Raw genomic sequence first — 55,849 nt, forward strand, 5'->3', positions numbered from 1 at the left:
ATGAGGTTTTACGCTCACATATCCTCCTGATGAGCAGCAGTGGGATCGCTCCCGCTCTCTGCAAGTAGTATTTAAAAAGTAATAAATGAGAAACCGACTAAATCCGTATTAATACGAATCTGAATGTAATCAGATGACGACGCCGAGCCAGCCTTGCCTTATTAAATAAATTGCGAGCTATTCAGGTGCCGTTATTTGGCGAACGCTTACGTCCTGTAGAATGGTTAATAAGCCTATCGCAGCAGGCCAGAAAAACAAGAGGATTTGTAGGGGCTTTCATGATGCAGCGCAAAGCAACGCGGGATTGGATAATAGCGTCGCTAACGTTAACTACCTAATTATAGGTATATTTTATTTTTATTAAAAGAGATGAACAGATCGGCCGCCGGGTAGCTTGATAAAAATCAAAGAATATCTGAATAAAAACCAATATTGATTGCCGGGCGCCCTTTTCGAATAGATTTAATATAAATGCGAGCTGCTCTCAATTCTGATTTTAATAAACATAATAGTCACCAGACCCTGGCGCGATATTAATTACAATATATAGCGCAGCATATCAATGCTTTTGTCATTGCGAAGGGGATAAAGCCAGCCGCAATCCCTTAGCTGCGTGGCGTGATCGGTGACTGGCTGACGATATGCTGACGTGTTCGCTCATGGTTTCAGCAACGGTGACCTCTTTTGCTGCTGAGTCTTTAAAGCCGCATTTGGCACGTTGCTGTTGTGTTCAATAATAACCTTTATGCATGTTGTAACTACTATGATATCACCTCCCTTCCCTGCTGCTTTAAAGCACCCCGCACGCTTCAATGCGATTATCAGCCCTGAAACAGTCGCGCCACCCGTTCGCGGCAGTAGTCAGGCGTAGGCTCACGGTCTTCAAACAGAATATGGTAGATCACCGGGGCCACCACCGTATCTACCGCCTCCTCCACGGAGAAGCCCGCTTCCCCACGCGCGATGGCGCGCTTTTGCAGCGTCTCAAGATGCAGAGCGGTAAAGCCGCAGCACTTCACCGTCGCACTGCCTCCCCCGCTGCCGATGATATCAGCAAGCATCTGCCGTCCGGGTTTTGATGACATCTCTTCGGCATACTGCAGAATAAAGGTTTCCAGGTCGCGCTGCATATCGCCAGTATCTTCGGGTTCGCTTATCGGGCGCATACGCGCCACCGCAACGTCAGCAAGCAGCTGCGTCAGATCGCCCCAGCGGCGATAAAGCGTGGATGGCGTGACGCCCGCCGTTTCCGCTATCATCGGTACCGTAAGCTCGCTGCGGTCGCGGGTTTTCAGCAGCGTATTGACCGCCCTATGCACCTCTTCCTGAATGCGCGCGCTGCGTCCGCCCTGCCGAATCATCTCCCTCGCCATCTTTTCTCCTGTCAGTAAAGAATGAACATCGCTAAAATTGTTTAATGCAAAGATATTGCGTTAACGCATAAATGCAAGTATACCTGCCTTAAAGCTAATATTTTGCTTTAAGGTGATCGCCATGTCTTCTGCAACCACAACGCTCTCTGCCGCCGCCGCGGCGCGCATAACGCTTTATGCCTTTGTCTGCGCGACGCTGTTTTCCGCAACCAGCAGCGCGCCGACGCCGCTCTACCCGCTCTATCGCACGCTTTTCCATCTGTCGCCGGTGATGATAACGCTGATTTTCGCCAGCTATGCCTTTGCCCTGCTTGTTTCACTGCTGACGCTGGCTCGCCTTTCCGATTTTACCGGGCGGCGCGTGATGATGCTGGCGGCGCTGCTGTGCAACGCGCTGGCGCTGGGGATATTTATGCTGGCAGATTCGGCGCAGACGCTGGTCGCCGCGCGGATCATCCAGGGCGTTGCCACCGGCATCGCCCTGCCGACCTTTGGTGCGGCGATCCTCGATAGCGATAAGGTGCGCGGCCCGCTGCTCAATTCGGTGACGGCATTTGCTGGCCTGCTGGCCGGTTCGCTGACCGGCGCACTGATGATCACCTTCGCGCCTTTTCCTACCGTCTCGGTCTATGCGCTGCTGTTTGCACTGATGCTGGTAGCGCTGGCGCTGCTGCCTCTGATGCCTGAAACCGTGGCGCGGACGCCCGGCGCCTTGCGCGCCTTAACGCCGCAGATCGCTATACCCTCCCGCGCGCGCGGGCCGCTGCTGCGGCTTGCTCCCGTAAACGTCGCCACCTGGGCGCTGGGCGGCTTTTACCTGTCGCTGATGCCGTCGCTGGCGATCCTCTCAACGGGCCTCAGCTCGCCGTTTGTTGGCGGGAGCGTGGTGGCCACGCTGATGCTGAGCGCTACCGCGTCGGTCTTTATCTTCCGCCGCTGGCAGCCGCAGCGCGCGCTGTTTATTGGCACCCTTGCGCTGATGGCGGGCATTAGCCTGACCCTGATCGGCATCAATCATCATCTGACGGCGCTGCTCTATCTCGGCACGGCGGTCGCCGGTCAGGGTTTTGGCTCTATTTTTTCAACCCTGCTGAGTATTGTGATGCCGCTGGCGGAGAGCCACGAGCGCGCCGGGCTGTTTGCCGCTTTTCTGGTAAAAAGCTATCTCGCCTTTGCGCTGCCGGCGCTGCTTGCGGGCTGCGCGGTGCCGCTGCTGGGCCTGACCGCGACGGCTAACTACTACTGCTGGGGAATTTTTTCGATGGCGGCGGTGTCACTGCTGGCGGGAGGGCGCGCGGTGCGCCTGAAGGCGGAAAGAGGATAAAAAAATGGCCGGATTAACCGGCCATGTACTGTTAGTTTGTGGCTTTGTTTTTCAGGTCTTCAGCGCCCTGCTTGGTTTTATCCCAGGCTTTTTCGCTGCCCTGTTTGGTGCTGTGCCAGGCTTTCTGCGTACCTTCGCTGACTTTGCTGGTGGTCGCATGGCTTTTGCCTTCCGCGGCGTGTTCCGCTTTCAGCTTCTGCTCAGCGCCCGCGTCCTGGGCCTGATGCAGTTTCTCTTTAGCGGTATCAGCGCCTTTATGCGCTTCAGCCACGGTTTCATCAGTAGCGTGTGTGGTCGCAGCAAAAACCGGAGCAGCCAGCATCAGAGCGGAAAGTGCAATAATCGTCTTTTTCATGATTCCCTCACTAATTATTAAGTCCATACTCAGTATAGACAAATAACGCAATCGCACAGCAAAAGGCGCGTAATTTACGACGGATTCGGCATATTCCTGGATTTTTATCTGGTCTGCTTCTCTTTGCGTCCCGCACAGGCGGGCACGACCGCCATCCATCGCTACACTCTATCCAGTAACCCACTACAAGGAATAGCGATGTTTTCTTTCTCTCCTGCGGTCGAACTTACCGTAATCGCGCTGGCGCCGGGCTTCCGCGCTATCAGCATTCTGGTGGAAGCGAGCGAGGTGCAGCACCCGGAGGTGGCGCGCGAGGCGCTGGACGACGCCTGCCGCGCGGTCGCCGTCGAAGATGTGCCCTACGCCGAGGCGCATATCGCCGCCTGGCGCGAAGCCTTTAAGGCCTTTGGTGCGAAACCGGCGCGCACGCCGAGTTCGGTGGAAGCGCTGCGCAAGCGGGTTGTCCGCGACGGCGCGCTGCCCGCCATCGATCCGATTGTCGACCTCTACAACGCCATCAGCATTAAGTACGCCTTGCCGATCGGCGGCGAAAACGCCGCCGCCTATGTCGGCGACGCGCGCCTGGTACGCGCCGACGGCAGCGAACGCTTTGACACCCTGAAGGGGGGCGACCCCGTTGAAGAGTCCCCCGAGCCGGGCGAAGTGATCTGGCGCGACGATCTCGGCGTCACCTGTCGCCGCTGGAACTGGCGCCAGGGCGTGCGTACGCGCCTCGACGCCAGCGCACAGCAGATGTGGTTTATTCTCGAGAGCCTGCCGGAAATGCCGATAGATGCGCTGCATCAGGCCAGCGACGCACTGATCGCGGGCCTTGAGGCGATGATGCCAGGCTGCCGCATTGAAAAACAGCTGCTGGGTGCCGGCTTTAGCTGAATGTTTTTTGCCGCAGGCGCGGCTGAGCGAGCCGCGCCTTTGCCCGCCGTCGCCAGGCAGTTTACTGACTGGCCGGGTTCGTATGCCAGCCCAGCAGGGTATGCAGCGCCAGAGCGATAAGCATCAGACCGATCAAGATGATGAACGGATACCCCAGCGCGTGATAGAGCCAGATCCCCGCCACGCCGCCAGCCAGAAACGAGAACAGCGTTGAGGCGTGAAGTTTCAAACGCTCGATATAGAGCGGCGCCTCTTTCGGCGACTCCTTGCGCCTCAGCACGTCGAACAGCATCGCCAGTTCAATACCGATATCCGTTGAGGTGCCGGAAATATGGGTAGTTCTTACGCGGGCATTGGATATGCGCGTTACCACCGCATTTTGCAGCCCCATAAAAAAGCTCAGGCATAATATCAGCACCACGCCGGGCGAGCGCGGCGTCAGCCAGGTTTCAACCACCCCCAGTCCCACCAGGCCGATCCCCTCCACCAGGATGTTAAAGGCATAGACCTTACGCATATTGTTGCGCCGTCCGGCATTAACCAGCAGCGTTGAGAAAGCGGAGCCGGTAATAAAGATGGCGACAATCGACACAAAGAAGATAGCCGGTGCCAGACTGGCTTTTGCCAGATGATCCGAAAGGGAGGAGACATTGCCGGTCATATTGGCGGAGAAAAAGCCGACAACCTCAAACGCCGCGGTATTCAGCGCGCCGGCGACAGCCGCCAGCGTGCAGGCGAGCTGCCTGTCGGCCATATGACTGCGAAAGTTTTCAGTGCTTATAAGCATAGCGCCTGCGATATCGAACCTGACTGCGCAAATGATCCCTCTAATGTCGCCGATTAACAAGCCAAACGGCGCGGCTGATTTTCTCCCCTTAGCCCGACGCTCGCTTTCTGCGCAGCGCAAAGGCGGCGATTTATTGTGACCGGCCTTACAGTTATCGCGCGCCCCACTGGTCACTCAGCCGTTTCCGCCCGCACAATGGAATATATAATCTTTCTTGAATATATATTCACTGATGGATTGCCGCCGCAATCCGACCACGCTTCTGTCTGCATCCTGAACGGAGAATATCGGTAATGAGTGACTACAACTATCCCAGCTTTGGCGCTGGCCTGTGGCATTTCGCAAACTATATCGATCGCTATGCAGTTGACGGCTACGGCCCGGCGCTCAGCACGCTCGATCAAATCAAGCTGGCGGCGGAAGTTGAGGATCTCGCCTGGGTGGACATTCCCTATCCTTTTACCCCTGGCGTCTCGGTCAGTGACGTTAAGCAGGCGCTACAGGAAGCGGGTCTGAAAGCGATCGGCGTAACCCCCGAGATCTACCTGCGCAAATTCTCGCGCGGCGCCTTTACCCATCCCGACGCGGCGGTGCGCGCCGAGGCGCTGGCGCTGATGAATGAAGCGGCCGACGTGGTGCGCGAACTGGGCGCCAGCTACGTTAAGGTGTGGCCCGGTCAGGACGGCTGGGATTACCCCTTCCAGGTCGATCACAAAAATCTGTGGAAGCTGGCGGTTGACGGCATGCGCGAGCTGGCCGGGGCCAACCCGGACGTGAAATTCGCCATCGAATATAAGCCGCGCGAGCCGCGCGTCAAAATGACCTGGGATTCCGCGGCGAAATCGCTGCTGGGCATTGAAGAGATCGGGCTGGATAACGTCGGGATCCTGCTCGATTTCGGCCACGCGCTGTTTGCGGGCGAGTCGCCGGCCGGCGCTGCGCAGCTGATTATCGATCGCGGCCGCCTGTTTGGCATGGACGTGAACGACAATCTGCGCGGCTGGGATGATGACCTGGTGGTCGGCACGGTGCATATGACCGAGATTTTCGAGTTTTTCTACGTGCTGAAGCGCAACAACTGGAACGGCGTCTGGCAGCTCGACCAGTTCCCGTTCCGTGAAGACCATGTGGAAGCCGCCAACCTTTCCATCCGCTTTCTCAAGCACATCTATCGCGCGCTCGACAAGCTCGATATCGATGCGCTGCAGGCGGCGCAGCTGGAGCAAAATCCCCTGAAAGCGCAGCGCATTATTCAGAATGCGCTGCTGAGCAGCATCGAAGAGTAAGGCGTCGCCGTGGCGCGAGCGCGTCACGGCCATCCCTTTAGAGCCAGCCCGACTTGCGCAGCCGCAGCCACAGCATAAAGCAGCCGAAGATGGTACAACCCAGCGCCAGCGGATAGCCGAGCGGCGAATCAAGCTCCGGCATATCCTTAAAGTTCATGCCGTACATGCTGAAAATCACCGTCGGCACGACCAGAATCGCACCCCAGCCCGCCAGCTTTTTTGTCACCTCGTTCTGCTGCACCGCCACCATCGCCAGGTTGACGTGCATGGCGCTGGTCAGCATTTCCCGCATATCCTCCGCGTCGGTCACCACATGGCGCGCATGATCCTGCACGTCGCGCAGATAGGCGCGCAGCTCTTTCGGTACAATCTCCTCATGCAGCCGGACCAGCTGCTGGCAGATCTCTTCCAGCGGCTGCGCCGCGTTACGCAGGCTCAGCAGCTCGCGGCGCAGGCGATAGACCTTCTTCACGGCCACATTGTCAAATTCGGAACGAAACAGCGCCGCCTCCATTTCGTTGATTTTATCGCTGAGGGAGGCGGTATATTCGCCATAGCGGTCGACGATAAAATCGAGAATGCAGTAGAGCGGATAGCCCGGCCCGTGTTCGAGCAGCGCGCTGTTTTGCGCCACGCGATCGCGCACGGGGGCGTAGCTTTCGGAGGCGCCGTGACGCAGCGTGATCAGGAAGTTTTTACCGATAAAAAAGTGGGTTTCACCGAAATGAAGATGCTCATTTTCTGAACTGACGGTTTTAGCCACGATAAACAACGACTCGCCGTACTGTTCGATTTTAGGGCGCTGATGGGCGCATAACGCATCTTCTACCGCCAGCTCATGCAGGGCGAACTCGCGCTGGATTTTATACATGAACTCCGCTTCGGGCTGATAAAGCCCCATCCAGATAAATGCGTCTGGCTCATTAAGCACATCACTGATTTTTTCTACGTCTAATTCCTGCCCAGTCTGGCCGGGGCGATATACCATGCAATTTACAATCATGATCCCTTCGCTACACGGTTGTCTGAAGTAGTAAGAGCATAACCGTTTTTGTTGCGCGCTAATAAACAGGTTTGTAACAGAATGCCCGCCGGATAAGGATCGGCGGGCAGCGGAAAGGCCGGGCGGTTAGCTGCGGGGATGGGTGGCCGGCACGTTCTGCAGGCGGGCCGGTTTCAGCCCGAACAGCAGCGACATAAGCGGCAGCTGCTTAATCAGAAAATAGAGCGCGGCGCTGCAGATTAGCCCGAGCGAGGTGACGACCGTGACGTAGGTGATCGGCAGCGAATCCGGCAGATAGCCATCCAGCAGCCAGGCGAAGGTGATCACCAGCGGATAGTGCATGATGTAGATCACCAGCGCGGAATCCACCACGCCTTTCACCAGGCGGCTCTCTTTCATACGCAATTTCTCAAAGGTGAACACGACCCAGTAAGAGAAGATCACCGAGAAGACGCTGGCGCAGAGCACCGGCAAATATTTCAGGCTGCTGGTGATGTTGTAGTGGAAGATGGCATAGAACACCAGCCAGCAGGCCAGGCCCAGCGCCGCCACAACTCTGGTGTTAACCAGCATGCTGCGCGCCTGCTGCGGGATCTGATCGCTGTTCAGGTAGAGCGCATAGCCTGCCGCATAAAAGACCATAAAGCGCGCGGTAACCGGGATCAGGTTGGCCCATTCGCCAAAGTCTTTTACGAAAAATTTCACCACAAAGAACGCATTCGCCGCCACGATTAGCGCCGCCACCAGCAGCGGGAAAGGCAGCCGACGCATCGCCGCCGCCGCGCGCTGATAGAGATGGGTCGGGATCAAAAATGACATCGCGGTGAGCGAAACCAGGAACCAGAGATGGTGCAGTGAGGTATAGGCACCCAGCGCGCCCTGTGTCGTCAGCGCGTCGCCGTCGATTTGCGCGTTGATAAGATACATCAGCCCGGGAATAAACAGAAAGGCGGAGATAAGCGGCACCACAACGCGCTTTTTACGGTTACTGTAAAAAAAGTCGCTGCCTTTGCGCAGGATCACCATCGCCGAGAACATGCCCGACAGGAAGAAAAAGGCTTCCATCCGAAAGGTATGCATAAACTCAATCAGCGCGGTAAAGCCGTCCGACTCATTTTTCCCGGAAATATAGTACCAGTTATTTCCGCCGGGAAGGCTGCGGGCGGCGTGATATAACACCCCTTCCAGAATTAACAGCGCGCGCAGGAAATCCAGGCCAATATTTCGGCTTGAGAGAAACGCTTTATTTTCCACGTTGTACCCTTCTTAATTTTTCGTCAGAACGTCGCATCTCTCCTGCTGCACTTTTAACAGCGAGACGCGTAAAGGATATAATCCTGACCTGGTGAAGTCGGCCGCGCAGAAATCAGAATAACCCTGCCTGGCCTGAGTAGCTAAAGCGTATCACCACTTAACGATAAAAAGCATTCCGCTGGCGGGACATTAGGAATATGCCTGGAGATAAGCCGTTCAATTAGGAAAAAGGCCAGATAAAACGGGTGTCGCGGGATAAACGCACTGGCGTGGTATTTGAAAAATTATCATTAAATTACAGAGATTTATAAATAAATCCGTGCTAACTGCTGTTAATTTTATCTCTGCTACGCAACACATCTCATTAAACGAGACGGTTGATAAGGCCGGTTAATAGAAGAAACTTCGCTAAAGAGTGCGATTTTGCTTATTTTACCTGGCTGGCGGGCAAAACCTCTCTCTCCCGCTGCGATGTGCATTAAAAAACAGCGCGCGTAATAAAACTAAGCATTGATATAGTTTTGCTGGCAACTATCGGGGCTTTTCGGGTTGTTGGCGGCTAAATTAATTTGCTAACGTGATCGCAGGCGTGGTTTAACCGCGATACTCACTGCAGCCAACGGGCCGAGAGCGATATGTTTCGAATAAAATTTCAGTTTAAAATGGCGCTATCTTTCGCGCTTTCCGCTGCCGTCTGTTCGCCAGCCGTGGCGCAGTCAACCTCCCCCGCCACCTTTATTATTGAAGCCTGGGGAGGATCAAGCACGAAAGGCGTGCTGGCGGTGCGTGAAAATGGCCGGCTGCGCAATATCGTCAGCGAGCACAATGAAATTGCCGTGCTCAACCAGCTGCTGCAGGCAAAATATGGTAGCGGTGTGCAGGTAATTAATCGCGGCGCGCCGTCGGCGCAGGCGATAGAGCTGCTGAACGGCCGCTATAAATATGAGCATAATCCGCCGTGGCAGGAGGCGATTAAAGGCTCCAGCGCCCGCCTGATCCTGCTGAACTTCGCCACCAACGATGCGCGCCACTATCACTTTCACGATATCGAAAAACCGTACCAGGTCAGCCCGCAGCGCTACAGCGAAGTGATGACCGCGCTGATCGACAGCGCCCGAGCGAACGGCAAAGCGGTGATATTGCAGGAGCCTCATCCGCTGTGCGGCCGGGCGGAGAAATGGGATGTCGCACCCTATGCCGCGCGGCTCGACGCCGTCGCCCGCGCGGAAAAGGTGCCGCTGGTTAGTCAGTACCAGCGCATTCAGCAGATGCCAGACTGGCGCGCCATGATGTCGCCTGACTGCATTCATCCTTCAGAGCAGCTCTATCGCATTAAAGCGCTGGAGACCTTTAGGGTGATCGAGCAGCATTTCGGCGCGCAGCTGGCGGCGCTGAACGCCCGCTCCTAGCGCAGCGAGGCGCCGCCGCAAATAACCATCTCCTGACCGGTGATGGCCGCCGCCTGCGGCGAGAGCAGAAAAGCGGTGAGCGCGGCCACCTCCTGAGGCTGAATCAGCCGGCCTATCGGCGGCACGACCGGCCGTGACGCTTCGCGGCCCGGCTGCGAGAGCATGGGCGTTTCCGTGGCGCCCGGCGCCACCACGTTGACCGTAATGCCGCGCGACGCCAGCTCTATTGCCCAGCTGCGCGCCATTCCCACCATAGCGGCCTTGGTGGCGACATACTGGGAGCGGTTGGCCGCGCCGCGCGAGGTACGGCTGCCGATTAGCACGATACGGCCGCCCGCGCGCATCTCAGGCACAAAGCGGCTGGCGAGGATCTCCGCCGCGCGCACGTGCAGCGACCAGAGTCGCGAGCTGACGCCGAGGTTAATCTCGCCCACCGGCGCGGCGGCCATCATGCCAGCGGCATGCACCAGCGCGTCCGGTACGGAAAGATCGGCAGCGGTGCGGATAAGCGCAGGCTCGTCGGTCATATCGACCTGAACGCTGCGGAACAGCGCGCTGTCGCGCGTCACCTGGCTGCGGCTTAAGCCCGTCACCTGCCAGCCCTGTTCGAGCAGCGCGTCGACAATCGCGGCGCCAATGCCGGAGCTGGCCCCGGTTACGACTGCATGCGGCATCTAGGCCTCCAGAAGCGAACGTGGAATTTTAAACACCGCCTTGCGCACGTATCCCGGCTGCGGTGCCGCGCACAGCGCCTGATGCGGCTCGCCCGGTAAAAACAGCGCGAAATCCCCGGCGCTCAAGCGAATCGAGACCGGCAGCAGTGGCGCGGCGGCGATGAAAAGATCCGCTTTGCGCTCTTCATCGTCCGGCTGCGCCAGCGGCCGCTGACTGGCGTTAATGATCTCATTGCCCTCCAGCACCACCTGAATATCGGCCCACTGGCGGTGATACTCCGTATGGCGCTGCGCGGCTGGTTCGGTCTGCGCCGGTCCGATATGGCAAAACCACGCTGCGTCGGCGGGCTGAAAGCGGCCATCTTCGCGCTGCCGCAGCGCATCGAGCCGGCATTCTTCGCGCTCAAGAATCTCGCGCAGCGCGGCGGGCAGGCCCGCCATCGCCAGCGTCTGCAAGTTGCCGATAATCATAACTTCTCCTTTATCCACGCCGGCGAAAGGCGCACATATTTGATTGCCTGCCGGTAGAAGGTGTACGCGATATGCAGATCGCCGTCGGCGCTCTGCTTGATGGTGGGATAGGAGAATTCGCGGTTGAGTTTCTGCTGCGAATTATTGGTCATGCAGTAGCCGTCCCCTTCATCAAGATTGCGCTGCCACGGCCAGCTTTTGCCGCCGTCGGGCGACAGCGCCACCGTCATCGGCGCGCGCGGCGCACCCCAGAAGGCGCTGCGTCCTTCGCGCGCCTGCGGTTCCCTGCGGCTGTCGTCGCCGTCATCGATTTCGTCATAGAGCGAGGCGCGCCGCTCCGTCGCCCCCGCCGCACTCATATTGTTAAACACCAGCGCCAGGGTGCCGTCCTGCAGCGTCGTGACCTGAACAGAGGAGTTGTTGTTAGGCAGCGTGGTCGGCTCTGGAGAGCTCCAGCTTTCGCCGCCATCCTCCGACTGGCTGTAGTAAATAGAGTCCGCCCATCGGCTACGAAAGAGCGCCACCAGCGCGCCGCCTGGCAGCGCGGTGATGTTCATATGCACGCAGCCGAGGCTGTCAGGCACCGCGACGTCGCGCCAGCTTTTGCCGCCATCGCTGGAGATCTTCACCGCGCTAACGTCGTCATTGCCCACCCACTTCTCGCCCGGCTGGGTGCGGCAGTAGAAGACCGGCAGCAGCCAGCTGCCGTTCTCCAGCACGGTGATCGGCTGGCGAATAAAGGTGCCGGGCTGGTCGAGGAGCGTCTCAATCGGCCCCCAGCTTACGCCCAGGTCGTGCGACTGGCGCATCCGTACGATAGCGGTATCCTGGTTGCCGGCGAGCTGCGCCGTCCACAGCAGCCACAGCACGCCGTCCGGCGCCAGAAACAGCACCGGATTCTGTTCAGACCGCGTGGGATCGTCAGAGAGCTTTACCGCCTCGCTCCAGCGATCGGCGCCGGGCAGCAGACGCGAACTGTAGACGGAGATATCCGCCACGCCTTCCTGGGTACCGCCGAACCAGACGCACATCAGCGATCCGTCCGGCAGCGGCAACAGGTTGGCCGCGTGGTTTTGCGGGCACGGCGACGGCAGCATCGCCGTTATAAGGCGCGCATCCTGTTCTGTCGGGCGCAGCACGCCATCGCGGTTAACGGTTACGGACATATGGGACTCCCCTCTGTTCAACGCGCTGGCGCGTTATATCTGTTTGTCGGTTTGGGATCAGGTAATCGATCGCCATGATGATGGCCGGCGTGACCAGCGCGATATACATATTATTGATGCCGAAGGGATCGCCCAGCAGATACCAGACCGAGGTCGCCACGCAGGCGCCGATAAGACCGGCGTTTGCGCCGCGCGCGCTTTTGAAAAACGGTGCGTAGAAGGCGATTACCGCCACGACCGAGATTGACAGGCGAATAGCGCGGGTAAAGAACGAGAGTTTCAGTACTTCAGGCACCAGCAGCACAAAAATCAGCGGCAGGAAGCCGATAATCAGCGATAGCCAGCGCGTGGCTTTAAACTCCTGCTCCTGGGTCGGCTTGCGGTACGGCACGTAGAAATCTTTTACCACCAGCGAGGCGATAGCCAGCGCCACGGTGCTGACGCTCACAAAGATCGAGGCTACCAGTGACGTTGTCACCACGCCCGCCATCCAGGGATTCATATCCTGCAGAAAGATCGGCATGGCGTAGAGGCTGTTGATCTCAGGGTGCAGATATTTCGCCGCGACGCCGATTACCGCAATCGCCAGCCCAATCGGCAGGCAGAAAATGAATGCGACCCAGGTGGCGCGCTTAGCCGAGCGCACATCCTTCGTCGAAGAGATCGCCTGAATCACAAACTGGGTGCAGAAGATAGAGCCGATGGTGCCGATTAGCCAGGCGACAATGGTGCTGGCGCCGACGTGACCATCCCACGTCCAGTAGTAGCTGGGCATCTGCTCCATCATGGGCGTAAAGCCGCCGGTTTTATAAAGCGCGAAGCCCATAATGGCGAGAATGCCGAAGTATTTCAGCGCGCTGTGCAGCATAGTGACCCACGCCAGCCCTTTCATGCCGCCAAAGCAGAAGTAGAAGGTGCTGACGATGGCGGTAATAAAGGCCGCAACCGGCAGGTTAACCTTCAGAATGGTCGAAATCGCCGCCGCGCCGCTCACGTAGTTGCCCACGTTCACCAGCAGCAGCGCGTAAATCATAATCACGGAGATAATGTTCTTGGTCGTCGTGCCATATTTTTCCGCGATAGCACCGGAAATGGTGATTTTGCCGGTGCTGTAGATGCGTTTTACCAGCAGGAAACCAAACAGCGGAAAGCCGATCGCCGCACCGATTACTGACCAGGAGGCGGCGAAACCATCTTCAAAGGCGGCCTGCGCGGTGCCAATGGTCGATTTGGCACCGATATATTCCGACATCAGCAAAATACCGACCACCAGCGCGGGCATGGCGCGCGATCCTTCCATAAAGTCGCCGCTGCTTTTGCTGCGCAGCCGCCAGGTCAGCCAGGTGGTGAACAGAATATAAGCCACCACGATGCCGACGATAATCAGGGTATCTTCAGCGTTAAACGTATTCATCTGAGCCTCTCTTGAGGACGAGCGAAACCGTGAGGGTCATGACCCTCGTCTATTTTGCGATGAGTAAGGGCGCGTGCTGGCGAGCTAGCGCGTCGCCGTGAAAGCTGAAGCGCAGAGCCGCGGCGGCGCGGCGGCTGAGTCAGTGCAGCGCGTGCTGCTGTTAAGGTTTGCCACGTTGGTCTCCTGTAGGGATGGATATTGATTGAATTTAATCATCGCACTTTCTGTTGAAGGCGTTACAGGAGAGTTTATAGGTTAATCCGCACAATAATAAATTGATCGTGCTCACATATGGTCAAATATGATTGCATACAATCATTGGCAGCGGTAAAGCTTTCAGGCGCGCAGGCGCGGGTAGCGGGCAGGATGGAAAAGAAGAAAGAGAAGCTGGCCGATCGGCGGCTGACCGGCCAGAGAGCGGCGTTTAGCCTTCGGTCGCGGGCGGCGTCCATTCGGTAAAGGTCGGCTTGTCGCTTTTCACCTCATAGGCGACATGCTTCACCTCGCCTTTGGCGGTGTTCACTTCAACCGGATTGATAGTGACGCGTCCCAGACCAAACAGGGTAGCGACGTAGCCGCCGATTTTATGTTTGCCTGGCGTCAGGAAAAGATCTTTGCTCTGCCCGCCGTTCAGCTTGCCGGCATCTTTGCCATCGACGGTGACAAACACCGAGGAGCCGTCATCGGTACGCGTCATCACGTGGGAAACGCTGACCTGTGCGGGACCGGCGGCAAAGGTGGGATCGTCCTGGTAAGAGTGTTTTTTCGCGCATCCGGCGAGCGCGACGACGGCGAAAAGAGCTATCGGGGAAAAACGTGCAATCATTGTTTTTGTCAGACCTCAGCTGCGACTAAGGGGTTATTTTAGCGCTACGTCACACTTTCTCCCAGCGCACATTGCCTCGGCATGTTCCGAATTCAGCTGCTTTGCTGCTTTTTACGCCAGCCGCCGCACACTTTGTTCAGCCACGCGCGGCTGGCGATTTCAGCCTGAAATCGGCGGCAAACCCGCCAGTATCCTTTTCGCCTCATCCACGCGCAGCGGGTAATCGTAAAAGCGCTGATAGAAGGTGCGGGTGGCGGCGATCATATCGAGCTGAGGAAAGCGCTGCGGATGCAGCTGCTTCGCCGCCCAGAGGATCTGCAACGCCACTTCCGTGCCATAGCGGTCCCAGGGAAATACCCCCGACGGATTTTGCAGCACGCGATGCGCTTTTACCGCCTTCACGCCGCTGAACAGCGCGGCATAGGGCGAATCCTCCAGCCTGCCCGCGCCTGCGCCGATAATAATCACATCAGGATCCCAGGCGATGACCTGCTCTGGCGAAACCTCTTTCATATTGCCTGTCACCTGCGCCGCCGCGTTTTGGCCGCCGGCGAGCCGGATCCAGCTGTCAATCAGCGTCTGGCCGCCATCAATTTTCAGCGGATGCAGCGACTGGATATGCAGCACGCGCGGCCGCTGCGCGTCGCTCAGCGACGCGGTTTGCGCGCTGACGGCGGCGATCTGCGCATCCAGATAGTGGTTATAGGCCAGCGCCCGACGCTGCGCCTCCGGCGTGCCGACTACCTGTGCGGTGGTGAGCAGCGAACGTTTCATCGACGCCACAGCGTCAAAGCGCATGCTCAGCGTCGGGATTGCCGCCTGGCGGTAGCTTGCCGCATCGGGATCCTGCGCGGGCACAAAGATGGCGTCGACGCCGCGCGCCACCAGCGCCTCGCTGGAAAAGGTTTTGCCGCGCGCCTGTAGCGCCTGGTTTAGCGAGGGCTGCACCTTAAACATCCACGGCCGGTCTGCCGGATGATTCACGGTGGCGACAATCAGATCCCCCGCGCCCAGCGTCATTAGCAGCGAGTGGTGTGCATACCAGGCGTCGGCAATGCGATGCGCCGGGTGCGGCAGTTCGACCTGTTGCCCCAGGTCGTCGGTCAGCGTGGCGGCGCAGGTGACGCCTGCCGCCAGGCTCAGCGTCAGCGCCAGGCTGGCCCGCAGTAACATTTTCATTGTTCAGATTCCTTAAAAATCGAGCTGCATTGAAACCTGCACCTGACGCGGCTCGCCGAGCGACGCGCTGGCATAGCCCGCGCCGCTGTAGCCATTAAGGCCGCCCGGCACGATATTGGTCCAGTAGTGACGGTTGGTCAGGTTGGTGACGTCAAGGCGAAAGGTTGTGTCGGTATTCATCAGGCGGGTGTGATAGCCCGCGCCCGCGTCCAGCGTGGTGTAGCCGCTTACCCAGCCGCTGTTGGCGTTGTCGGTGGCGCGGCGTCCGACATAGCGAGCACCGCCGTGCAGATCCGCGCCGCTAAGGCCAGGCAGATCCCAGGCGGCGAACAGACTGGCGCTGTAGCGCGGCAGCCCCACCACCCGTTTGCCCTGCGTCGCGCTGCTGGCGGTATCGAACAGACGCGGATCGAGCCAGGTCATGCCGCCGTAGATATGCAGTCTCGGCGTCACCTCGCCGTCCGCCATCAGCTCAAGGCCGCGGTTGCGCTGCTCGCCGTCTACCGCATAGACGCCGCTGCCGCTGGTATAGGCAAAGGGACGTTTAATCTCAAACAGCGCCGCCGTCAGCAGCAGCCGATTCACCGCCAGCTTAGCGCCGATTTCCGCCTGCCTGCTGCGGTAAGGCGCAAGGATGGTGCCGGCGTTGGTGGCACCCGTCGGCGCGGCGTCCCCCTGCTGCAGGCTGTCCGCCCAGGTGAGGTAAAGCGTCAGCGGATCCACCGGCTTATAGACCAGACTGGCGGAGCCGGAGAAGCCTTTATCAGAGGATTTGCTGCTGCGCGCGCCGGTTTTAGCGTAGTTAGCTGAACTCAGCAGACTTTCGCTGCCCGCCAGCATCAGACTCCACTGGGGCGAAAACTGCAGATTATCGCTCAGCAGAAAGGCGTGCTGCGTGGCGGTGGTGGAGTGATAGCGGTCGGTAAAGTCGGGATAGTCAGGACGATTAAAGCGCGAGGGCTGTTCCAGCGAGGCGCTGCCAAGCGTCGAGGTCGCGCCGCGCCGCGGATTCATATTCTTCCAGACAAAACCGCGGATGCCGGCAGCAATCTGATGGTGGATCCAGCCCGTATCGACTTCGCCGTTCAGGTTCGCCAGATAGCTGTTGATGGTAAAGCGGCTGGCGGTGGAGGAAGAGGTCGTCGTGGTGTAGCGCCCCGCCCGATCGGTAAAGGTGTTGGTAACGCCGGTCGATTCGCGATCGGCGATCTGGCGCAGCACCCCGACTTCACCCTGCCAGTTGCCGTCAAAGTCATGCCTGAGGCGCAGCCCTGCCGTCAGGGTATGGTTATCGTCGCCCGCATAAGATTGCCCCAGCCCGGCCTTTTTCGGGTCGGGCGCCGCCGGGAAGGTCAGGCCGTTGCCCAGCGCGAATTTCCCCGGCAGGCCTTTATCGTAATAGTGGTAATAGCTGAAGTTACTCTCCAGCACGGTGCTGTCGCTGAGGTTAGCGTCCAGCGCGAGGCTCACCAGTTGACGGCGCACCTTACTGCCGCTGACATAGCCGCCGCCCTCGTCATCCAGCAGATTAAGGCGATAGCGCAGGCGATCATTTTGATCGAGCGGGCCGCTGAAATCCGCCGCAAGATTATGATTGCCGCCGCTGCCGCCGCCGATCCTCAGGTGATGCTGCGGCAGATCGGTGCCGCGCTTCGCCACGAAATTAAACAGCCCCGCCGGATTAGCCGGGCCGTAGAGCGAACCGGCCAGGCCGTTTAGCACTTCGATATGGTCAAACTGCTCTGCCGCGTAGTCGGTAGTCGAGACGACGTTCAGGCCGTCGATCATACTGTTCTGCACCACGCTGCCCTGCATGCCGCGCGTCTGCGGGCGGACGCCATCTCCCTGGACCGACGGCATATAGCGATAGAGCGCGCTGACGCTTTTTAGCTGCTGCTGCTTCATCATTTCACGCGAGAGCGACTGGACAGAGAAAGGCGCGTTGCGCACCGCCAGTCTGCCGGCATTGCCCAACATAGCGCTTTTTTGCGTGGCATCCTCCTGGCTGGAGAGCGATGGCGGCTCAGCGGAAACCGTTAGCGTCTCATCGCTGGCTGGCTGTGCGCCCTGGGTCTGTAGCGCGGTGAAAATAAGCAGGCTAAGCGCCTGAGGTTGAAAAAGCGCGCGGGTCATACATTTCATTTTTATTAAGTCAGTTCTGCAGGTGATATTAACGGCGGGAAAGCGTAACCTGAATTTACCACTTTCGTTGTATTTGAAATTATATAACGATAAGGCGATTTATTCACAGCGGCAATCTCTTATGACGCGATTAGCCCGGTCAATAGCGGCGAGGCGGCAGCAAAATAGCCGTGCATATTTAGCTGCTTTTATCAACGCGATCGGGTGATGCCCGGCAGATATAGCCGTTACCCCTGCCCTGAATGAAAAGGAAAACAGATGTCAGCTATCGAAAGAATTAATTATCCCGCGCTGGGCGAAGTTAAGGCACCCTATGTTCATGCGGTAAAGCACGGGAATACGCTTTATGTTTCCGGCCTGACCGCATACGGCAGCGCCGCGCAAACCGGCTCTGTCGCGGAGCAGACGAAGGTGATATTTGACCAGTTCCAGCTGATCGCTGAGGCGGAAAATAAAACGCTCAGCGCCTTACTGAAAGTCACGCTATTTATCACCTCTTTCGAGGATATCGACGCCCTGCGCCAGGTGCTGTTTCATTATTACGGCGACCATTTGCCAGCCAGTTCTTTAGTGCAGGTGAGCGCACTTTTCTCGCCCGATCTCAAAATCGAAATAGAGGCAGTGATGGCGCTTTAATTCAGCCTCGCCCTTCTGCCATTACGAAAAGTAATCCACTCATTAATCTGGCTCATGCGGCGAATTTACTCTGCCAAGTCAATACGCAGCGGGCGTAATTTGTTCAATTTATGAGACAACTCAAGGAACTGAAAAGTGACAAAAAATCCTGTTTATGCAACAAGCATGCAACATAAGCACATCTTTATTCAGTGCGGCGCGGCCAGCCACATTATTTATGCACTGCGCTGCACCAAAATGTAGCAAAACGCCTGTTTTCAGCCGCGGAAGAAAAATTATCTTTCTTCGGTAAGTGGTAAATTAACGGGGTGCGGTTTGATCCGCTCCCCATCCACGGCAACACATAATAAACGACTTTAAAAAAGAAAGGTCTTTATGGAAAAGTTATCCTACGCGTCTGAAAACAGTACATCTGCCTGGTCCACCTACCTTCAGCAAATCGACCGCGTCGCGCCCTATCTGGGCGAGCTGGGACGCTGGATCGATACGCTGCGCCATCCAAAACGCGCGCTGATTGTCGATATCCCGCTTCAGATGGACGACGGCTCTATCCGCCACTTCGAAGGCTATCGCGTGCAGCACAACCTGTCGCGCGGGCCGGGTAAAGGCGGCGTTCGCTACCATCCCAATGTCGATCTGAACGAAGTGATGGCGCTCTCCGCCTGGATGACCATCAAGTGCGCCGCGGTCAATCTGCCCTATGGCGGCGCCAAAGGCGGTATCCGCTGCGATCCCTTCGCGCTGTCGGAAGGCGAACTGGAGCGCCTGACGCGCCGCTACACCAGCGAAATCGGCATCATTATCGGCCCGCAGAAAGATATTCCCGCGCCGGATGTCGGCACCAACAGCAAGGTGATGGCGTGGATGATGGATACCTACTCCATGAACAGCGGCACCACCGTAACCGGCGTAGTCACCGGCAAGCCGGTCCACCTGGGCGGCTCGCTGGGACGCGAGAAGGCGACCGGACGCGGCGTCTTTATTACCGGCCGCGAAGTGGCGCGCCGCGCGGGCATTCCCGTTGAGGGCGCGCGCGTCGCGGTGCAGGGCTTCGGCAACGTCGGCAGCGAAGCGGCGCGTCTCTTCAATGAAGCAGGCGCCTTTATCGTGGCGATCCAGGATCACAGTGCGACTCTCGCCAACGCCAACGGCATCGATATGGCGGAGCTGTCGCGCTGGCAGCAGGAGCACAAGCAGATCCTCGGCTTCCCCGGTGCGGAAAAGATCGATGAAGAGGCGTTCTGGCGCACCGAAATGGATATCTTTATCCCTGCGGCGCTGGAAGGACAGATCACCCGCGAGCGCGCGGAAAGGCTGAGCTGCAAGCTGGTGCTGGAGGGCGCCAACGGCCCAACCTATCCCGAAGCGGACGATGTGCTGGCCGAACGCGGCATCATCGTAGTGCCGGACGTTATCTGTAACGCAGGCGGCGTAACGGTCAGTTACTTCGAATGGGTCCAGGATATGGCGAGCTTCTTCTGGAGCGAAGATGAGATCAACGCGCGCATGGATAAGATCATGACCGACGCGATGGTACACGTCTGGAACAAAGCCAAAGAGAAAGCGTGTTCGCTGCGTACCGCGGCCTATATCGTCGCCTGCGAACGCATTCTGATGGCGCGTAAAGAGCGCGGCATCTATCCGGGTTAATCGCTTAACGGGCAGCGCAGGCTGCCCCAGATTTCAGTAGCGCACCAGGCCGCCATCGACCGCGTACTGGCTGCCCGTCACAAAAGAGGCGTCGCTGGAGAGCAGAAACAGCGCGACCGCCGCCGCCTCTTCCGCCTTCCCGGCCCGCTTCAGCGGCACCTGGCTGACGATAAAATCCTCGAACTGCTGACGCGCCGTCTCCGGCATAAAATCGCGGAAATGGGTTTCGATCGGCCCCGGCACCACCACATTCACCCGTATGCCACGCGGCGCCAGCGCCGATGCCCAACTGCGCGCCATGGCAATAATCGCCCCTTTGGTGGCGGCATAGAGGCTGGTCGTTGCCGCGCCTTCATAGGTCGAGGATGAGGAGGTGACCACCACCGATGCGCCAGGGTTAAGCAAAGAAGAGAGCCTGGCGAGCTGAAGCATCGGGCCACGCACGTTGGCGTTCATCATGGCGTTAAACGACTCTGCGGTCACCGACTCCAGTTCGCTTAGCTCGGCATAACCAGCATTCAGCCAGAGCCCATCCAGCCGGCCCCACTTTTCCACCGCTTCACCCAGCGCCTCGATATCCGCCTCCAGCGAGGCGTCGTTGCGCAGCAGCAGCGCATTGTCGTGCAGCACGCTGTTGGCATACTGCAGTCGGCTGGCATTGCGCCCGGTTACCGCAACGCGGCCGCCCTCTGCCTGAATGCGCTGCGCCCCCGCCAGCCCCATGCCGCTGGTGCCGCCGGTAATCAGGATACGTTTGTCACTAAATCGGGCCATAACCCCTCCAGAAAAGACGCCGCGGATTTGAGCGGCGCGTGCAAAACAACACTATCTCTGAATGTTAGCTGGCGGCGGCAATAACGCGTGATTTAAGGGGTGACAGATTGATGACATTTTCGATCGGCTTATAAACTGGGTTTACAGGGTGTCGATTATTTTCAGGCCAGATTCATGAAAATACGCCCTCTGACTAGACCTCATAATAAACAGGGTTATTTGTGTTTTTAAACTTACCAGGCTCTTTTTTTACGGATTCTTTACAGGCTAACTTCCTGAGACAAAGCGATTTAAACCATGCTGACCCGTGATTACGGCATCAACTGCATGTTTGTTCGGCTATATCAGCCTAAAAATCTGCTAATTTGAAAGCGAGGCCGTTTTTATAGTAAGGTAAATTGTTGTAAACAAGCTGCCGTAATTTATTTTAACAGGCTGCTTATAGCTTTCTTTCCCATAGTTTGTTGGCAGTTCGGCGACGAAAGCTATAAGAGCCTCATTGGTTAATGAGGATATTATGAGCACCGGGAATCAACCCACAGATAAAAGCAAAAAGCATTTCTGGCAGAAAAAGCAGAAAGAGCTGACGGTCGACGATATCACCATCGTCGATAACGATATGCTGAAGCGCGCGGTCGGCGCAGCGGCGCTGGGCAACGCGATGGAGTGGTTCGACTTCGGCGTCTATAGCTATCTCGCCGTGACCATTGGTAAAGTCTTTTTCGCCAATGCCAGTAACACCGCGCAGCTGATCGCGGCGTTCGGCACCTTCGCCGCCGCCTTCCTGGTGCGCCCTATCGGCGGACTGGTATTCGGCCCGCTGGGGGATCGCATCGGCCGCCAGAAGGTGCTGGCGATGACCATGATCATGATGTCGATCGGCACCTTCTGTATTGGCCTGATCCCCTCCTACGCCAGCATCGGCATTCTTGCGCCGATACTGCTGCTGGTAGCACGGCTGGTGCAGGGTTTCTCTACCGGCGGTGAGTATGGCGGCGCGGCAACCTTTATCGCCGAGTATTCCACCGATAACCGTCGCGGCTTTATGGGCAGCTTTCTTGAGTTCGGCACCCTGGGCGGCTACCTGCTGGGCGCCGGCTTTGTGACGGCGCTTACCTCGGTGCTGCCGGAGCAGACCATGCTCGACTGGGGCTGGCGCGTTCCCTTCTTCGTCGCCGCGCCGCTCGGCCTGTTTGGCCTCTACGTTCGTCTGAAGCTGGAAGAGACGCCGGCGTTCCAGCAGCATATGGAGAAGCAGGAGGCGCTGGAGCATAGCAAACCGAAGATGACGGTGATGCAGATGCTGAAGAAGTACCACAAGCCGATGCTGAAATGTATTGGTCTGGTGCTGCTGTTTAACGTCTCCAACTACATGCTGACCTCTTATATGCCGAGCTACCTGACCGGCGTCCTCGGCATGGGCGAGCTGAGCAGCCTGCTGCTGATTATGGTGGTGATGTTCGTGATGATGCCGCTGACGCTGTTCTGGGGTCACTGGGCGGATCGCCTGGGCCGCCGTCCGGTCATCGGCAGCGGCGCTATCGGTCTGATCCTGCTGTCGATCCCCTGCATGATGCTGGTGGCCTCAGGCAATATGTGGCTGGTGTTTGCCGGACTGATCGTGCTGGGCGCGCTGCATACCTGCTTCAGCGGCTCGATGCCTGCCACATTGCCGGCGCTGTTCGTTACCGATATCCGCTACAGTGCGCTGGCCATCGGCTTTAACCTGTCCGTCTCGCTGTTCGGCGGCACCACACCGCTGATTACCGCCTGGCTGGTGGACAAAACCCATAACCTGATGATGCCCGCCTACTATCTGATGGGCGCAGGCGTGATTGGTCTGCTGACCGTGCTGACGCTGCATGAATCGGCGCGTAAGCCGCTGCGCGGCTCCTCGCCTGCGGTGGCCACCGAGGCCGAGGCGCACCGCCTGGTGAAAAAGCTGCGCTCGCGTAATAAAGAGCGTCCGGCGCAGTAATTTCTGCCGCACTTCCTCACCCTAAAACCCGCCAGCGGCGGGTTTTCTTTTATCCGCCGTATGAAAAGCGCGCATTCATAGCGAGATGATTGAAAAGGCATGTTTTTTTCCGCTCAGAATCGTTATGGTATCGGTTCCACGGAACGAGAAAGGAAGATCATTATGGTGTTGAAAGAGAACGCCGAACACTATATCTGGGGCGACCAGTGCGACGGCTGGATACTGATGCAGCGGCAGGATCTCAGCATTATCCACGAGCGGATGCCCGCTGGCACCGAGGAAATTCGTCACTATCACGCCCAGAGTCGTCAGTTCTTTTTTGTATTGCGCGGCACCCTCTGTATGGAGCTTGAGGGCGAGCGTCACCTGCTCAACTCACATCAGGGGCTGGAAGTTCCTCCAGAAGCAAAACATCAGGCGCGAAACGACAGCGACAGCGACGTTGAGTTTCTGGTGGTCTCTCACCCCACCACGCGTGGCGATCGCACTGACCTGCGCTAAGGTTTTTGATCGAGGCCGATGTAGCAGCTAATCGCTGTATGCAGGTTTTTTGATCCAGAACAATCCAGCCCGCGCCACCTTCTGTCAATTTGTGTAAACGGTTTCGATAACCGCACACTTAATGGAGGCAGGCTGATGACGGGTAAATTCGGATTAACGGCGGGTATGGTGGTGTGGCTGGTCTATGTGGCGTGGATGGTAAGCTACTACTCCGGCACCTTTTCTCTGTTCGCTCACTGACGCATAGAAAGTTACGCGCCTGACTACAGACGCTTCGCGCATACAAAAACGCGCCGCAGGTAAAAGCACTGCGGCGCGTTTTTAGTGTGATGCAGGAACTTAAGCCGCTTTAACGGCGCGCACCTTTTTGGTCTGCGCAACGTCGCCTTCGCCATTTTCATCAGCGTGCTCTGCCGCGCGAGCCTTTTTCGCTGCATCAGCGGAGTCAGACGCATCCGGGAGCTTGCTGGTGCGCAGAATATGCTGAATCGCCTCTTTCTGCTCTGCAAGCAGCAGGCCGAGGGTTTCCGCCTGAGACTCGTCCATATCGGGCTGATGCTGCGCTAACCAGTCGGTAAAGGCCTCCGCCATGTCGAGCATCTTATCGTAGGCATCCGCCTCTTTTTTGCTGGCAAACGTCATTTTCTCTTCACCCTTCTTGACGACTACGTATTTAATTTCGACAGCCATTTTTGCCCCTCCGATACTGTTAATATATACAGTATATCCCTCATGCGGCCGGATTGCATCCTTTTTTCAAGGCGATTGTCTTAACAGGTGAAGAGCGATAATTCATTATGAAATCAGCTCGTTAAGGAAGTCTGCCAGCGCCTTGCGCGGATCGTCCTCTTCCGAGACGATCATTTCAATGCCCCACTGCCCCAGCACCTCGCGCGCCACCGGATTGTTACGGTTGGTGAAGAGATAAGACTTTGGCCGCGCGGTCGCCAGACCGGTTCTGCCCCACATTTTGGTCAGCCGGTAAAACAAGAGGCGGATGTTAAAATCGCTGATGCTGTAGCCGACGAACAGCACCGAATTGCCCATCACGTCGTGGGTCAGTTTAATATCGAGCGGCGAATCGAAATAGAGACGTTCGAAGTAGCTGCTCTCATCCAGCACAATCGAGGTATCGTCGTCGAAATCACCGTGCAGCTTGATGATATGCCGCTTGTCTTCGGTCAGCGCCACCAGGTCCGCCGCGTTGGCGACTTTGCTGTAGGGAACGCCGTGCGCCTCGTGCGCTGCTTCCAGCCAGCGGTCGTAATTGGTGGTGTAGATGCGGCTAAAGTTGCCCTGGGTAATCATGGTATGAATTTCTGAGGAGCGGACATCAATGTCCGGCCGGTGCCACTCGCGATCCATCCAGCTGCGCAGCGGGCCAAGCGAACCTTTCTTCTGTTTGTAATACTCCGCCAGCGAAAGATGGGTGCCGTAGGTGTTGAATATTTTGGGATCGTAGCCCAGCTCATTCGCCAGATGGGCTATCAGCTCATGCCACTCCGGCAGCCCCAGATTGCGCGATATGCCCGCACCGGCGAACAGGATCAGTTTGCCGGAGTCGTAGGCGCGTTTTAGTTCAGGTTTCATGCCACTCCTCGGGCGGTTTTCAGGAATTCGGCGAAGCGGTCGAGCGCCAGCTTTCGCATAGAGATCTCATTTTTCAGCTCGCCCATCTCGGCGAAGGTCTGGCTATGGCCTTCCGGAATAAAGACGCAGTCCCACTGAAATTCGCGCGGTCCGACGGGCTGGGCGGTGATGGTGCCACGAACTTCGCCGTGAAACTGGTACATTTTGCGTCCGTCGCAGTAGCCCAGCACGGTTTTCGCCGTGACCGCCTGGCTGTCGAGTCCCTGCACCAGCTTGGCGAAACGCTCCGCCTCTAGCCGGTTCCAGAAGATGCGCGTCAGCCCGGCCGGCAGGCCATTCAGCCCATCAAGGTAGAGTCCGGTATGCTCGACAAAGAGCGGACGGCCGATAATGGAAAAGGCCTTAGTGAGTTTGTCGCGCACCAGCGCAATTTCGTTTTCCGTCTGGATTTCATCGATACGGCGGGCGATAGGCAGAACGTCGACGCCTACCGGTTCGAGGATTTTTCGTACCTCGGTCAGCTTATGCTCATTGGCTGACAGAAAGCGGATTTTCATTGCAAGCCTTTAAATTATTCTGTTTTAGCGGATAAAGAGGCGTTATCAGCGGGTTATCCTGTTTTTAAACTTCCGCCGTCATTATAAAAACGGCGTGGACGATTGAGTAGAGTCTAGCTGACACCACTTAAGGGCTAAAGGATATCTCACCTGCAGGCCCTGGACAGGCGACAGGAAAGCAGGTTTTTTGACGGGAAAGGCAGAGTCACTGCATCAGCGGCCTGTCACTTCGGTTGCAGTAGTGCAGCCTGGCCCGGCCGTTTATTCAGCTGCCGTCGCGCTCGTCCGGCCGCCGCCTGACCAGAGCAAGCTGATAGAGATTATTTCGGTCAATCCACCTGCCGCAGCTCAAGCAGACAGCGCCGTGAGGGGTATGTTTTTCATCATTTTGCAGGGTGTACTGGAAACGGCGCTCTCCACACTGTTGGCACCGGATCTTAACTCGGCCCATAGGGAGACTCCATCAAGGTTAATTAAGCTGTGGGCTAATCCTGGCACCTTTCGCCAGTTGAGCCAGCAGCCAGGCAAATTAACTTTTCGGCCTTCCGATCTTCCGCTGCATCAAGCGACGGCCGCTCTGCGCAGGCTGGCCGGAAAAAACTTCAACCTGACTTATTAAAAACCCACTCTAACCCCGCATCAGAGCGCATTCCACAAGGAATGCCGACCTCGATCGCCCTCGCCCCACGCTGAAACAGGCAGGTTATAATCCCGAATGAATTAATTAAATTAAAACAAAAACCTAAATGTAGATAATTTTATAACAGAAACAGATGTTCTGAGGTAAACCACACGCTGTTAACTCCCGAGACAGAGGATTACACTGATGATGCTGTTTAATTAAATAACGGTTAACTAAAGAGGGAGTGAAAAATGGCTTTAAACGCTTCAGACTCAGCGCAGCTGGACGCCTGCACCAAACAGGTAGCGGATCTCCAGACGCAGTTAGATAAGCAGAAAACGCTCAGTGAGCTTTACCGGAACGAGATCCTTACCGACAGTGAGTTCCTGGGATTTACGATAGAAATCTTCGATAAAATTCAGGCCTCCATCAACAGCGGCGTGATTAATACCATGCCGGTTGAAGAGCAGCGCCAGCTGCAGGAAACCCTGGTTTACGTTAAAGAGCGGCAGGCAGCCGATAAACTGTATCGCAAAGAAGGCGATCCAGAACCACGAACGTACGAAGAGTACCGTAATCCGTAATAATGAATAGTTTTATGATAAGCCGCCCATAGTGAAGTGAACCTGAATATTGAACACTTTATTAACTGGCGACTGACATGGCCTGAGCTCAAGACTGCACCGGGCTCAGGCCGTTTAGTTTGGCTGGATTCGTTCGTTGTAGTAGCCACCTCCACCCTACCATACGCATCACGCTTAGCCGGTTCGACTGCATGCCTCGGTCGCCCCCCTCTCGTGAACGCTGATGGCGTCGGTGATTCTCGACAAACCTGAGTTCAGTGCCTCACTGACAGTTATCTCGTGCCCGCTGAATAAAGCTTTTGGCATTTTCTCGTTAGGCTTAGCTGGTCTATCGATTACTGCTCAAAGCCCGTCGCCAGCTTCAAAAGACTGCTTATAAATAGCCCTTTAGTCAGAGTCGGTTGTTCCGCGTCCCGTCCTGGTCGGCAATGCTGATACAGTTTCGTATACCTGCCGCTATGAATTGTTCAATGACTTCCTGACGTGTTTTCAGCTCCCCAGATGCTGGCCGCCGCGCTCCCGCTTTCTCACGTATTCACCACGAGGGCATCAGGCATCTATTGTCTGGTGATTTGATTTATGCAAAAAAACAGAGGAAAATACGCACAAACCATAGGGATTAAGGTCATATTTTGGCCGTTGATAGAAGGAATTATGGATGAATCCTTGTAACAGGACTCTGCTGACCGGTGTCGTTCTGCTTCTTACCGGCTCCCCCATCGCTTTTGCTGGCACTATCGAAGCCATCAACCATACCAAATGGGCGATTAACCATTTCAGCGTTAACGGACAGTCCGGGCTGGATGCTATTGGCCCCTTTCAGGGAGGGGGTGGAGGATGCTGTTACCACGCACCGCCATTATGGAAACCCGGCATAACTGTAAAGGTAGACTGGGAAACAGGCGTGGGATCATCGGAAGGTTTTCCCGGATTCCAGGACAGGGAAAAATATCTGGCATGGGTAAAAAAACTTGAGACCCAAAAAAAACAGCATTCACGCATGATTCCCCTCCCGCCCTATACGTCCACAGAAAAAACCTGCGGCATCACTGTGCATTTCCTGCCCTGCGATCAGGTAAAAGTGACGACCAGCTGCGCCGATTACGGCAGTCCGGCTTATCCGGTTAACTACCCCATTCAGATGAAGGAGCCTGCCGTATGTCCGAAGTGAACAATGCTCCGGTCTGGTATCCACCGTCCTTCCCGGAGCAGGGTCGGCTTCCCTCTGTTGCCTCTTTGACCCGGAAAACCGCCACCGCCAGTTAAGGCCATATTTTGACCCTGAATATAGAAGGAATTATGGATGAATCCTTGTGACAGGACCCTGCTGACCCTTGTCGTTCTGCTTATTACCGGCTCCCCTATCGCTTTTGCTAACACTATCGAAGCCATCAACCATACCAAATGGGCGATTAACTATTTCAGCGTTAACGGACAGTCCGGGCTGGATACTATAGGCCCCTTTCAGGGAGGGGGTGGAGGATGCTGTTACCGCGCACCGCCATTATGGAAACCCGGCATGACCGTCAGGGTAGACTGGGAAACAGGTCTGGGTAGCACTCTTGATATGACAGAACCAAAACCCACTCCACCCAATACCAGAGGGATGTCTCAAAAAGAGAGAAATCGTGCATGGGATGAGTACAGTGATAAAAACAGGGAATGGTTCGCAAAAATCAGGCGGATGAAAAAACAGCATTCACGCATGATTCCCCTCCCGCCCTATACGTCCACAGAAAAAACCTGCGGCATCACCGTGCATTTCCTGCCCTGCGATCAGGTAAAAGTGACGACCAGCTGCGCCGATTACGGCAGTCCGGCTTATCCGGTTAACTACCCCATTCAGATGAAGGAGCCTGCCGTATGTCCGAAATGAACAATGCTCCGGTCTGGTATCCACCGTCCTTCCCGGAGCAGGGTCGGCTTCCCTCTGTTGCCTCTTTGACCAGGAAAAACTGTCACCAGCAGGACAGCCAGGAGCGGGCTTACCATAACGAACTCTGTCTTGCCGCAAACCGCCGGGTCACGCCGCCCTGCTGCAAAACCCTGCATATCAGCCTGTTCTTTGACGGCACTGGCAACAACCTCAATCACGACCTCAACATCGCAGACCCCAAACACCCAACCAATATCGCCCGCCTGTTTCGCGCCACCGTAGGCCAGGGATATGCCGCCGGTCTGGCAGATGACATGTCACTGACAGACTTTCCGGAGACCGCCGGTAATAAGTATTACAAGTACTATATGCCCGGCGTCGGTACGCCGTTCCCGGAGATTATGGACCTTGACTTCACCATGGGCGGGTTGGCCTTCGCCTCTCACGGGGAAGACAGGATTAACTGGGGACTGCTGCGTATCATTGATGCGCTGCGACGTACCACCGGCCTCGGTAAAATGGACGACGGAGAATGTTGGGCGTCGGTTCAGGCCATGTCCAGCTCTATGATGTCCTTCGGACTGACCGGCAGCAGTAACCGCTACATCGAGTTTCAGCGCCTTCTCAAATCCCCGCAGCTACACAGCAGGCTGAGGGCAGCGCTTAATCCGGGTGAACCAGGAAAAGTCAGGCTGCTGGGTATTAAGCTATATATTTACGGGTTTTCGCGGGGAGCCGCGGCGGCACGCGCCTTTGTCAGCTGGCTCAGCGAACTGCTTCCCGCCCCACAGGAAGGACAGGATAAACCGGAGCAGTGCCTGATGGCCGGCGACCTGAAAATCCCTCTCAGTGTTGAGTTTCTCGGCCTGCTCGATACCGTCGCATCTGTCGGAATACCGCATATTGCACCGATTGCCGAAGGGCATATGGGCTGGGCTGACGGCAATCAGGAACTGCCGGAGGAAAAAAAATATGGCGGACTAATAAAGCACGGTGTGCATCTGGTTTCCGCTCACGAGCAGCGTCTCTGTTTTCCTCTGGACTCCATCCGTCGCACCGATGGCACCTACCCAGCCCGCTTCGTCGAGGTACTCTATCCCGGCATGCACTCCGACCTCGGCGGCGGCTATCCGCCGGGGGACCAGGGCAAGGCGAACGGGGCAGACGATGCCTTGCTGCTGTCACAGATTGCCCTGCATGATATATACGCCGCCGCTTTCGCCGCCGGTGCGCCGTTAAAGGTTCCCCCCGAAGCCATTCCTGAAGCGTTGAAAAAAGATCGGTGGCGCGAATTGCCGCCTGATGTTTTGCAGGAGTTTGCAGTAGATAAAACGCTAACAGCTCGTTTCAATGCCTGGCGCACCCTGACCCTTAACCTCACCGCTCCAGAGGAAAATACCTGCCCAGAACTGGCCTCACAGTTCACCCCCACCAGCGCTCCTGTGCCACTTGAAAGCGCCATGGAAACCCAGGTGGCCTGGCTGACTGCCTGGCGAATCGGTCGTTATGCCACAGGAACCTATAAAACACAGCGTTTTTACCGCGATGCTGCCGCCAACGGCCTGGATGCCGATAGTGACCTGAAGGTTCGCAAGGCACATGAACAAGAGCGGGCAGATAAACAGAAAACCGTAGAAAATGAACGCAAAAACGAGTTAATCAACGCGCCCAAAGGCAGCTTTATCCTGCTGCCTCAGGGACCGAAAGACTTCGATGCCGCGCTCGGTCAGACCCAGCTTCGGCAGGGGGCTGAAGAGTTCAGGGAGGATTACTGGGAACTGCGGCGGGATAGTACGCAAACATGGTATTACGAACCCCTTTACGCGCTGAAAAATACCCTGTACCTGCTGAACACTGACGATGAATACGCAGAGTGGCTGCGCATGAAAACCGCCGGTGAATCCCGGCTGAAAGTGCTGTTTCCTGAAACCGGCGAAGCTGGTAACGCAGATCATCCGGCTGGTCTTGTCCGGGCGCTATTTGACGATCAGATCCATGATTCACGGGCATGGTTCATGCACAATGCCTTTGGTTCCCGCGAACCCTGGGGCGGTTACTTCCGTTACCGGATGGTCTATTTCGGCGATAACTGCAACAAATTGCTTTCACCTCTTATCGTGGCCGGCTGGGTGGCAGGTGCCGCCACGCTGGCAGGTGGTGTCGCTCTTGCCATCAGGCAGAAAAGCGTTCCGGGAAAAATATTGAGCGTCGCCGGAGCCTTCGGTGCCATTAGTCTGGAAGTGGAAGCTATTGATATTCTGTCTGGAAAACCGATTTCCATGCTACCTGACACAGAGCTGTTAAGATCCTTCACTCAGCAACCAGGTGTGGCTGTCGCTCGGCAAAAAACCGCTATGGCTGAGCAGTATCTCGCACAGCAAAAGGCTGCGATTAACCCCAGCTGGCTGGAGCGAGCAGAGGCAACCATAAAATAACCCCTATTTACCCCAACGCCCGAAGCCACCTTCACTTCAATACAAGCGGCTTTTTCGCTGGCAAGGCGACGATGCCAGCGCCGCCCCTGCTTCAGTAAACGATCCCCGGCGGATTAACCGCTGAGGCTTTAATCGCCTCGTTCTGCTCGCCCCAGCGGTTAAGCACCTGCTGATACTGCCCGCCCGCGATAGTGCTGTTCACCGCCGTCTGTAGCGCTTCCGCCAGTCCGTTGCCCTTTCTGGTCGTCACCGCCACCCAGGAGCGCACCGGGCCGTAGCCAACAATCTTTGTATCGCCGCGCGACGCCACCTTCCAGGCCGCCATCGACTCCGGGCCAAACAGCGCATCGGCGCGTCCCGAAAGCAGCGTCAGCGTTGCCGCCGCCTCGTCGGTAAGGTAAACCGGCATCACCGGCTTTAACCCTCTGGCGCGGTTCTGTGCGTCCCAGCCCAGCAGAATGCGCTCCTGATTGGTGCCGGAACTGACGATAATACGCAGCCCCGCAATATCTTCCGCTTTGTTGATGTGGGTAATGGGGCTGTTTGCCTTCACCAGAAATGCATGGCCGTCGGCGCGGTAGGTGGCGAAGTCGAATTTCTTCTTCCGCTCCTCCGTCACCGCGATATTGAACATCGCCACGTCATAGCGCCCGGCGGCGACGCCGAGCGGCCAGTCTTCCCACGAGGCGGGCACCAGATGCAGCTTCAGCCCCAGGCTGTCCGCCAGCAGCCGCGCAAAATCGGCGTCGCTGCCGATACGCGTTTTATTGTCGGAGGCTAGCAGCCCCAGCGGCGGCGAATGGGTATTGGCGGTTGCCACGGTCAGATAGCCCGGCTCGACAAAGCGGAAGCCGGGCGGGATCTTGCCGATCGCCTGCGGACTGGCCGGCGCCGCTATCGGCGTCTCATTCTGCGTTACGTCGAGGCTTGCCGCCAGCGCGGGCGAGAGCGCGCCGAGCAGCAGCGCGGAGAGTAAAGGTATTTTCATCATCGCTTTCCTACAGCACGCGTGCGAGGAAGCGGCGCGTGCGCTCATGGCGCGGATTACTCAGCACCTGAGTCGCGCTGCCCTGCTCGACAATTTTGCCATCCACCATAAACACCACGTTATCCGCCACTTCGCGCGCAAAGCCGATCTCGTGCGTGACCACCACCAGCGTGGTGCCCGAGCGGGCCAGTTTCTTGATAACGTCGAGCACTTCGCCCACCAGCTCGGGATCGAGCGCCGAGGTGGGCTCGTCAAACAGCATCACGCGCGGGTTCAGCATCAGCGCGCGCGCAATGGCGATGCGCTGCTGCTGGCCGCCGGATAAATGGCGCGGCCAGGCGTCAGCCTTATGGCGCAGCCCAACGCTATCCAGCAGCTCCCCGGCCCGCGCCACGGCGTCGCGCTTAGAGAGCTGGCGGTGCGCAATCGGCGCCTCAATCAGGTTCTCCAGCACGGTGAGATGGGGAAAGAGATTAAAGTTCTGGAACACGTAGCCGACGTTAACGCGCTGGCGCAAAATCGCCTTCTCTTTTAGTTCATAAAGCCTGTCGCCGCGCCGCTGGTAGCCAATATAGTCGCCGTCGATCTGAATAAATCCTTCATCGACACGCTCCAGATGATTAAGCGTGCGCAGCAGGGTCGACTTGCCGGAGCCGGACGGCCCGACGATCACCGTTACCGAGCCTGGATCCAGCGCCAGCGACACATTATCCAGCGCCTTGTGGCGGCCGTAGCTTTTGCTGACGCCGGTAATAGTGATGGCGCCGGTCGCCTGCGCCTGACGGTAATCAATGGCTTCGGACATGGCTAATCTCCTTATGTGCAGCAACAGGGTTTAAACGGCTGCGCCACTGGCGCCAGCGTGAAGGTTGGGGATCGCGGGTGACGCTGCGCGCCAGCCAGCGTTCGACGCCGTGCTGGATCGCCGACAGCACCGTGGTGATGATCAGATACCAGGCCGCGCCCACCATCAGCAGCGGAATCACCTCCTGGTTGCGGTTGTAGATCATCTGGATGGTGTAAAAAAGCTCCGGCATCGCCAGGACGTAAACCATCGCCGTGCCCTTCGCGAGGCTGATAATCTCGTTAAAGGCGGTGGGAATAATGGCGCGCAGCGCCTGCGGCAGAATAATGCGGAAAGTGCGGCGCGTCGCAGAGAGGCCGAGCGCCGAGGCCGCCTCCATCTGCCCGTGATCGACGCCGAGAAAGCCGCCGCGAATAATCTCCGCGCTGTAGGCCGCCTGCACCAGCGTCAGCCCGATAACCGCCGCCGGAAACTGCCCCAGCACGTTAATGGTCTGGAAATGGCCCCAGGCGAGGGCGGTAAAGGGCACGCCAAACGAGAGCGTGTCGTAGAGATAGGAGAAGTTATAGAGAATGATCAGCACCACAATCAGCGGCAGCGAGCGGAACAGCCAGATATAACCCCAGGCGAGACTGCTGAGCAGCCACGACGACGAGAGGCGCGCCAGCGCCAGCAGGCCGCCAAAAATCAGGCTGAAAATGGTGCCGAGCAGCGTCAGCAGCAGCGTCTGCCCCAGACCGTGCAGGATCACCGGATCGAAAAACCAGCGGGCGAACACGCCCCACTCCCAGCGCGGGTTCAGCGCCACCGACTCCACGACGCCAGCCAGAATAAACAGGGCGACGATCGCCCCGAACGTGCGGGCCGGATAGCGCGCCGGCACCACTTTTAACTGCTGATGTTCCCTGTTCATATTCTCTCCTCAACTCGCCTGAGCGACGCTGTTGACGTCGATAACCTTGGTAAATCGCAGACGACCGTCATAGGGCGGCTGCCCGTAACGCTCCAGGTCGCCGCTGAGGTCAAACTGCGGCTGATAGCCGAAGCTGCTGTAGAGACGCACCGCCTCCGGCTGGCGAAAGCCGGTGGTGAGGTAGAGCCGCCGGTAGCCGGCGCGCCGCGCGCGCCGCTCAAGCTCTTGCACCACCAGCAGCGCCAGCCCCTGACGCCGCAGATCGCCGCGCGTCCAGATGCGCTTCAGCTCGGCGGTCTCCGCATCAAACGGCTTGTAGGCGCCCATTGCGATAATCTCGCCGTCGCGCTCCAGCACGATAAACAGGCCGCGCGGCGGCAGATACCATTCGGTTTTTTCGACCTCCTGGTTATGGCGAAAAAAGTCGCCGTAGCGCGATTCGTAAAAGGCGAAAAGCCCCGTCAGGATCGGCTGCAGCTCAGGCGCCTCCGGCGAGACGTCGCGGAAAGATTGCTGGCTCATGGTTCACCTCTCAGTCGCCCAGGCCCGGCGGGTTGATTTCGGAACGGTCGATCCTCTCCACGCCTTCGCCCCAGCGGTTAAGCACCTTGAGGTAGTCGCCGTTCTGAATCACGCCGTTGAGCGCGGTATTGATCGGCTCGGCCAGACCGCTGCCCTTTTTCACCGTCACCGCGATGTGCGCCACTTTTGGCCAGCCGCCGTCGAAGCTGCCTACCAGGCGGGTTTTGCCGGTCAGCGCCGCTTTCCACGCGCCAATAACGTTCGGCCCGAAGTAGGCGTCGGCGCGGCCCGACTGCAGGGCCAGCGTCTGGGTGGCGTCGTCTTTGGTGTAGATCGGCGTGAACGGCTTAAGCCCCTTCGCCTGATTGGCTTTATCCCAGGCGAGCAGCACCGCCTCCTGGTTGGTGCCGGAGCCAACGATAATGCGCAGCCCGGCTATATCTTCCGGCTTGTCGATCGCGCTGATCTTGCTGTCGGCCTTGACGTAGAAGCCGAGCGTATCGCGGCGGTAAGTGGCGAAATCGAACTTCTCTTTACGCTCTCTGGTAACGGTGACGTTGGAGATAGCCGCGTCGTACTTGCCCGAGGCCACGCCGAGCGGCCAGTCTTCCCACGAGGTGGGCACCACGTTGAGCTTCAGGCCGAGGCTATCGGCCACCAGCCGGGCAATATCGACCTCGCTGCCGAGCAGCGTTTTGTTGTCGTCGGAGAAGACCGTCAGCGGCGGCGAGTTCTGCGCGGCAACCGCCACGGTAAAGGCACCCGGCACCACAAAATGATGGCCTGCCGGCAGCTGCGCCACCGCCTGGTCGTTCTTCGCGGTATTAATCGGCGTTTTATTGGCTTCGAGACTGACGCGCTGGCCGTTGTAATCTACGCTGGTGCCGTCGGCGTAAGCCGTGCTGGCGCTAGCCAGCAGCAGCAGAGCGATAAGGGTTTTCTTGTTCTGCATAGCGAAAGTGCTCTTATTGTTGTGAGAACTGATTAGCCGGTTCCTTCAGGCCAAGGCTGGCGCGCAGGGTGGTGCCGGGATAGTCGCGTCGCGTCAGGCCGCGCGCCTGCAGCACCGGCACCACGCGATCGACGAAGCGCTCGAAGGTGTCAGGCGTGCCGCCCTGAATAATGAAGCCGTCGGTGGCAAAGTTTTCGAACCACTGCTGCAGGCCGTCCGCCACCTGTTCCGGCGTGCCGTGAAACAACGGACGCGGCGTGGCGGCCTCCAGCGCGGCCTGGCGCAGCGTATGGCCGTGCTCGCGCGCCTTGCGTTTGATTTCGTCGGTGGTGCTGCGGAAGCTGTTCTGGCCGATATCGCCCAGCGCCGGGAAAGGCGCGTCCAGCGGATACTGCGAGAAGTCGTGGTGATCGAAGAAGCGTCCCAGGTAGTTAAGCGCGTCCTGGATCGACACCAGCGCCGCGGTGGTCTGGTACTGCTGCTCGACATCCTCGGCGCTGTCGCCGACGATGACGCTGACGCCCTGGAAAATATGCAGATCTTCCGGCCGGCGGCCGTTTTCTTCCAGCTGGCGCTTCACGTCGCGGTAGAACGCCTGCGCCTCTTCCAGCGTCGCCTGATGCGTGAAAATCGCGTCGGCATGGCGCGCCGCCAGCTTCTTGCCATCCTCAGAGGCACCCGCCTGGAAGAGGATGGGACGGCCCTGCGGCGTGCGCTCAATATTCAGCGGCCCGGCTACCTGGAAGAAATCGCCATGGTGGTCGATAGCGTGCAGCTTGCTGGGTTCGAAAAATTTGCCGCTCGCCTTATCGCGCACAAAGGCATCCTCTTCCCACGAATCCCACAGCCCTTTCACCACGGTGAGATACTCGTCGGCGATGCGGTAGCGCAGCGCATGTTCCGGGTGCTGCTTGCGGGAGAAGTTTTTCGCCGAGCCTTCCAGCGGCGAGGTCACCACGTTCCAGCCCGCGCGGCCGCCGCTCAGGTGATCGAGGCTGGCAAACTGGCGCGCGGTGATAAAGGGCTCGCTGTAGGAGGTAGATACCGTGCCCACCAGCCCGAGATGCTCGGTGACGCCCGCCAGCGCCGACAGCAGCGTCAGCGGCTCGAAGCGATTGAGAAAGTGGGGAATCGATTTTTCATTGATATAGAGGCCGTCGGCGACAAACAGGAAATCGAGTTTGCCCTCTTCCGCTTTGCGCGCGATACGTTTTGCATAGTCGAAGCTGATGCTGGCGTCCGCCTGCGCGGCGGGATGACGCCATGCGGACATATTGCCGGATGCGCCATGCAGCATGGTGCCCAGTCGAAGCTCTCTCGTCGTCATGATGTTCTCTCTGTTTGGGTTGCAGCGGTGCAGCTCGCGCGGCGCATCGGGCCGCGCGAACGCCGTTCAGTTCAGGGGATCAGGTCAGGATGGCGTCGCAACATCGCGCGTTGAGCCGTTGCAGCGCCTGCTGCGCCAGCTGGGCGAAGTAGCGGGCGGCGGGCGCAATCAGCGCCTCGTCGGGATTGAAAGCGGAGTGATGGAGGCCAAACGGGCTGGCGCTGCCGATACTGACGAATGCGCCAGGCAGTTTTTGCAGGTAGAAGGCGAAATCTTCGCCGCCGAGATGCAAATTGGCCGTCTGCACGCGGTACCCCGCCTGCGCGGCAATCTCGCTGGAAAAGCGCGCCCATTCAGGATCGTTCACCAGCACCGGCGGGCCGGCGTGCCAGCTCAGGGTCGCCTGCGCGCCCGCCGCCTCGGCGAAATGGCTCACCAGCGTCCGCACGCGCGCCTCCAGCCCGGCGCGCACGTCAGGATCGTGGGTGCGCGCGGTGCCGCCGAACTCGACGCTGCCGGGCAGCACGTTCCAGGTTTTGCCCGCGTCGATGCGCGTAATACTCAGCACCAGGCTGTCGAGGGTGTTGAAGCTGCGGCTGGTGAGGCTTTGCAGCCCCTGAATAATCTGGCTGGCGGCGACAATGGTATCGACGCCCGCTTCGGGATGCGCCGCATGCGCCCCTTTTCCGCTGACGCGGATAATAAATTTGTCGGCGTTGGCGTAGAACGCGCCGCCGCGCGTGGCGAACACCCCGGTCGGCAGGCCCGGCTCGTTGTGCATGCCGAAGATTGCCTGTACGCCCTCCAGCACCCCGGCGTCGATAAGCTGGCGCGCACCGGCGGCGATCTCTTCTGCCGGCTGAAACAGGATACGTACGCGGCCGTTAAGCTGCGCCTCGTACTGCTTAAGCTGCAGCGCCGCGCCCAGCATCACCGCGCTGTGGACGTCGTGGCCGCAGGCGTGCATCACGCCGGGATGACGCGAATGAAAGGGCAGCCCGCTCGCTTCATGCACCGGCAGCGCGTCGATATCGGCGCGCAGCGCAATCAGCGATTCACCCTGGCCGATCTCCGCCACCAGCCCGGTTTTCAGCGGATAGTCCAGCAGGGCTATATCCGCCGCCTGTAGCCAGGCGCGCAGGCGCGCGGTGGTCGCCTCTTCCTGGCCGGAGAGCTCTGGCCAGGTATGCAGCTCGCGACGCCAGGCGATCAGCTGGGAATCAAATGTGCTCATGGTTCTCTCCGCCAGGGTCAGGCTGCGACCAGATGGTGCGTCGCCAGCAACTCCAGCGAGCGGAAGCGCGCTTTCGGCTCGGCGATTGGCGTGTCGATAACAAATTCGTCGACGCCATAGTGCTGCTGCAGCGCATCCAGCTGGGCATGGACCTGCGCGGCGGTGCCTTTCAGCAGCGACGGCGTGCGCGGCTCGATAACATAGTCGGTAAAGCCGCCCTGACGCACATAGCGTTCGGCCTGCTCAAGGCTGACGACGTTGACGCCCTGGCCGCCGTTAACCTTCACGTGGAAGTGGCGCAGGCCGTTGACCAGCAGATCCGCCTCGGCCGGGGAGTCGGCCACCACCACCTGCACCGCGACCAGCGCGCGCTGGCCGCTAAGACGATGGTAGGTGCCGAGGGTGTTCTCCATCAGCTGGCGGTCGCCGTTGAGATGGGCGGCGAATACCAGCTGCCAGCCCTGCTGCGCGGCAAGGGTGGCGCTCTCTTCGCTGGCGCCCAGCAGAAAACGATTAGCCGGACGCGGCGGCAGCGGCGTGGCGTGCAGGGTCTCTTCATCCCCGGCGTCACGCTGCTGGGGCGCATCGAGCCACTGGCCAAGCTGCTTCAGCTGTTCGGCGAAGCTGCCCTTACCCCGCGCATCCACGCCCGCCTGCAGCGCGCGGGTCGATAGCGGCAGCCCGCCCGGCGCTTTACCCACGCCCAGGTCGATGCGGCCCGGCGCCAGCGACGCCAGCAGGTTGAAGTTTTCCGCTACTTTATAGGGGCTGTAGTGTTGCAGCATCACGCCGCCAGAGCCGACGCGAATATGCTGCGTCTGCGCAATAATCCAGGCGATGAGCACCTCTGGCGACGGACTCGCCAGCTGCGCGGTGTTGTGGTGCTCGGCCAGCCAGAAACGGTGATAGCCCCAGCGTTCCGCCTGTTGAGCCAGCTGCAAGGTGCGCTGTAGCGCGCTGCTGGCCGGCTCATCCGCGAGCACCGGCGATTTATCCAACAAACTCAGACGATATGACATTCACCCTTCCTCACTAATATCCCGTTGCGACCCAGTGTGGAGCGAGGTTAATAATTCGTAAAACAACAAATATGAAAAAAGGAACGCGAAAAATGGCATAGCGGCTGTTATTTCCGCAGAGCGAGGTGGCGCTGTATTTATTAACGGCAGGCGAACAGCGAAATATTAAACGCCTCATCTTCTGGCAAGAGCGCTATTTTTATGACGCGCCGTTATTTGTTATTTTCAGATAAGCTTTGCGCAATTCGTTGGTTCATTTGGCCTGCGCCGCGTCCGATGATGAATTCCGTCTTTTAAGGCAGTTGATAACAAAGGAATTCACATGACGCGTTTTACTTTTTCGCCACTGCCGCGCGCGCTGGCATTTGCACTGCTTGCAGGGAGTATCCCGGTTCACGCGGCGGAGACGCCGGTGAAAGGCGGCACGCTGATCTATCTTGAGCAGCAGGCGCACACCAATCTTTACCCGCCGGCAGGCGGCTTCTATCCCAATGGCGGCATTCTGAACCAGATCACCGACAAGCTCACCTGGCAGAATCCGCAAACGCTGCAGGTCGAGCCCTGGATCGCCGAAAGCTGGAGCAGCAATGCGGATAAAACCGAATACACCTTTAAACTTCGTCCCGGCGTCACCTTCTCTGACGGCACGCCGCTCGATGCCAGCGCGGTCGCAAAAAACTTCGACACCTACGGCCTGGGTAATAAAGCGCAGCGCCTGCCGGTTTCTGAAGTGATTAATAACTACGACCACAGCGAAGTGATCGATCCGCTGACGGTGAAGTTCTATTTTAAAAAGCCCTCGCCCGGTTTTTTACAGGGCACCGCCACCATCGGCTCTGGTCTGGTATCGCTCAGCACCCTGGCGCGTAATTTCGATCAGCTCGGCGACGCGCGGCATATTATCGGCTCCGGCCCCTTTGTGGTCAGCGATGAAAAACTGGGCCGCGAGGTCGATCTTATCGCGCGCAAAGGCTATCAGTGGGGGCCGAAAAATGGCCAGCAGCAGGGGCCAGCCAATCTAGACGGCATCAAAATTATCGTCACGCCGGAAGACAGCGTGCGCATCGGCGCGCTGCTGGCGGGCCAGGCGGACATCATCCGCCAGGTGCAGGCCTATGACGAGAAGCAGGCAAAAGATCAGCAGTTTCCGCTTTACGCGGCGCCCACGCGCGGCGTGAACGACAGCATCAGCTTCCGTCCCGATAACCCGCTGGTAAGCGACCTGCGCGTGCGTCAGGCGCTGCTGCACGCCACGAACGCGAAGCAGGTGGTTGATACCCTCTTCTCACCCAACTATCCGCAGGCTAAATCGGTGATCGCCACCAGCGCGGCGGGCTTTGTCGATCTCAGCGACAAACTGACCTTCAACCCGGAACAGGCGAAAAAACTGCTGGACGAGGCGGGCTGGAAAGCGGGCGCAGACGGCATCCGCGTCAGAGACGGCAAGCCGCTGGCGCTGACCATCTATGAATCCCTGCCGCAGCCGCAGAACAAAGAGGTGCTGCAGCTGATCGCCCAGCAGTGGCGTCAGGTCGGCGTAGCGCTGACGGTTAAGGCGGGCGACGCGGGCAGTAAAACCCTCGACAGCCTGGATCCGCTGAAGACGCCGCTCACCGTCTCGGAAGTGGGCCGCGCCGATCCCGACGTCATCAAGAGCCAGTTCTACCCCAGCAACCGCGACGCGCTGCTGCAAAAAGGCGGCTCCAGCGACAAAGTGCAGCGCTTCCGCGACGACAGGCTGAACACCCTGCTGCTGGCCATTTCCGCCGAGGTCGATCCGGCGAAGCGCCTGCAGCTGGCGGGCGACGCGCAGCGCTATCTGCTGGATAACGCCTACGTTATTCCCATCTTCGAAGAGCCGCAGGTGTTTGCCGGGGCGCCCTGGCTGAAAGGCGTGCGCTTTGAAGCGGTGGGTCGCCCGGCGTTCTACGGCGCCTGGCTGGAAAAACATTAAGGCGGGCTAAATGATGCGACACTATTTGCTGCAACGGCTGGGTAGCGGTCTGCTGGTGCTCTGGGCCGCCTTTACCCTCTCCTTTGTGCTGCTGCAGGTGCTGCCCGGCGACGCGGTGCTGATTAAGTTTCAGAACCCGGACTTAGGGCTTAGCCCGCAGCAAATAGCGGAGATGCGGCTCGCCTACGGCGCGGACAGTCCGCTGTGGCAGCAGTATTTGCATACGCTGTTGGCCATGCTGCGCGGTGACTTCGGTTTTTCGGTGCAGGCGGGCGTGCCGGTGAGCGCGCAGATCGCCGATAACCTGCCGGGGACGCTGCGCCTGGCGCTGTGCGGTTTTCTGCTGGCGACGCTGATCGCCTTCGCGCTGGCGGCGCTGTCGCGTCAGCCCGCGCTGCGCGGCCTGCGTTCGCTGCTGCAGTCGGTGCCCGCGCTGTTTATCTCTGTTCCGACCTTCTGGCTCGGCATTGCGCTGATCCAGATCTTCTCTTTCCAGCTGCGCTGGATTCCGGTGATCAATCCCTCGCCCTGGCAGGGACTGCTGCTGCCGATCGTCACGGTCGCGGTGCCCATCTCTGCCCCGCTGGCGCAGATCCTGCTGCGCAGCATCGATGAGGTCTCGACGCAGCCCTTTGTCGCGGTGGTGCGCGCCAAAGGCGCCAGCGAAAGCCGCGTGCTGTGGCGTCACCTGCTGCGCAACGCCATGCTGCCGGTGCTGACCATCGCCGGGCTGCTGCTGGGCGAGCTGATCGCCGGCGCGCTGGTCACCGAAACGGTGTTCGGCCTCGGCGGCCTCGGCCAGCTGACGCAGCAGGCGGTAAACAATCAGGATGTTGCGGTGCTGCAGGCGGTGGTGATGATCTCCGCCCTCGGCTTTGTGGCGATTAACCTGCTGGTCGATCTGCTGATGCCGCTGTTCGATCCGCGCCTGCAGCGCGTTGCCGGAGGTGCCCTGTGAGCCTGGTTGACTACGCCTCCGCGCGCCGCGCCTTTAACGGCCGCCGGACGCTGCGCGTGCAGCCAGGCTTATGGCTGGCCTGGCTGGTGATAATAGTGGCGGTGGTGGCCGCCATCGCGCCCGCGCTCTTTACCAACTATAGCGCCACCGACGGTATCGCCGGGGCGCAGCGTCTGCCGCCGCAGGCGGGACACTGGCTCGGCACCGATCAGCTGGGACGCGATCTCTGGGCGCGTATGGTCTACGGCGCCTCGGCGTCGCTCTCCGCTGCGCTGATCGCCGTTACGATGGGCCTGACGGCAGGCAGCGCGCTCGGCGTACTGGCGGGGGCCAGCGGCGGCAAAACCGAGAGGCTGATTATGCGCGCCGTCGACGTACTGCTCGCCATCCCTTCTCTGCTGCTGGCGCTGAGCCTGTTGATCCTGCTCGGCTTCGGCACGCTGCACGCCGCGCTGGCGGTGGGTATCGCCTCAATCGCCAGCTTCGCCCGCCTGGCGCGCGGTGAAGTAGTGCGCATTCGCCACAGCGACTACGTCGAGGCGGCCTTCGGCAGCGGCGGCACCTTTTTCGCCGTGCTGCGCCGCCATATTTTGCCCAACGCGCTGACGCCGCTGATTGCCTTCGCCGCGCTGCAGTTCGGCCAGGCGATCCTTGCGCTTTCGACCCTCAGCTTTCTCGGCTACGGCACGCCGCCGCCCGCCCCGGAATGGGGGCTGCTGATTGCCGAAGGGCGCAACTATCTCTCTACCGCATGGTGGCTCACCACCTTTCCCGGCCTGCTGGTGAGCGCCGTGGTGCTGGCCGCCAATCGCATCAGCATTCAGATTGCAGGAGGTCGCCGATGAGCGCATCCGCACCGCTGCTGGCGGTTAAACATCTCAGCCTGAGCTATCGCAGCGGGCATCAGTGGCGTCAGGTCGTGCATGAGGTCAGCTTTGACCTGCGGGCCGGGGAAATGGTGGCGCTGGTGGGCGAATCGGGCTCCGGCAAAACCACCACCGCGCAGGCGATTATCGGGCTGATGGCTGATAACGCCCGCCGCGACGGCGGCGAGATCCGCCTTAACGGCGAAGATATCGCCGACTGGTCGCAGAAGCGGCTCAGCCAGCTGCGCGGCGTGCGCATCAGCCTGGTGCCGCAGGATCCGGGCAATTCGCTTAATCCGGTAAAAACCATCGGCGCGCAGGTCGACGAAATCCTGCGCCTGCATACCCACCTCAGCGCCGCCGCGCGCCGCAGCCGCGTGGTGGCGCTGCTGACGCGCGTCGGCCTTAGCCATCCGCAGCAGCGCGTCGATCACTATCCGCATCAGCTCTCAGGCGGCATGAAGCAGCGGGTGCTGATTGCGATTGCGCTGGCGCTCAGCCCGGATCTGATTATCGCCGACGAGCCCACCAGCGCCCTCGACGTCACGGTGCAGAAGCGCATCCTCGATCTGCTTGACGCGCTGCGCCGCGAGTCCGGCACCGCCGTGCTGTTTGTCACGCACGATCTGGCGCTGGCCGTGGAGCGCGCCGACCGCATTATGGTGTTCCGCCACGGCGAGATTCAGGAGTCGGCGCCGGCTGCTCAGCTGGTCGCTGCGCCGCAGCATCCCTATACCCGTCAGCTACTGCGCGATGCCGCCCCGCCGCGCGCCGCGCGCCGCGCGCCTGACCGGCTGGCGACGCCCGCAATTAGCGCCGCCGCTATCGGCAAAAGTTTCGCGCTGGGTAAAAACCAGCGGCTGCAGGCGCTGCATAACGTCAGCTTCGAGGTGGCGCGCGCGTCGACCCACGCGCTGGTCGGCGAATCTGGCTCGGGTAAAACCACGCTGGCGCGCATTCTGCTCGGCTTCGAGCGGGCGGACAGCGGCAGCGTAACGCTGGAGGGTGCGCCCGTCAGTGGCCTGCGCGGCGAAGCGCTGCGCCAGCTGCGAAGGAAGATCCAGTTCGTCTATCAGAACCCCTTCGCCTCCCTCGATCCGCGTCAGACGCTGTTGCAGATCGTTGAAGAGCCGCTGCGCAATTTTGAACGGCTCAGCGCCGCCGAGCGCCGCCAGCGGGTCGAGGCCGTTATGGCGCGCGTGGCGCTGCCCGCCGGGCTGCTGTCGCGCAGCGCGCGCGAGCTGTCGGGCGGCCAGCGCCAGCGCGTCGCCCTTGCCCGCGCGCTGATCCTCAACCCTGACATTCTGGTGCTCGACGAGGCGACCTCGGCGCTCGACGTCACGGTTCAGGCGCAGATAGTAGAGCTGCTGCAATAGCTGCAGCGTGAGCTGGGCCTGACCTATCTGTTTATCACGCACGATCTGGCGACGGTGCGCCATCTGGCCGACAGCGTCACGGTATTGCGCGCTGGCGAAGTGGTGGAAAGCGGTGACGCTGTCACTCTGTTTGCCGCGCCGCAGCACCCCTATACCCGCGAGCTGATCGCCGCTATTCCCCAGTTAACTCCGCGCATAAGGGCTTCCGCATGAAGCGACGCATTGGCTTTTTCACCCGACTGCTGGATAAGGCGCCTGCGCAGCAGCGCTATCGCCTGGCAACCGAACAGATTCAGCATGCCGAACGGCTCGGCTTCGACAGCGCCTGGATCGCCCAGCACCACTTTCACGAAGCGGAAGGCGGCCTGCCTGCGCCGCTGGTGTTTCTGGCGCACGTCGCCGCGCATACCCGCACCATTCGCCTCGGCACGGCGATCATCACCCTGCCGATGGAGAACGCCTTGCGCGTGGCGGAAGATGCCGCGGTGCTGGATCTGCTGACTGAGGGACGACTGGAGATAGGTCTCGGTTCCGGCGGCACCCCAGACTCTTTTTTGCCGTTTGGTCTCACTTTCGACCAGCGCGCCGCCGCCTTCGCCGATAACCTACATCAGCTGATCGGTGCCTGGCGCGGCGAGTCGCTGGCGCATCCCGATAACCGTCTCTATCCCGCCGCCCCGCAGCTGGCGCAGCGCGTCTGGATCGCCACCTTCTCCGCCGAGGGGGCGGCGCGCGCCGGAGCGGCTGGACATGGGCTGATGCTGTCACGCACCCAGCCGCGCCCGGCTGAGGATCCTGCACGGCCGCTTGACGCCATTCAGAACCCGATTATCGACGCCTATCTCGACGCGCTGCCTGCGGGTGTTGCGCCGCGCATCCTCGCCTCGCGCACCGCCTTTGTCGCCGATTCGGCGGCCGCTGCGCGCCGCATCGCCGAACCGGGCATTCGCCAGCAGGCGCAGCAGTATCGCGCCGCTGGTCACCAGCTGCGCGGCGAGTCGCTGGACGATCTTTTTGCCCAGTTCGATGCCCATGTCGGTGACGCTGTCACGGTGCGCGCCTCGCTGGCGCAGGACAGCGTGCTGTCGCGCGTTACCGACATCTCTTTCCAGGTTCATTCCGTCGAGCCGTCGCCCGCCGAGACGCTGCGCTCTATTGAACTTATCGCCGAACAGATTGCGCCCTGGCTGCGCACGCTTACCTCTCAGGAGACCCTATGACCCAACCCAACGATCTACTGGCGCAGCTGGCCGATATCGATCCCGCCAGCGCGCTGGCGCAGGCGCGCGCCACGCGTGACGCCGCTACCCGCCACGCGCAGGGCAGCTACGAGGTGCTGTTCAGCCAGCAGGAAAACGATTTTCCACTGGCCGAGCGGGTGGCGCTGGCGGCGCAGGTCGCCGAATGGCACGGTGCCGAAAAGCTGGGCGCGCACTATGCCGCCCATCCGGCATTTCAGCCGCTGGGGGACGCCGCACGTCATCAGCAGGCGCGCGCTTTTGCTCAGCGCCTGACCTTTGAGCCGGTCGCCGCCGCGCCTGAGCATATTGAGGCGTTGCGTAACGCGGGCTGGAGCGAGCGCGGCGTGGTGACGCTGGCGCAGCTGGTGGGCTTTATCAGCTTTCAGAGCCGGCTGCTGGCCGGCCTGCGCCTGCTGCAGGGCGAAGAGCGAGACGGTGCGGCGCACCCCGCGGTGGCGGGCCGCTGGCATACCGCCGGGCAGACCGCCAGCGGTCAGACCGCGCTTACCGCCTTCACCCAGGCAGAACTCGGCTGGGAACCCTGGCTGGCGGCGAAGCCGCTGGCGGAATTCAACGCCGACGAGCAGGCGCTTCTGGCACGCTTCGGCCACAGCGATTCCGACTATTTCCGCCTGCTGGCGCGCAATCAGCCGGTGCTGGAGCAGCGCACCCTGACGGACAAAGGCATTTTTTACACCGCCGGCGGCCTGCCGCGCGCCGAACGCGAGCTGGCGGCCACGGTGGCGAGCAAGATCAACGGCTGCATCTACTGCGCCTCGGTACACGCGCGCAAAACGTCGCAGCTGGCGAAAGATAACGACGCGGTGCAGAAGCTGCTTAACGTCGCGCCCGGCGCGATACTGTCGCACGGTCAGTCGCCGCGCTGGGCCGCCGAGATCGCTTTCGCCGCCTCGCTCTCCGTCACGCCGCCTGCGGCCAGCCTGAACCAGCTTCAGGCGCTGCGTGACCAGGGGCTCGACACGCTGGCGCTGCTCGACCTGATCCAGTCAACCGCCTTTTTTGCCTGGGCGAACCGCCTGATGCTGACCCTCGGCGAGCCCTTTCTGCCCTCTGACGCACAAGGATAAGCATGTTGTTATCTGACCAACTGATCGCCTGGCGGCGCGAGCTGCATCAGCACCCCGAGCTGTCGAATCATGAGTTTCACACCACCGAACGCATCACAGGCTGGCTGCGTCAGGGCGCTGTTCGTCTGCTGCCGCTGCCGCTGAAAACCGGCGTGGTGGCGGAGATTGGCCACGGCGACCCCTTAATCGCGCTGCGCGCCGATATCGACGCCCTGCCGATTGACGAAGCCGTCGACCATGCCTGGAAGTCGCAGCAGCCTGGCGTCATGCACGCCTGCGGGCACGACCTGCATACCTCGGTGATGCTCGGCGTGGCGCACCGCCTGCGTCAGCAGGAGCAGCAGCTACCTGGCCGGGTGCGCATTCTGTTTCAGCCGGCGGAAGAGACCTTTGACGGCGCGCAGCAGCTGATTGATGCCGGCGCGCTGGAGGGCGTGCAGGCGATTTTCGGCATGCATAACGCGCCGGATCTGCCGCTCGGCACGCTGCGCACGCGCGGCGGCGCCTACTACGCCAACGTTGATCGCTTTATCATCCGTATCCGCGGTAAAGGCGCGCACGCCGCACGGCCGCATGAAGGCATCGATTCAATTGTGATCGGCAGCCATATCGTCACCGCGTTGCAGACCCTGCCGAGCCGCGTCTTCAGCTCGCTGGAGGCGGTGGTGTTGAGCGTGACGCGCTTTACCGCAGGCAACAGCTGGAACGTGCTGCCGCAGAGCGTCGAGCTGGAAGGCACGGTGCGCACCCATAACGACGCCATTCGCGAGGTGATCCCCCAGCGGATGCGCCAGCTGATCGGCAGCATCGCCGCCGCTTTCGGCGCGGAAGCGGAGCTGGAGTGGATCGCCGGGCCGCCCGCGCTGGTCAATACGCCCGCCTGGGCCGACTTTGCGCTGGAGCTGGCGCAGGCGCACGGCTTTCGTAGCGAGCGTGGCACGCCGCAGATGGGCGGCGAAGACTTTGCGTTCTACCTGCACCATGTGCCGGGCGCCTTTGTCAGCATCGGCAGCGCCAGCGCGTTCGGACTGCATCATCCGGGATTCGATCCCGATGAAGGCATGCTCGCACCGGCAGTGGATTACTTCACTCAGCTTGCGCCGCGCGCCCTGGATATGCTGGCCAGCGCATGACGAAAAAGAGGAGAAAGGAGATGACGATTCCCGTTCCCGTACCGGTGCTGGATCATGTGGTGATTAACGTGGCGGATCGGCTGGATGAGGCGAGCGCGCTCTACCGGCGACTCGGCTTTCAGCTCAGCGAGCGCGGCCATCACACGCTCGGCTCCAGCAACCATCTGGCGGTTTTTGGCGAAAACTACCTTGAGCTGCTGGGCTACGAGCCGGGACGCGGCGATCGGCGCAAAGATCTGTGGCAGGCCCCTACTGGCCTGACCGGTCTGGTGTGGAAAACCCAGGATGCAGAGAGCGCCTGGCTGCATCTGCAGCGTCAGGATCTGGACGGCGACGCGCCCGCCGCGTTTCACCGGCCGGTAACGCTGCCGGACGGCGAAGCGAGCGAGGCGCACTTCCGCACCGTGCGGCTTCGCCCGACGCTGATCCCCAACGGCCGCAGCTTCTTCTGCCAGCACGACACGCCGCATGCGGTGTGGCAGGCCGCCTGGCAGACCCATCCCAACGGCGTGCGTGATATCAGCGAGTTTGTCATCGTGGCGCAGGATCCGGCGCTCTCCGCCCAGGTTTACAGCCATCTGTTCGGCGCGGATCGCATTCTCGCCTGCCAGGACGGTGCCTTTGTGCTGAAAGCGGGCGAAGCGAAGGTGCGTTTCGCCTCTGCCGCCTATGCGCAGACCCGCTTTGGCTCACTGCCGGCCGACTATGATGGCTCGGCGCGCATGTCCGCTCTCAGTTTTCGCAGCGACGATCTGGCGAAGGTAAAGGCGTCGCTTCTGCTGGGGGATATTCCGTTTCGTGAGGAGCCGGAAGCGATTGTGGTCGCGGCGGAACAGGGCTTTAACGTGGCGCTGCGGTTTCATCTGTAAGGTAAGGCCGGGCTCACGCTTTCCGTCCTGTTCTTCAGGCTGCCGCGCCGCGACTGCGGCAGCCTGGCGATGCCGGGGGGCTGTAGTCGCGGTACGGCGCACCCTGTTCCGCTGAATATCGCTTGACCAGCCAGCCTACCTACTAGTAGATTGATTAACAGGCACCGCAGGCTGATGCTAACGCCAGCCCCAGAGCCTCACCCCAGGCGCGCTTGACAACCCGCCTGCCGGTCCGTAGGTTCAGGGCCATTTATCAGTTTGCCATTATTTTTTGCTGCCGGAGCATGCATGAATACCGAACGTTCACTGAAAGCCGCAGAAATCATTGACCACACCAGAACGCTGCTCACCTCAGGCGGTTATAAAAGTTTTAGCTACGCTGATTTAGCCGAACGCGTGCAGATCCGCAAAGCCAGTATTCATCACCATTTCCCCAACAAAGCTGATTTAGTTCAGGCGGTAGTGAGTGACTATCGTCAGCAGGCCCGGGCTGGCATGAGCGCAACCAGTCAGCATTTCGCCGGAGACGCGCTGGGCGAAATTAATGGCTATGTGAATTACTGGGCAACCTGTATTAAAGAAAACAATTCGCCCTTCTGCATTTGCGTGATGCTGGCGGTAGAATTACCCCTCTTGCCTCAAGAGGTAGCAAAGGAAGTTAACGGACATTTTGCCGATCTTACCGAATGGCTGACTGACGTATTCACCAGAGGCGAGAAGAGCGGAGTATTTATACTTAATGAAAGCGCAGCGACTGAGGCCAGCTCTTTTATGGCAATAGTACATGGCGCAATGATCGCCGCGCGTGCTTTCGATAATCCCGATCTGTTCCTGCAAATTGTCCAGCCGGCAATCAATAAGTTACGTAAAACTGCCTGAGCGCTCGCCAATCGGGAAGCTGTATAGCGATTTTTAAACGCCGGATAGCGAGAAATAACAGCGGCATTGCCACCTGCGCTCAACCTACCTACTGGAAGGTAGCCTGAATGAGTTGAATAATTCCCTGATGCTTATCTGCGCTTGCAATTATGAGGAGGTTATTTATGACCGGGATTCCTGCTCTGCCTTCAGTGCCCTGCATAACATTGTCCAGTATTGAAAGGGCCATTAACCGATCCCCTGATGCTGTTGCAGCAGGATTTCAAAGCCTGCTGCAAAACCAGGTCAAACTCTCACAGCGTCACGCAAACACTGTTGAAACCCTGCAGCTGAAGCAAGCTGCGAATCTGTCACCGCATCGATTAGATACCGATACCCTGCTTATGCAGCTCCTGGCCAGTAGAAAGATGCTGTTACCGCCGAAGAATTCTGCCTGTGACGCTGAAGCACTCAGCCAGGCTTCAGCGAAATGCGACCTGAATGATGAGGTTGATTGTGAAGCCGGAGAAGTCACTCCGCTGGCGCATACTGAAAAAGCTGAGGCCATGTTATGTAGTAAAGGCATCAGGAAGCCTGTTGTCATAAGCGGCGACGGTGAATGTTATGCGCTTATTGCTGACAATCCGCCTGCCTGCCCGCCGCTTTTACTGACGGCAGCTATCACACCGCCTACAAACATTGTTATCTGGATCGCCCCCGAAATTATCCGGTTTCGCCCGCGCTTTCGCAGCGGGCGACCCTTGCGTATACGCCGGCTGCGATTCAGGCATTAATCAGGCAAACATTTCTGCTTGTCTGCGATCGTCCCTCTCAACTGGAGAATCATCATGCAAAGCAATAAATTAACATCCGTACAGGCGCAAAACCAATGGCTTCAGTCTTACTATTATCTCCGTGCGGCTGTCTCTGTTTTCTGGATAGCCCTGGCGATACTATTCGGGAAACAGCACCCCGTTATCGGTGCCGTTCTGCTGGTTCTCTATCCCGCCTGGGACGCCTTCGCTAACTATATTGACGCTCAGCGCTCAGGAGGCTTAGCAATAAACCCACCGCAGAAATTTAACTTTTTTGTCAGCATTATTGTCGCACTGGCAATTGTCTGGGCGCTCTCAGTTAGCATGAACGCAACAATCAAAGTATTTGGGGTGTGGGCAATATTTTCTGGCGTGCTTCAGCTCTCAGCCTCGCTGCGCCGCTGGAAAAAAGCCAGCGGACAATGGGCGATGATTTTAAGCGGTGCGCAATCGGCACTAGCGGGCATATTTATGTTTAAACAGGCCAGTAGCGATATCGCTTTAGATGTCACCACCGTTGCTCCCTATGCTGCTTTCGGCGTCTTCTATTTTTTGATTTCCGCCATCTCACTGACCATAAAAAACAGCCGGGAAAATAAGGTAGCGTGTTGAGCTACTTATAGATTAACGCGCCTTTCCTTCTCCTGAGAGGGAACGCATAAGCTATACGGCTTGTTACGCTATTCAAAAGGCCAGATAAAGAAATAAAAAACTATCGCAATGTTGCGTATCCCTTATTCACGCCTGTTTCAGGAGATAAACAATGTACACCAATGATTATCAGGCAGAGCTTTTATCCTTTCGACACACTATCGATAATCTTGATGCTGCACTTATTTATATTTTAGCGGAGCGTTTTCGCTGCACCCATAGCGTTGGCAAACTCAAGGCCAGATATAATCTGCCCGAGAGCGATAAAGCGCGGGAAGCGATGCAGCTCAACAGGCTGAAAGCCATTGCGCAAAGTGCGGATCTCGACCCTGATTTTATGGAAGGCATTATGCGTTATATTATTGACGAGGTGGTCCGCCGGCACGGGGAATTAAAAGCGTAATATTTGTCAGGCCACCTTATCCGTGCAGCCTGCCTTGCCGCTTGCCATGATGAAATCCGCTACGCTTCTTTAAGCCAGCATCGCATCAGCAATATCCAGCAGGGCGCGGAGACGATCCATATGCCGCAGGTCCTGATGGTAGCCGACCCAGATATCTCTTGAGGGAGGTAAATCAGGGGTCGCAATGCGCTGCAGCCCAGGGGTGGCATCGCCCAGGGGCTGTGGCAGCACGGCGACGCCCATGCCGCGCCGACACATTTGCGCCTGAACCGCCCGGCTGGTGCTTTTAAAGGCAAGTCTTGAGTGCGGAAACCGCTCAAGAAGCCAGGAGACGTCAGGGAAGTGCGATTGCTCGGTGTTCATCAGGATCAGCCCCACCGATGAGGGATCGCTAAGTATCGCCTGTGCATTTTCTGGCGTGCCGTAAAGGGCGTAGGGCATGCTCATCAGGCGGCGCTGAACAATATCGGGATCGGTAAAAGGCACGATGCGAAACGCTATGTCCGCATCGCGGCGCGACAGATCGAGCAGGCGAAAACTTGCGATGATTTCCGGCACAATCGCCGGATGGCGGCGCGTCAGCTCGCCCAGTACAGGTGCCAGAACGTAGTTAGCAAACCACTCTGCTGAGGATATTCGCAATATCCCTTCAAGGCGGTCGTGATTTCCTGCCAGACGCCTTTCCATCGCCAGCGCGGAGTTTTCCATCGCCTCGGCCAGCTTCATCACCCCGTCACCCGCGTCCGTCAGCACCAGCCCCTCGCTTGTGCGGCGAAAGAGCGCCTGCTGCGCCTCATCCTCCAGCGCCTTTATGCGGCGTCCCACCGTGGGATGGCTTACGCCAAGGCTCTGGGCCGCCTTGCCGAAAGAGCCGTTTCGCATGACAGCAAGAAATATCTGCACGTCACTCCACTCCATGCCCTGGCCTCCCCGTTCAAAAATGAACATCGAATATACAAAAGTGTCAGTTCTCAAACAACTGTGTAAGTAGCACTCTATCTTCCATCATCCACCCACCCCTGTCAGGAAGCTGAAAGATGAACAAATTAAGCGACAAAGTTGCCCTTGTAACCGGTGGATCCAAAGGGATCGGTGCCGGCATTGCCCGTCAGCTGGCGGCCGACGGCGCCAGGGTCGTCGTCAGTTACGCCTCAAGCCGAAGCGGTGCCGAAAAGGTGGTCGCCGATATTGAAGCCGCCGGCGGGCAGGCTGTGGCGGTCGCGGCGGATGTCACCCGCCAGCCAGAGGTCGAGGCGCTGGTCAACGCCGCCATCGACACCTTCGGGCGGCTGGACATTGTGGTAAACAACGCCGGTATTTATCAGTTCGCCAGCATTGAAGAGAGCACCGAAGCACTCTACCGCCGGCAGTTCGACATCAATGTGCTTGGCCCGCTGTTAGTGACCGCCGCCGCCGCACCGCACCTGAGCAGCGGCGGCAGCATCATTAACATAAGTTCGTTTGTCACCCGCGTCTTTATTGCCGAGAGCGCCATCTACAGCGGTGCCAAAGGCGCGATTGACGCCATCACCGGCGTACTTTCAAAAGAGCTTGGCCCCAGGGGGATTCGCGTCAACGCGGTTAATCCCGGCCTGATAGAAACCGAAGGCAGCCACAGCGTCGGTGCAATGAACTCCGACTTCCAGCGCTGGAATGAAGAGCAGACGCCGCTCGGCCGCATCGGTCAGGTGCAGGACGTTGCGCCAGTCGTCTCTTTTCTCGCCTCAGACGAGGCGCGATGGATCAGCGGTGAGGTGATTCTGGCCTCCGGCGGTATGCGCTAAGCCCCGCGTCCTTCTGACGGCATAACACCCTGTTTTGCTATTACCAGACGTCCCTTAAGGGGGACGCTACCCTCTATAAGGAGCCTTCTATGTCGGCACAGAGCATCACGCAAGCCGAGCCGCGTCGCTGGGCAATGTTCGTTATTCTGCTGGTCGGCGCCTTTTTGCCGCCGCTCGATTTTTTTATTGTTAACGTGGCGCTGCCCGCGATTCAGAGCGACCTGAGCACCTCTTCCTCGGCTGAGCAGCTGGTCATCTCCTCTTATGCTGCCGTCTATGCGGTGACCTTAATTACCGGTGGCCGGCTGGGGGATATTTACGGTCGCGGGAGAATGTTTTTCCTGGGGCTTATCGGATTTGCCGCCGCATCGCTGCTGTGCGGTTTAGCCTGGTCGCCCTGGGTGCTGATTACCGGGCGGATGTTACAGGGGGTCACGGCCGCCGTTATGGCGCCCCAGGCGCTGGCGTCGGTGCAGGCCATTTTTCCCGACGCGGAGAAGCCGTTAGCGATGAGTATCTACGGCGCGGTGTTTGGTCTCGCCTCTGTTATCGGGCAGATACTGGGCGGCATCCTGATTTCAGCGGATCTGTTTCATCTGGGATGGCGGGCTATTTTTCTCGTTAATCTGCCGGTGGCGCTGCTGGTTATTCTCTTTGGCCTGCCGCTGCTGAAAGAGACGCGGGCGCAATCGGCACAGCGACTCGATCCTGTCGGCATGCTGCTGGCCACCCTGACGCTGAGCGCGCTGATTGTGCCGTTGATTGAAGGCCGCGAAGCGGGATGGCCCTGGTGGACGTGGCTGCTACTGGTTGCCGTCCCGCTGCTGGCCTCGTGGCTCTGGCGTTATGAACATCGTCTCAGCCGGAATGGCGGTTCGCCGCTGCTTGATCCGACCGTATTGCGCGCGCCCGGACTGGGCCAGGGACTGACGATTGTTTTGCTGTTTTACTCCATCGGCACGTTTTTTCTTTTGTTTTCCATCTATCTGCAGGGCGCGCTGCATTTAAACGCCCTGCGCGCGGGCACGCTTTTTCTGCCTTTTGGCATCGGCTTTTTGATTGGGCCGCTGCTGACGCCCGCTTTGCGGCGTTTTGTGGGAAATTACCTTAGCGCTATCGGCATGGGATTCGAGACCACAGGATTAGCGGGCCTGGCATGGCTGATCGCACATACGCACACCGGCACGCCTCCCGTTATGCTGCCGCTCGCGCTGCTCCTTTTTGCCACCGGTCTTGGCCAGGGGCTGGCGATGCCAACGCTGGTGCGGATGGTAACCGGCCAGGTTGCCCCCGCCTTTTCCGGTATGATTGCCGGCGTAACCAGCTCGACATTGCAGATCAGTACAGCGCTGAGCGTTGCTATTATCGGCGGCATTTTTTACAGCATCCTGGGCAACGGTCACAGCGCAGCCGCTATCACCCACGCCTTTATCGCCGCGCTTCTGGCGATGGCGCTATGCCTCGCGGCTGGCGCGGGGCTGAGCATCCGGCTTATCCGGCGCGCCTCCGGCCCCGCTGCCGCCCCGGCCCGCTATTCTCTTAAGTAATCTGAAAGGGTCAGCTGGCTGTGCGAATGCCCGCCTGATTCGCCAGCCAGCTAAGCCCCTCTTTTCCGCTTCGGCTCCCCTCTCGGGCCGTCAGCCGGGTTCGCCCTGATGCCGCCGCAACCCTCTCCTTGCTGAAGCACCCCTGGCAACGAGAGGTTAAAAAGGAGATAAGCATAAACCTGCCGCTCCGCTATATTGCGCTTATGGCATAACGCCACTTTGGTTAAGCCAGAGTGGCGGCGGTGAGCCAAAAGCGAACTTTTACCTGATCACCTGCCCCATTAATTATCGCGTCGACTTCAGCTCATGCTTCACAGAATGCCGCAGGCAGCGGCCATAAATAATCGAGGAGTAATTGCGACCACTATCATCCGTTATCTGGCAGGTGCAACAATAAGGTTCGCCAGATGCGGAATAATCATTCAACCCGGCATGCTTAGCGTCAGCCTTAAAGTCGATCATAATAATCGCCTCGCTTACCCAATAGCCGGGGATATGCTGTTTAATCAGCAGCCTTTCAAGCATGCCAGCGTAGTGCTGTACCATATAACTTTGCAGATGATACCCGGCCGCAGCCTCAGACCGGTCAAGAGGGAAAACCATTGCAGTAAGACCCATATCGATCGCCAGAGACTTTAACTGGCCAATAGACCAGTAACCTCTGAAATCATTATTCCGGCTAACAAAACTCCCGTTGAGCGCATTCGCTATACCCTTTAGCTCACTTCGATGCGCCATTAGTGGCTCCCTGACTGCTTCCCGACATCATTATCAGCGCATGTTATTTTCATTAATATCCCTGTACCGCTTTTTAGTTTGCCCTTTTCGCCGTCTTACAGGGTTGTCCCACTATACTGACTAGTGCACCTGTAATCTCTATACGAAGCTGCGCGCGCTTAATAACCTGACGCCAGCCTCCCCTACGCTTATCTGGAGAATGAAATGCCCAATAATAAAACCCTGAAAGGTCTGCTGGCCCTGTCGGCCGTTGTCGCGATGTTCAGTGCTGTCGGCCTGCATGCCCAGACGCCAGCCAGCGCGGCACAAACCAGTGCCGCAGGAGAGTCGAGCGCCAGACTCAGCGCCGGCGACGAAAAAGCGCTGAAGGATATGGCGCAGGCCAATATCAATGAAGTCGCCGCCGCCAAAATTGCGCTGAGCAAGGCTGAAAGCAGCGACGTCAAAGCCTTTGCTCAGAAAATGGTTGATGACCATAGCGCCGCTCTGACCAAAGTACAGACGGTCGCCGAACAAAAAGGGGTGTCGCTGCCTACGGAACCGGACGCTAAACACAAAACGATGGCCGCTAAACTGGACAAGCAGAGCGGCGCCGCCTTTGACAAAATGTATATGCAAAACGCCGGCACGAAAGATCACAAGATGGTGCTGTCGACGCTGCAAAGTGACGCCAAAAAGATCAAGGATCCCGCAGTGAAGGCGCTGGCCGATGCGCATACGCCGGTTGTAGAGCAGCATCTGAAGGCCGCCCAGCAGATGCCGCAGGCCGGTATGTAAACCCTTACCGCCTCCTGTGACCTGGATTTAAAGAGTTGCAGGCGTTCACGTCGTGAGTGTCAGCCCTGCTGAACAGGCGCGGCCCCTGGATGTTAAGGTGCCGGCCGATGTTCGCCTGTATGCCGTCGCAGGCTGACGCTCACCCCAGGTATCGATCGTCAGAAGCGATCCGCCGCGGCCGTTCGGCAGGCGTTATCGCTAAACCTGCGTTCCCTCACCCGCGCCTCTCTGGACAACGGCTCATCCTTTTCCTCAAGGTACACATTCCGAT

Annotated in this window: 54 protein-coding genes and 1 pseudogene (1 of these 55 cut by a window edge); 28 read left to right on the forward strand and 27 right to left on the reverse strand. The window is 58.9% G+C overall.

What is annotated here, in order from left to right:
* Together LB453_RS01285 and LB453_RS01290 are read right to left on the reverse strand one after the other, a co-directional pair.
* A protein-coding gene (locus tag LB453_RS01285; protein WP_103796537.1) for a NarK family nitrate/nitrite MFS transporter crosses the window boundary here: on the reverse strand, nt 1-18 show its start. 1,356 nt of this gene lie to the left of the window's left edge; the window shows 18 of its 1,374 coding nt (coding positions 1-18); its start codon is at nt 16-18; its stop codon lies beyond the left edge, outside the window.
* Between the two features lie 803 nt (nt 19-821).
* A complete protein-coding gene (locus LB453_RS01290) occupies nt 822-1,373 on the reverse strand; it encodes a TetR/AcrR family transcriptional regulator (RefSeq protein ID WP_103796538.1) in 552 nt (183 codons plus the stop codon).
* A 121-nt stretch (nt 1,374-1,494) separates the two neighbouring features.
* Between LB453_RS01290 and LB453_RS01295 the strand changes: the two genes are divergently transcribed.
* The gene (locus LB453_RS01295; protein WP_103796539.1) at nt 1,495-2,697 is read left to right on the forward strand and encodes an MFS transporter; all 1,203 of its coding nucleotides are present in this window, start codon (nt 1,495-1,497) and stop codon (nt 2,695-2,697) included.
* A 31-nt stretch (nt 2,698-2,728) separates the two neighbouring features.
* Here LB453_RS01295 and LB453_RS01300 read toward each other — a convergent pair whose 3' ends face one another.
* Entirely contained in the window at nt 2,729-3,052 is a 324-nt protein-coding gene (locus tag LB453_RS01300; RefSeq protein WP_103796540.1) for a hypothetical protein, read from the reverse strand.
* Nucleotides 3,053-3,250: 198 nt separating this feature from the next.
* Between LB453_RS01300 and LB453_RS01305 the strand changes: the two genes are divergently transcribed.
* Nucleotides 3,251-3,946 (forward strand): B3/4 domain-containing protein, encoded by a 696-nt coding sequence (locus tag LB453_RS01305; RefSeq protein WP_103796541.1) that lies wholly within the window; start codon nt 3,251-3,253, stop codon nt 3,944-3,946.
* A 61-nt stretch (nt 3,947-4,007) separates the two neighbouring features.
* Here LB453_RS01305 and LB453_RS01310 read toward each other — a convergent pair whose 3' ends face one another.
* A complete protein-coding gene (locus LB453_RS01310) occupies nt 4,008-4,733 on the reverse strand; it encodes a YoaK family protein (RefSeq protein WP_103796542.1) in 726 nt (241 codons plus the stop codon).
* 293 nt (nt 4,734-5,026) lie between these two features.
* Between LB453_RS01310 and LB453_RS01315 the strand changes: the two genes are divergently transcribed.
* Nucleotides 5,027-6,019, forward strand: a complete 993-nt coding sequence (locus LB453_RS01315; RefSeq protein ID WP_103796543.1) for a sugar phosphate isomerase/epimerase family protein — start codon at nt 5,027-5,029, stop codon at nt 6,017-6,019.
* A 37-nt stretch (nt 6,020-6,056) separates the two neighbouring features.
* Here LB453_RS01315 and corA read toward each other — a convergent pair whose 3' ends face one another.
* Together corA and LB453_RS01325 are read right to left on the reverse strand one after the other, a co-directional pair.
* A complete protein-coding gene (corA, locus tag LB453_RS01320) occupies nt 6,057-7,022 on the reverse strand; it encodes a magnesium/cobalt transporter CorA (protein ID WP_103796544.1) in 966 nt (321 codons plus the stop codon).
* A 126-nt stretch (nt 7,023-7,148) separates the two neighbouring features.
* A complete protein-coding gene (locus LB453_RS01325; protein ID WP_103796545.1) occupies nt 7,149-8,276 on the reverse strand; it encodes an acyltransferase family protein in 1,128 nt (375 codons plus the stop codon).
* Nucleotides 8,277-8,938: 662 nt separating this feature from the next.
* Between LB453_RS01325 and LB453_RS01330 the strand changes: the two genes are divergently transcribed.
* Nucleotides 8,939-9,685 (forward strand): SGNH/GDSL hydrolase family protein, encoded by a 747-nt coding sequence (locus LB453_RS01330; protein ID WP_103796575.1) that lies wholly within the window; start codon nt 8,939-8,941, stop codon nt 9,683-9,685.
* Here the strand turns inward: LB453_RS01330 and LB453_RS01335 are convergent.
* The 7 genes from LB453_RS01335 to LB453_RS01365 form a co-directional block, all read right to left on the reverse strand.
* Nucleotides 9,682-10,359 carry an SDR family NAD(P)-dependent oxidoreductase gene (locus LB453_RS01335; protein WP_103796546.1) on the reverse strand — a complete coding sequence of 226 codons (678 nt, stop codon included), beginning with the start codon at nt 10,357-10,359 and terminating at the stop codon, nt 9,682-9,684. The two genes, LB453_RS01330 and LB453_RS01335, sit on opposite strands and share 4 nt — an antisense overlap.
* Entirely contained in the window at nt 10,360-10,830 is a 471-nt protein-coding gene (locus tag LB453_RS01340) for a YhcH/YjgK/YiaL family protein (RefSeq protein WP_103796547.1), read from the reverse strand.
* Nucleotides 10,827-11,996, reverse strand: a complete 1,170-nt coding sequence (locus tag LB453_RS01345; RefSeq protein WP_103796548.1) for a sialidase family protein — start codon at nt 11,994-11,996, stop codon at nt 10,827-10,829. Before LB453_RS01345 ends, LB453_RS01340 begins: the two co-directional genes overlap by 4 nt.
* On the reverse strand, nt 11,980-13,410 hold the full coding sequence (locus LB453_RS01350) for a sodium:solute symporter family protein (protein WP_103796549.1): 1,431 nt from the start codon (nt 13,408-13,410) through the stop codon (nt 11,980-11,982). The genes LB453_RS01345 and LB453_RS01350 overlap by 17 nt, the downstream gene beginning before the upstream one ends.
* Before the next feature lie 424 nt (nt 13,411-13,834).
* Nucleotides 13,835-14,236, reverse strand: coding sequence for a hypothetical protein (locus LB453_RS01355; protein ID WP_103796550.1), 402 nt, complete (start codon nt 14,234-14,236; stop codon nt 13,835-13,837).
* A 159-nt stretch (nt 14,237-14,395) separates the two neighbouring features.
* A complete protein-coding gene (locus LB453_RS01360; protein ID WP_103796551.1) occupies nt 14,396-15,415 on the reverse strand; it encodes an ABC transporter substrate-binding protein in 1,020 nt (339 codons plus the stop codon).
* Between the two features lie 12 nt (nt 15,416-15,427).
* The gene (locus tag LB453_RS01365) at nt 15,428-17,557 is read right to left on the reverse strand and encodes a TonB-dependent receptor (protein WP_411970169.1); all 2,130 of its coding nucleotides are present in this window, start codon (nt 17,555-17,557) and stop codon (nt 15,428-15,430) included.
* Nucleotides 17,558-17,815: 258 nt separating this feature from the next.
* On the opposite strand from LB453_RS01365, the gene LB453_RS01370 reads away from it, so the two are divergent.
* Nucleotides 17,816-18,193 carry a RidA family protein gene (locus tag LB453_RS01370; RefSeq protein ID WP_103796553.1) on the forward strand — a complete coding sequence of 126 codons (378 nt, stop codon included), beginning with the start codon at nt 17,816-17,818 and terminating at the stop codon, nt 18,191-18,193.
* A 375-nt stretch (nt 18,194-18,568) separates the two neighbouring features.
* On the forward strand, nt 18,569-19,843 hold the full coding sequence (locus LB453_RS01375; RefSeq protein ID WP_103796554.1) for a Glu/Leu/Phe/Val family dehydrogenase: 1,275 nt from the start codon (nt 18,569-18,571) through the stop codon (nt 19,841-19,843).
* A gap of 33 nt (nt 19,844-19,876) precedes the next feature.
* Here LB453_RS01375 and LB453_RS01380 read toward each other — a convergent pair whose 3' ends face one another.
* Nucleotides 19,877-20,617: an SDR family oxidoreductase gene (locus LB453_RS01380; RefSeq protein WP_103796555.1), complete on the reverse strand. Its 741-nt coding sequence runs from the start codon at nt 20,615-20,617 to the stop codon at nt 19,877-19,879.
* Nucleotides 20,618-21,134: 517 nt separating this feature from the next.
* Between LB453_RS01380 and proP the strand changes: the two genes are divergently transcribed.
* Both proP and LB453_RS01390 read left to right on the forward strand, forming a co-directional pair.
* Nucleotides 21,135-22,595, forward strand: coding sequence for a glycine betaine/L-proline transporter ProP (gene proP / locus LB453_RS01385; RefSeq protein WP_103796556.1), 1,461 nt, complete (start codon nt 21,135-21,137; stop codon nt 22,593-22,595).
* A gap of 162 nt (nt 22,596-22,757) precedes the next feature.
* Nucleotides 22,758-23,096 carry a cupin domain-containing protein gene (locus tag LB453_RS01390; protein WP_103796557.1) on the forward strand — a complete coding sequence of 113 codons (339 nt, stop codon included), beginning with the start codon at nt 22,758-22,760 and terminating at the stop codon, nt 23,094-23,096.
* A gap of 339 nt (nt 23,097-23,435) precedes the next feature.
* On the opposite strand, the gene LB453_RS01395 is transcribed toward LB453_RS01390, so the two are convergent.
* The 3 genes from LB453_RS01395 to LB453_RS01405 form a co-directional block, all read right to left on the reverse strand.
* The gene (locus tag LB453_RS01395) at nt 23,436-23,786 is read right to left on the reverse strand and encodes a YebG family protein (protein WP_103796558.1); all 351 of its coding nucleotides are present in this window, start codon (nt 23,784-23,786) and stop codon (nt 23,436-23,438) included.
* A 105-nt stretch (nt 23,787-23,891) separates the two neighbouring features.
* Nucleotides 23,892-24,686, reverse strand: coding sequence for an SIR2 family protein (locus LB453_RS01400; RefSeq protein ID WP_033790496.1), 795 nt, complete (start codon nt 24,684-24,686; stop codon nt 23,892-23,894).
* Nucleotides 24,683-25,243 (reverse strand): non-canonical purine NTP pyrophosphatase, encoded by a 561-nt coding sequence (locus tag LB453_RS01405; RefSeq protein ID WP_103796559.1) that lies wholly within the window; start codon nt 25,241-25,243, stop codon nt 24,683-24,685. The genes LB453_RS01400 and LB453_RS01405 overlap by 4 nt, the downstream gene beginning before the upstream one ends.
* A 187-nt stretch (nt 25,244-25,430) precedes the next feature.
* On the opposite strand from LB453_RS01405, the gene LB453_RS01410 reads away from it, so the two are divergent.
* From LB453_RS01410 to LB453_RS01430, 5 genes are all read left to right on the forward strand, one after another.
* Nucleotides 25,431-25,862 carry a hypothetical protein gene (locus tag LB453_RS01410; protein ID WP_103796624.1) on the forward strand — a complete coding sequence of 144 codons (432 nt, stop codon included), beginning with the start codon at nt 25,431-25,433 and terminating at the stop codon, nt 25,860-25,862.
* A 254-nt stretch (nt 25,863-26,116) separates the two neighbouring features.
* Entirely contained in the window at nt 26,117-26,449 is a 333-nt protein-coding gene (locus LB453_RS01415; protein ID WP_103796625.1) for a hypothetical protein, read from the forward strand.
* A 658-nt stretch (nt 26,450-27,107) separates the two neighbouring features.
* On the forward strand, nt 27,108-27,620 hold the full coding sequence (locus LB453_RS01420) for a DUF3304 domain-containing protein (protein ID WP_103796626.1): 513 nt from the start codon (nt 27,108-27,110) through the stop codon (nt 27,618-27,620).
* A gap of 132 nt (nt 27,621-27,752) precedes the next feature.
* Nucleotides 27,753-28,325: a DUF3304 domain-containing protein gene (locus LB453_RS01425; RefSeq protein WP_103796627.1), complete on the forward strand. Its 573-nt coding sequence runs from the start codon at nt 27,753-27,755 to the stop codon at nt 28,323-28,325.
* Nucleotides 28,313-30,760, forward strand: coding sequence for a T6SS phospholipase effector Tle1-like catalytic domain-containing protein (locus LB453_RS01430; protein WP_103796628.1), 2,448 nt, complete (start codon nt 28,313-28,315; stop codon nt 30,758-30,760). Before LB453_RS01425 ends, LB453_RS01430 begins: the two co-directional genes overlap by 13 nt.
* Nucleotides 30,761-30,851: 91 nt before the next feature.
* Here LB453_RS01430 and LB453_RS01435 read toward each other — a convergent pair whose 3' ends face one another.
* From LB453_RS01435 to LB453_RS01470, 8 genes are all read right to left on the reverse strand, one after another.
* Nucleotides 30,852-31,751: an ABC transporter substrate-binding protein gene (locus LB453_RS01435; protein ID WP_411970170.1), complete on the reverse strand. Its 900-nt coding sequence runs from the start codon at nt 31,749-31,751 to the stop codon at nt 30,852-30,854.
* Nucleotides 31,752-31,758: 7 nt separating this feature from the next.
* Nucleotides 31,759-32,553, reverse strand: coding sequence for an amino acid ABC transporter ATP-binding protein (locus tag LB453_RS01440; protein ID WP_103796630.1), 795 nt, complete (start codon nt 32,551-32,553; stop codon nt 31,759-31,761).
* Nucleotides 32,537-33,466 (reverse strand): amino acid ABC transporter permease, encoded by a 930-nt coding sequence (locus LB453_RS01445; protein ID WP_103796631.1) that lies wholly within the window; start codon nt 33,464-33,466, stop codon nt 32,537-32,539. Before LB453_RS01445 ends, LB453_RS01440 begins: the two co-directional genes overlap by 17 nt.
* Before the next feature lie 9 nt (nt 33,467-33,475).
* Nucleotides 33,476-33,988 (reverse strand): GNAT family N-acetyltransferase, encoded by a 513-nt coding sequence (locus tag LB453_RS01450; protein WP_103796632.1) that lies wholly within the window; start codon nt 33,986-33,988, stop codon nt 33,476-33,478.
* Between the two features lie 10 nt (nt 33,989-33,998).
* Nucleotides 33,999-34,940 carry an ABC transporter substrate-binding protein gene (locus LB453_RS01455; RefSeq protein WP_103796633.1) on the reverse strand — a complete coding sequence of 314 codons (942 nt, stop codon included), beginning with the start codon at nt 34,938-34,940 and terminating at the stop codon, nt 33,999-34,001.
* A 13-nt stretch (nt 34,941-34,953) separates the two neighbouring features.
* Nucleotides 34,954-36,267, reverse strand: coding sequence for an LLM class flavin-dependent oxidoreductase (locus LB453_RS01460; protein ID WP_103796634.1), 1,314 nt, complete (start codon nt 36,265-36,267; stop codon nt 34,954-34,956).
* Between the two features lie 79 nt (nt 36,268-36,346).
* Nucleotides 36,347-37,501 (reverse strand): amidohydrolase, encoded by a 1,155-nt coding sequence (locus LB453_RS01465; RefSeq protein WP_103796635.1) that lies wholly within the window; start codon nt 37,499-37,501, stop codon nt 36,347-36,349.
* 17 nt (nt 37,502-37,518) lie between these two features.
* On the reverse strand, nt 37,519-38,520 hold the full coding sequence (locus LB453_RS01470) for an MsnO8 family LLM class oxidoreductase (protein WP_103796636.1): 1,002 nt from the start codon (nt 38,518-38,520) through the stop codon (nt 37,519-37,521).
* A gap of 322 nt (nt 38,521-38,842) precedes the next feature.
* Here LB453_RS01470 and LB453_RS01475 point away from each other — a divergent pair, with 322 nt between their 5' ends.
* The 12 genes and pseudogenes from LB453_RS01475 to LB453_RS01530 all read left to right on the forward strand — a co-directional run bounded on the left by LB453_RS01475 (nt 38,843) and on the right by LB453_RS01530 (nt 50,732).
* Nucleotides 38,843-40,474, forward strand: a complete 1,632-nt coding sequence (locus tag LB453_RS01475) for a TIGR04028 family ABC transporter substrate-binding protein (RefSeq protein WP_103796637.1) — start codon at nt 38,843-38,845, stop codon at nt 40,472-40,474.
* A 13-nt stretch (nt 40,475-40,487) separates the two neighbouring features.
* Nucleotides 40,488-41,432 (forward strand): ABC transporter permease, encoded by a 945-nt coding sequence (locus LB453_RS01480; RefSeq protein WP_103796762.1) that lies wholly within the window; start codon nt 40,488-40,490, stop codon nt 41,430-41,432.
* The gene (locus tag LB453_RS01485; protein WP_103796638.1) at nt 41,429-42,277 is read left to right on the forward strand and encodes an ABC transporter permease; all 849 of its coding nucleotides are present in this window, start codon (nt 41,429-41,431) and stop codon (nt 42,275-42,277) included. Before LB453_RS01480 ends, LB453_RS01485 begins: the two co-directional genes overlap by 4 nt.
* Nucleotides 42,274-43,887, forward strand: a pseudogene (locus LB453_RS01490) (dipeptide ABC transporter ATP-binding protein). The gene LB453_RS01485 and the pseudogene LB453_RS01490 overlap by 4 nt, the downstream one beginning before the upstream one ends.
* Nucleotides 43,884-44,894: a putative FMN-dependent luciferase-like monooxygenase gene (locus tag LB453_RS01495; RefSeq protein ID WP_103796639.1), complete on the forward strand. Its 1,011-nt coding sequence runs from the start codon at nt 43,884-43,886 to the stop codon at nt 44,892-44,894. The pseudogene LB453_RS01490 and the gene LB453_RS01495 overlap by 4 nt, the downstream one beginning before the upstream one ends.
* Nucleotides 44,891-46,003 (forward strand): alkylhydroperoxidase domain protein, encoded by a 1,113-nt coding sequence (locus LB453_RS01500; RefSeq protein WP_103796640.1) that lies wholly within the window; start codon nt 44,891-44,893, stop codon nt 46,001-46,003. Before LB453_RS01495 ends, LB453_RS01500 begins: the two co-directional genes overlap by 4 nt.
* 2 nt (nt 46,004-46,005) lie before the next feature.
* Nucleotides 46,006-47,136, forward strand: a complete 1,131-nt coding sequence (locus tag LB453_RS01505) for an amidohydrolase (protein WP_103796641.1) — start codon at nt 46,006-46,008, stop codon at nt 47,134-47,136.
* 20 nt (nt 47,137-47,156) lie between these two features.
* The gene (locus LB453_RS01510) at nt 47,157-48,005 is read left to right on the forward strand and encodes a VOC family protein (RefSeq protein ID WP_103796642.1); all 849 of its coding nucleotides are present in this window, start codon (nt 47,157-47,159) and stop codon (nt 48,003-48,005) included.
* 288 nt (nt 48,006-48,293) lie between these two features.
* The gene (locus LB453_RS01515; protein ID WP_103796643.1) at nt 48,294-48,884 is read left to right on the forward strand and encodes a TetR/AcrR family transcriptional regulator; all 591 of its coding nucleotides are present in this window, start codon (nt 48,294-48,296) and stop codon (nt 48,882-48,884) included.
* 164 nt (nt 48,885-49,048) lie between these two features.
* Nucleotides 49,049-49,657, forward strand: a complete 609-nt coding sequence (locus LB453_RS01520; protein ID WP_146053847.1) for a hypothetical protein — start codon at nt 49,049-49,051, stop codon at nt 49,655-49,657.
* Between the two features lie 54 nt (nt 49,658-49,711).
* Nucleotides 49,712-50,290, forward strand: coding sequence for a DUF308 domain-containing protein (locus LB453_RS01525; RefSeq protein WP_103796644.1), 579 nt, complete (start codon nt 49,712-49,714; stop codon nt 50,288-50,290).
* A gap of 151 nt (nt 50,291-50,441) precedes the next feature.
* Nucleotides 50,442-50,732 carry a chorismate mutase gene (locus tag LB453_RS01530; protein ID WP_103796645.1) on the forward strand — a complete coding sequence of 97 codons (291 nt, stop codon included), beginning with the start codon at nt 50,442-50,444 and terminating at the stop codon, nt 50,730-50,732.
* A 69-nt stretch (nt 50,733-50,801) separates the two neighbouring features.
* Here LB453_RS01530 and LB453_RS01535 read toward each other — a convergent pair whose 3' ends face one another.
* Nucleotides 50,802-51,650, reverse strand: coding sequence for a LysR family transcriptional regulator (locus LB453_RS01535; protein ID WP_103796646.1), 849 nt, complete (start codon nt 51,648-51,650; stop codon nt 50,802-50,804).
* Between the two features lie 119 nt (nt 51,651-51,769).
* Here LB453_RS01535 and LB453_RS01540 point away from each other — a divergent pair, with 119 nt between their 5' ends.
* Nucleotides 51,770-52,516 carry an SDR family NAD(P)-dependent oxidoreductase gene (locus LB453_RS01540; RefSeq protein WP_103796647.1) on the forward strand — a complete coding sequence of 249 codons (747 nt, stop codon included), beginning with the start codon at nt 51,770-51,772 and terminating at the stop codon, nt 52,514-52,516.
* 89 nt (nt 52,517-52,605) lie between these two features.
* The gene (locus LB453_RS01545; RefSeq protein WP_103796648.1) at nt 52,606-54,063 is read left to right on the forward strand and encodes an MFS transporter; all 1,458 of its coding nucleotides are present in this window, start codon (nt 52,606-52,608) and stop codon (nt 54,061-54,063) included.
* A gap of 285 nt (nt 54,064-54,348) precedes the next feature.
* Here LB453_RS01545 and LB453_RS01550 read toward each other — a convergent pair whose 3' ends face one another.
* Nucleotides 54,349-54,801, reverse strand: a complete 453-nt coding sequence (locus tag LB453_RS01550; protein ID WP_103796649.1) for a hypothetical protein — start codon at nt 54,799-54,801, stop codon at nt 54,349-54,351.
* 204 nt (nt 54,802-55,005) lie between these two features.
* Between LB453_RS01550 and LB453_RS01555 the strand changes: the two genes are divergently transcribed.
* Nucleotides 55,006-55,578: a DUF4142 domain-containing protein gene (locus LB453_RS01555; protein WP_103796650.1), complete on the forward strand. Its 573-nt coding sequence runs from the start codon at nt 55,006-55,008 to the stop codon at nt 55,576-55,578.
* Nucleotides 55,579-55,849 lie beyond the last annotated feature (271 nt).

The sequence above is a fragment of the Pantoea agglomerans genome, from assembly GCF_020149765.1.
Lineage (GTDB): Bacteria > Pseudomonadota > Gammaproteobacteria > Enterobacterales > Enterobacteriaceae > Pantoea > Pantoea alvi.

What these genes read in the sequence shown, in the direction of transcription:
- LB453_RS01535 (WP_103796646.1), bottom strand. Translation starts at nt 51,650, where the DNA reads ATGGAGTGGAGTGACGTGCAGATATTTCTTGCTGTCATGCGAAACGGC.
- LB453_RS01330 (WP_103796575.1), top strand. Translation starts at nt 8,939, where the DNA reads ATGGCGCTATCTTTCGCGCTTTCCGCTGCCGTCTGTTCGCCAGCCGTG.
- LB453_RS01415 (WP_103796625.1), top strand. Translation starts at nt 26,117, where the DNA reads ATGGCTTTAAACGCTTCAGACTCAGCGCAGCTGGACGCCTGCACCAAA.
- LB453_RS01425 (WP_103796627.1), top strand. Translation starts at nt 27,753, where the DNA reads ATGAATCCTTGTGACAGGACCCTGCTGACCCTTGTCGTTCTGCTTATT.
- LB453_RS01310 (WP_103796542.1), bottom strand. Translation starts at nt 4,733, where the DNA reads ATGCTTATAAGCACTGAAAACTTTCGCAGTCATATGGCCGACAGGCAG.
- LB453_RS01555 (WP_103796650.1), top strand. Translation starts at nt 55,006, where the DNA reads ATGCCCAATAATAAAACCCTGAAAGGTCTGCTGGCCCTGTCGGCCGTT.
- LB453_RS01475 (WP_103796637.1), top strand. Translation starts at nt 38,843, where the DNA reads ATGACGCGTTTTACTTTTTCGCCACTGCCGCGCGCGCTGGCATTTGCA.
- LB453_RS01315 (WP_103796543.1), top strand. Translation starts at nt 5,027, where the DNA reads ATGAGTGACTACAACTATCCCAGCTTTGGCGCTGGCCTGTGGCATTTC.
- LB453_RS01465 (WP_103796635.1), bottom strand. Translation starts at nt 37,501, where the DNA reads ATGAGCACATTTGATTCCCAGCTGATCGCCTGGCGTCGCGAGCTGCAT.
- LB453_RS01430 (WP_103796628.1), top strand. Translation starts at nt 28,313, where the DNA reads ATGTCCGAAATGAACAATGCTCCGGTCTGGTATCCACCGTCCTTCCCG.
- LB453_RS01300 (WP_103796540.1), bottom strand. Translation starts at nt 3,052, where the DNA reads ATGAAAAAGACGATTATTGCACTTTCCGCTCTGATGCTGGCTGCTCCG.
- LB453_RS01365 (WP_411970169.1), bottom strand. Translation starts at nt 17,557, where the DNA reads ATGAAATGTATGACCCGCGCGCTTTTTCAACCTCAGGCGCTTAGCCTG.
- LB453_RS01525 (WP_103796644.1), top strand. Translation starts at nt 49,712, where the DNA reads ATGCAAAGCAATAAATTAACATCCGTACAGGCGCAAAACCAATGGCTT.
- LB453_RS01500 (WP_103796640.1), top strand. Translation starts at nt 44,891, where the DNA reads ATGACCCAACCCAACGATCTACTGGCGCAGCTGGCCGATATCGATCCC.
- LB453_RS01515 (WP_103796643.1), top strand. Translation starts at nt 48,294, where the DNA reads ATGAATACCGAACGTTCACTGAAAGCCGCAGAAATCATTGACCACACC.
- LB453_RS01495 (WP_103796639.1), top strand. Translation starts at nt 43,884, where the DNA reads ATGAAGCGACGCATTGGCTTTTTCACCCGACTGCTGGATAAGGCGCCT.
- LB453_RS01370 (WP_103796553.1), top strand. Translation starts at nt 17,816, where the DNA reads ATGTCAGCTATCGAAAGAATTAATTATCCCGCGCTGGGCGAAGTTAAG.
- LB453_RS01340 (WP_103796547.1), bottom strand. Translation starts at nt 10,830, where the DNA reads ATGATTATCGGCAACTTGCAGACGCTGGCGATGGCGGGCCTGCCCGCC.
- LB453_RS01470 (WP_103796636.1), bottom strand. Translation starts at nt 38,520, where the DNA reads ATGTCATATCGTCTGAGTTTGTTGGATAAATCGCCGGTGCTCGCGGAT.
- LB453_RS01390 (WP_103796557.1), top strand. Translation starts at nt 22,758, where the DNA reads ATGGTGTTGAAAGAGAACGCCGAACACTATATCTGGGGCGACCAGTGC.
- LB453_RS01460 (WP_103796634.1), bottom strand. Translation starts at nt 36,267, where the DNA reads ATGACGACGAGAGAGCTTCGACTGGGCACCATGCTGCATGGCGCATCC.
- LB453_RS01350 (WP_103796549.1), bottom strand. Translation starts at nt 13,410, where the DNA reads ATGAATACGTTTAACGCTGAAGATACCCTGATTATCGTCGGCATCGTG.
- LB453_RS01440 (WP_103796630.1), bottom strand. Translation starts at nt 32,553, where the DNA reads ATGTCCGAAGCCATTGATTACCGTCAGGCGCAGGCGACCGGCGCCATC.
- LB453_RS01290 (WP_103796538.1), bottom strand. Translation starts at nt 1,373, where the DNA reads ATGGCGAGGGAGATGATTCGGCAGGGCGGACGCAGCGCGCGCATTCAG.
- LB453_RS01520 (WP_146053847.1), top strand. Translation starts at nt 49,049, where the DNA reads ATGACCGGGATTCCTGCTCTGCCTTCAGTGCCCTGCATAACATTGTCC.
- proP (WP_103796556.1), top strand. Translation starts at nt 21,135, where the DNA reads ATGAGCACCGGGAATCAACCCACAGATAAAAGCAAAAAGCATTTCTGG.
- LB453_RS01375 (WP_103796554.1), top strand. Translation starts at nt 18,569, where the DNA reads ATGGAAAAGTTATCCTACGCGTCTGAAAACAGTACATCTGCCTGGTCC.
- LB453_RS01295 (WP_103796539.1), top strand. Translation starts at nt 1,495, where the DNA reads ATGTCTTCTGCAACCACAACGCTCTCTGCCGCCGCCGCGGCGCGCATA.
- LB453_RS01540 (WP_103796647.1), top strand. Translation starts at nt 51,770, where the DNA reads ATGAACAAATTAAGCGACAAAGTTGCCCTTGTAACCGGTGGATCCAAA.
- LB453_RS01510 (WP_103796642.1), top strand. Translation starts at nt 47,157, where the DNA reads ATGACGATTCCCGTTCCCGTACCGGTGCTGGATCATGTGGTGATTAAC.
- LB453_RS01335 (WP_103796546.1), bottom strand. Translation starts at nt 10,359, where the DNA reads ATGCCGCATGCAGTCGTAACCGGGGCCAGCTCCGGCATTGGCGCCGCG.
- LB453_RS01420 (WP_103796626.1), top strand. Translation starts at nt 27,108, where the DNA reads ATGAATCCTTGTAACAGGACTCTGCTGACCGGTGTCGTTCTGCTTCTT.
- LB453_RS01545 (WP_103796648.1), top strand. Translation starts at nt 52,606, where the DNA reads ATGTCGGCACAGAGCATCACGCAAGCCGAGCCGCGTCGCTGGGCAATG.
- LB453_RS01505 (WP_103796641.1), top strand. Translation starts at nt 46,006, where the DNA reads ATGTTGTTATCTGACCAACTGATCGCCTGGCGGCGCGAGCTGCATCAG.
- LB453_RS01530 (WP_103796645.1), top strand. Translation starts at nt 50,442, where the DNA reads ATGTACACCAATGATTATCAGGCAGAGCTTTTATCCTTTCGACACACT.
- LB453_RS01550 (WP_103796649.1), bottom strand. Translation starts at nt 54,801, where the DNA reads ATGGCGCATCGAAGTGAGCTAAAGGGTATAGCGAATGCGCTCAACGGG.
- LB453_RS01435 (WP_411970170.1), bottom strand. Translation starts at nt 31,751, where the DNA reads ATGATGAAAATACCTTTACTCTCCGCGCTGCTGCTCGGCGCGCTCTCG.
- LB453_RS01355 (WP_103796550.1), bottom strand. Translation starts at nt 14,236, where the DNA reads ATGATTGCACGTTTTTCCCCGATAGCTCTTTTCGCCGTCGTCGCGCTC.
- LB453_RS01360 (WP_103796551.1), bottom strand. Translation starts at nt 15,415, where the DNA reads ATGAAAATGTTACTGCGGGCCAGCCTGGCGCTGACGCTGAGCCTGGCG.
- LB453_RS01305 (WP_103796541.1), top strand. Translation starts at nt 3,251, where the DNA reads ATGTTTTCTTTCTCTCCTGCGGTCGAACTTACCGTAATCGCGCTGGCG.
- LB453_RS01480 (WP_103796762.1), top strand. Translation starts at nt 40,488, where the DNA reads ATGCGACACTATTTGCTGCAACGGCTGGGTAGCGGTCTGCTGGTGCTC.
- LB453_RS01395 (WP_103796558.1), bottom strand. Translation starts at nt 23,786, where the DNA reads ATGGCTGTCGAAATTAAATACGTAGTCGTCAAGAAGGGTGAAGAGAAA.
- LB453_RS01445 (WP_103796631.1), bottom strand. Translation starts at nt 33,466, where the DNA reads ATGAACAGGGAACATCAGCAGTTAAAAGTGGTGCCGGCGCGCTATCCG.
- LB453_RS01400 (WP_033790496.1), bottom strand. Translation starts at nt 24,686, where the DNA reads ATGAAACCTGAACTAAAACGCGCCTACGACTCCGGCAAACTGATCCTG.
- LB453_RS01450 (WP_103796632.1), bottom strand. Translation starts at nt 33,988, where the DNA reads ATGAGCCAGCAATCTTTCCGCGACGTCTCGCCGGAGGCGCCTGAGCTG.
- corA (WP_103796544.1), bottom strand. Translation starts at nt 7,022, where the DNA reads ATGATTGTAAATTGCATGGTATATCGCCCCGGCCAGACTGGGCAGGAA.
- LB453_RS01455 (WP_103796633.1), bottom strand. Translation starts at nt 34,940, where the DNA reads ATGCAGAACAAGAAAACCCTTATCGCTCTGCTGCTGCTGGCTAGCGCC.
- LB453_RS01405 (WP_103796559.1), bottom strand. Translation starts at nt 25,243, where the DNA reads ATGAAAATCCGCTTTCTGTCAGCCAATGAGCATAAGCTGACCGAGGTA.
- LB453_RS01380 (WP_103796555.1), bottom strand. Translation starts at nt 20,617, where the DNA reads ATGGCCCGATTTAGTGACAAACGTATCCTGATTACCGGCGGCACCAGC.
- LB453_RS01345 (WP_103796548.1), bottom strand. Translation starts at nt 11,996, where the DNA reads ATGTCCGTAACCGTTAACCGCGATGGCGTGCTGCGCCCGACAGAACAG.